This window comes from Sporolactobacillus sp. STSJ-5 (genome assembly GCF_024385605.1).
GTDB lineage: Bacteria > Bacillota > Bacilli > Bacillales > Sporolactobacillaceae > Sporolactobacillus.
Genome location: NZ_JANFOJ010000004.1, coordinates 1 through 57,671 on the forward strand (window position 1 = coordinate 1; position 57,671 = coordinate 57,671).

57 protein-coding genes and 1 riboswitch (1 of these 58 running past the window's edge) are annotated in these 57,671 nt (G+C 40.9%); of the genes, 6 read left to right on the forward strand and 51 right to left on the reverse strand.

The genetic code is table 11. The annotated features are described in order from the left end of the window. Nucleotides 1-72 precede the first annotated feature (72 nt). The 6 genes from NOM01_RS05505 to NOM01_RS05530 all read right to left on the reverse strand — a co-directional run bounded on the left by NOM01_RS05505 (nucleotide 73) and on the right by NOM01_RS05530 (nucleotide 7,874). Nucleotides 73-1,632, reverse strand: coding sequence for a GH25 family lysozyme (locus NOM01_RS05505; protein ID WP_255747096.1), 1,560 nt, complete (start codon nucleotides 1,630-1,632; stop codon nucleotides 73-75). Between the two features lie 390 nt (nucleotides 1,633-2,022). Continuing rightward, complete coding sequence (locus tag NOM01_RS05510; protein WP_255747097.1) at nucleotides 2,023-2,991, reverse strand: NERD domain-containing protein; 969 nt, start codon at nucleotides 2,989-2,991, stop codon at nucleotides 2,023-2,025. A gap of 661 nt (nucleotides 2,992-3,652) precedes the next feature. Continuing rightward, complete coding sequence (gene pgaD, locus NOM01_RS05515) at nucleotides 3,653-4,111, reverse strand: poly-beta-1,6-N-acetyl-D-glucosamine biosynthesis protein PgaD (protein WP_255747098.1); 459 nt, start codon at nucleotides 4,109-4,111, stop codon at nucleotides 3,653-3,655. After that, complete coding sequence (gene pgaC / locus NOM01_RS05520) at nucleotides 4,072-5,316, reverse strand: poly-beta-1,6-N-acetyl-D-glucosamine synthase (RefSeq protein WP_255747099.1); 1,245 nt, start codon at nucleotides 5,314-5,316, stop codon at nucleotides 4,072-4,074. Before pgaC ends, pgaD begins: the two co-directional genes overlap by 40 nt. 280 nt (nucleotides 5,317-5,596) lie before the next feature. Next, nucleotides 5,597-6,577: a C-terminal binding protein gene (locus NOM01_RS05525; protein WP_255747101.1), complete on the reverse strand. Its 981-nt coding sequence runs from the start codon at nucleotides 6,575-6,577 to the stop codon at nucleotides 5,597-5,599. A gap of 4 nt (nucleotides 6,578-6,581) precedes the next feature. Further along, nucleotides 6,582-7,874, reverse strand: coding sequence for an aspartate aminotransferase family protein (locus NOM01_RS05530; protein WP_255747102.1), 1,293 nt, complete (start codon nucleotides 7,872-7,874; stop codon nucleotides 6,582-6,584). Between the two features lie 265 nt (nucleotides 7,875-8,139). Here NOM01_RS05530 and NOM01_RS05535 point away from each other — a divergent pair, with 265 nt between their 5' ends. Next, complete coding sequence (locus NOM01_RS05535; protein ID WP_255747104.1) at nucleotides 8,140-9,246, forward strand: ABC transporter ATP-binding protein; 1,107 nt, start codon at nucleotides 8,140-8,142, stop codon at nucleotides 9,244-9,246. 110 nt (nucleotides 9,247-9,356) lie between these two features. Here the strand turns inward: NOM01_RS05535 and NOM01_RS05540 are convergent, their stop codons facing one another. From NOM01_RS05540 to NOM01_RS05585, 11 genes are all read right to left on the reverse strand, one after another. Continuing rightward, nucleotides 9,357-10,211, reverse strand: coding sequence for a helix-turn-helix domain-containing protein (locus NOM01_RS05540; protein WP_255747106.1), 855 nt, complete (start codon nucleotides 10,209-10,211; stop codon nucleotides 9,357-9,359). A 35-nt stretch (nucleotides 10,212-10,246) separates the two neighbouring features. Continuing rightward, complete coding sequence (locus NOM01_RS05545) at nucleotides 10,247-10,993, reverse strand: alpha/beta hydrolase (RefSeq protein WP_255747108.1); 747 nt, start codon at nucleotides 10,991-10,993, stop codon at nucleotides 10,247-10,249. A gap of 24 nt (nucleotides 10,994-11,017) precedes the next feature. Beyond that, nucleotides 11,018-11,848 carry a carbohydrate ABC transporter permease gene (locus NOM01_RS05550; protein WP_255747109.1) on the reverse strand — a complete coding sequence of 277 codons (831 nt, stop codon included), beginning with the start codon at nucleotides 11,846-11,848 and terminating at the stop codon, nucleotides 11,018-11,020. 13 nt (nucleotides 11,849-11,861) lie between these two features. Then, a complete protein-coding gene (locus NOM01_RS05555) occupies nucleotides 11,862-12,716 on the reverse strand; it encodes a carbohydrate ABC transporter permease (protein ID WP_370645952.1) in 855 nt (284 codons plus the stop codon). A gap of 26 nt (nucleotides 12,717-12,742) precedes the next feature. Then, a complete protein-coding gene (locus tag NOM01_RS05560; RefSeq protein WP_255747399.1) occupies nucleotides 12,743-13,411 on the reverse strand; it encodes an IS3 family transposase in 669 nt (222 codons plus the stop codon). Next, nucleotides 13,369-13,488: an IS3 family transposase gene (locus tag NOM01_RS17200; RefSeq protein ID WP_370645953.1), complete on the reverse strand. Its 120-nt coding sequence runs from the start codon at nucleotides 13,486-13,488 to the stop codon at nucleotides 13,369-13,371. Before NOM01_RS17200 ends, NOM01_RS05560 begins: the two co-directional genes overlap by 43 nt. A 113-nt stretch (nucleotides 13,489-13,601) precedes the next feature. Further along, nucleotides 13,602-14,015 carry a helix-turn-helix domain-containing protein gene (locus tag NOM01_RS05565; RefSeq protein WP_370645955.1) on the reverse strand — a complete coding sequence of 138 codons (414 nt, stop codon included), beginning with the start codon at nucleotides 14,013-14,015 and terminating at the stop codon, nucleotides 13,602-13,604. A 6-nt stretch (nucleotides 14,016-14,021) separates the two neighbouring features. Continuing rightward, nucleotides 14,022-14,150, reverse strand: coding sequence for a hypothetical protein (locus tag NOM01_RS05570; RefSeq protein ID WP_255747111.1), 129 nt, complete (start codon nucleotides 14,148-14,150; stop codon nucleotides 14,022-14,024). 101 nt (nucleotides 14,151-14,251) lie between these two features. After that, a complete protein-coding gene (locus NOM01_RS05575; RefSeq protein WP_255747114.1) occupies nucleotides 14,252-14,755 on the reverse strand; it encodes an ECF transporter S component in 504 nt (167 codons plus the stop codon). Between the two features lie 10 nt (nucleotides 14,756-14,765). Further along, the gene (locus NOM01_RS05580; protein WP_255747117.1) at nucleotides 14,766-15,500 is read right to left on the reverse strand and encodes a DUF4430 domain-containing protein; all 735 of its coding nucleotides are present in this window, start codon (nucleotides 15,498-15,500) and stop codon (nucleotides 14,766-14,768) included. Next, nucleotides 15,487-16,911 carry a prenyltransferase/squalene oxidase repeat-containing protein gene (locus tag NOM01_RS05585; protein ID WP_255747118.1) on the reverse strand — a complete coding sequence of 475 codons (1,425 nt, stop codon included), beginning with the start codon at nucleotides 16,909-16,911 and terminating at the stop codon, nucleotides 15,487-15,489. The genes NOM01_RS05580 and NOM01_RS05585 overlap by 14 nt, the downstream gene beginning before the upstream one ends. Continuing rightward, nucleotides 16,903-17,042, reverse strand: a riboswitch (adenosylcobalamin (AdoCbl) riboswitch). (Overlaps the previous gene by 9 nt.) 378 nt (nucleotides 17,043-17,420) lie before the next feature. Between NOM01_RS05585 and NOM01_RS05590 the strand changes: the two genes are divergently transcribed. Next, a complete protein-coding gene (locus NOM01_RS05590; protein WP_255747119.1) occupies nucleotides 17,421-17,651 on the forward strand; it encodes a hypothetical protein in 231 nt (76 codons plus the stop codon). Nucleotides 17,652-17,921: 270 nt separating this feature from the next. Here the strand turns inward: NOM01_RS05590 and NOM01_RS05595 are convergent, their stop codons facing one another. From NOM01_RS05595 to NOM01_RS05675, 17 genes are all read right to left on the reverse strand, one after another. Then, on the reverse strand, nucleotides 17,922-18,680 hold the full coding sequence (locus NOM01_RS05595; protein WP_255747403.1) for an ABC transporter permease subunit: 759 nt from the start codon (nucleotides 18,678-18,680) through the stop codon (nucleotides 17,922-17,924). A 59-nt stretch (nucleotides 18,681-18,739) separates the two neighbouring features. After that, nucleotides 18,740-19,756 (reverse strand): aliphatic sulfonate ABC transporter substrate-binding protein, encoded by a 1,017-nt coding sequence (locus NOM01_RS05600; RefSeq protein ID WP_255747120.1) that lies wholly within the window; start codon nucleotides 19,754-19,756, stop codon nucleotides 18,740-18,742. Nucleotides 19,757-19,776: 20 nt separating this feature from the next. After that, the gene (locus NOM01_RS05605) at nucleotides 19,777-20,976 is read right to left on the reverse strand and encodes a M24 family metallopeptidase (RefSeq protein WP_255747122.1); all 1,200 of its coding nucleotides are present in this window, start codon (nucleotides 20,974-20,976) and stop codon (nucleotides 19,777-19,779) included. Nucleotides 20,977-21,000: 24 nt separating this feature from the next. After that, complete coding sequence (locus NOM01_RS05610; RefSeq protein WP_255747125.1) at nucleotides 21,001-21,732, reverse strand: ATP-binding cassette domain-containing protein; 732 nt, start codon at nucleotides 21,730-21,732, stop codon at nucleotides 21,001-21,003. Between the two features lie 851 nt (nucleotides 21,733-22,583). Beyond that, nucleotides 22,584-23,687, reverse strand: a complete 1,104-nt coding sequence (gene uxuA, locus NOM01_RS05615) for a mannonate dehydratase (RefSeq protein WP_255747127.1) — start codon at nucleotides 23,685-23,687, stop codon at nucleotides 22,584-22,586. Between the two features lie 38 nt (nucleotides 23,688-23,725). Next, complete coding sequence (locus NOM01_RS05620; protein WP_255747131.1) at nucleotides 23,726-25,042, reverse strand: MFS transporter; 1,317 nt, start codon at nucleotides 25,040-25,042, stop codon at nucleotides 23,726-23,728. 28 nt (nucleotides 25,043-25,070) lie between these two features. Continuing rightward, entirely contained in the window at nucleotides 25,071-26,558 is a 1,488-nt protein-coding gene (locus tag NOM01_RS05625; protein WP_255747134.1) for a UxaA family hydrolase, read from the reverse strand. Between the two features lie 126 nt (nucleotides 26,559-26,684). Next, nucleotides 26,685-27,671, reverse strand: a complete 987-nt coding sequence (locus NOM01_RS05630; protein WP_255747137.1) for a sugar kinase — start codon at nucleotides 27,669-27,671, stop codon at nucleotides 26,685-26,687. 31 nt (nucleotides 27,672-27,702) lie between these two features. After that, nucleotides 27,703-28,707 (reverse strand): sugar kinase, encoded by a 1,005-nt coding sequence (locus NOM01_RS05635; RefSeq protein ID WP_255747139.1) that lies wholly within the window; start codon nucleotides 28,705-28,707, stop codon nucleotides 27,703-27,705. Continuing rightward, complete coding sequence (locus NOM01_RS05640; RefSeq protein ID WP_255747142.1) at nucleotides 28,700-29,353, reverse strand: bifunctional 4-hydroxy-2-oxoglutarate aldolase/2-dehydro-3-deoxy-phosphogluconate aldolase; 654 nt, start codon at nucleotides 29,351-29,353, stop codon at nucleotides 28,700-28,702. The genes NOM01_RS05635 and NOM01_RS05640 overlap by 8 nt, the downstream gene beginning before the upstream one ends. Before the next feature lie 173 nt (nucleotides 29,354-29,526). Further along, a complete protein-coding gene (locus NOM01_RS05645; protein WP_255747144.1) occupies nucleotides 29,527-30,288 on the reverse strand; it encodes an IclR family transcriptional regulator in 762 nt (253 codons plus the stop codon). A gap of 498 nt (nucleotides 30,289-30,786) precedes the next feature. Then, nucleotides 30,787-32,022, reverse strand: coding sequence for an SEC-C metal-binding domain-containing protein (locus NOM01_RS05650; RefSeq protein WP_255747145.1), 1,236 nt, complete (start codon nucleotides 32,020-32,022; stop codon nucleotides 30,787-30,789). A 519-nt stretch (nucleotides 32,023-32,541) separates the two neighbouring features. Continuing rightward, nucleotides 32,542-33,417: a fructokinase ScrK gene (gene scrK / locus NOM01_RS05655; RefSeq protein ID WP_255747146.1), complete on the reverse strand. Its 876-nt coding sequence runs from the start codon at nucleotides 33,415-33,417 to the stop codon at nucleotides 32,542-32,544. An 18-nt stretch (nucleotides 33,418-33,435) separates the two neighbouring features. Beyond that, on the reverse strand, nucleotides 33,436-34,848 hold the full coding sequence (locus NOM01_RS05660) for a glycoside hydrolase family 32 protein (protein WP_255747147.1): 1,413 nt from the start codon (nucleotides 34,846-34,848) through the stop codon (nucleotides 33,436-33,438). A 69-nt stretch (nucleotides 34,849-34,917) separates the two neighbouring features. Next, complete coding sequence (locus NOM01_RS05665; protein ID WP_255747149.1) at nucleotides 34,918-35,937, reverse strand: LacI family DNA-binding transcriptional regulator; 1,020 nt, start codon at nucleotides 35,935-35,937, stop codon at nucleotides 34,918-34,920. Continuing rightward, nucleotides 35,937-37,247 (reverse strand): MFS transporter, encoded by a 1,311-nt coding sequence (locus tag NOM01_RS05670; protein ID WP_370645945.1) that lies wholly within the window; start codon nucleotides 37,245-37,247, stop codon nucleotides 35,937-35,939. The genes NOM01_RS05665 and NOM01_RS05670 overlap by 1 nt, the downstream gene beginning before the upstream one ends. 36 nt (nucleotides 37,248-37,283) lie before the next feature. Next, complete coding sequence (locus tag NOM01_RS05675) at nucleotides 37,284-38,708, reverse strand: GH32 C-terminal domain-containing protein (RefSeq protein ID WP_255747153.1); 1,425 nt, start codon at nucleotides 38,706-38,708, stop codon at nucleotides 37,284-37,286. A 1,071-nt stretch (nucleotides 38,709-39,779) separates the two neighbouring features. On the opposite strand from NOM01_RS05675, the gene NOM01_RS05680 reads away from it, so the two are divergent. Further along, on the forward strand, nucleotides 39,780-40,091 hold the full coding sequence (locus tag NOM01_RS05680) for a hypothetical protein (RefSeq protein ID WP_255747155.1): 312 nt from the start codon (nucleotides 39,780-39,782) through the stop codon (nucleotides 40,089-40,091). Between the two features lie 645 nt (nucleotides 40,092-40,736). Here the strand turns inward: NOM01_RS05680 and NOM01_RS05685 are convergent. The 9 genes from NOM01_RS05685 to NOM01_RS05725 all read right to left on the reverse strand — a co-directional run bounded on the left by NOM01_RS05685 (nucleotide 40,737) and on the right by NOM01_RS05725 (nucleotide 48,012). Continuing rightward, nucleotides 40,737-40,961 (reverse strand): DUF6932 family protein, encoded by a 225-nt coding sequence (locus NOM01_RS05685; RefSeq protein WP_255747157.1) that lies wholly within the window; start codon nucleotides 40,959-40,961, stop codon nucleotides 40,737-40,739. A 246-nt stretch (nucleotides 40,962-41,207) separates the two neighbouring features. Continuing rightward, nucleotides 41,208-42,083, reverse strand: a complete 876-nt coding sequence (locus tag NOM01_RS05690) for an ROK family protein (protein ID WP_255747159.1) — start codon at nucleotides 42,081-42,083, stop codon at nucleotides 41,208-41,210. 175 nt (nucleotides 42,084-42,258) lie between these two features. Beyond that, the gene (locus NOM01_RS05695) at nucleotides 42,259-43,152 is read right to left on the reverse strand and encodes a ketose-bisphosphate aldolase (protein WP_255747161.1); all 894 of its coding nucleotides are present in this window, start codon (nucleotides 43,150-43,152) and stop codon (nucleotides 42,259-42,261) included. 25 nt (nucleotides 43,153-43,177) lie between these two features. After that, on the reverse strand, nucleotides 43,178-44,032 hold the full coding sequence (locus tag NOM01_RS05700; protein ID WP_255747163.1) for a class II fructose-bisphosphate aldolase: 855 nt from the start codon (nucleotides 44,030-44,032) through the stop codon (nucleotides 43,178-43,180). A 21-nt stretch (nucleotides 44,033-44,053) separates the two neighbouring features. Beyond that, nucleotides 44,054-45,160, reverse strand: a complete 1,107-nt coding sequence (locus tag NOM01_RS05705) for a PTS fructose transporter subunit IIC (RefSeq protein WP_255747165.1) — start codon at nucleotides 45,158-45,160, stop codon at nucleotides 44,054-44,056. A 1-nt stretch (nucleotide 45,161) separates the two neighbouring features. Beyond that, the gene (locus NOM01_RS05710) at nucleotides 45,162-45,479 is read right to left on the reverse strand and encodes a PTS fructose transporter subunit IIB (RefSeq protein ID WP_255747167.1); all 318 of its coding nucleotides are present in this window, start codon (nucleotides 45,477-45,479) and stop codon (nucleotides 45,162-45,164) included. Nucleotides 45,480-45,499: 20 nt separating this feature from the next. Next, entirely contained in the window at nucleotides 45,500-45,967 is a 468-nt protein-coding gene (locus tag NOM01_RS05715; protein WP_255747405.1) for a PTS sugar transporter subunit IIA, read from the reverse strand. Nucleotides 45,968-46,043: 76 nt separating this feature from the next. Beyond that, on the reverse strand, nucleotides 46,044-46,487 hold the full coding sequence (locus tag NOM01_RS05720) for a PTS sugar transporter subunit IIA (RefSeq protein WP_255747169.1): 444 nt from the start codon (nucleotides 46,485-46,487) through the stop codon (nucleotides 46,044-46,046). Then, entirely contained in the window at nucleotides 46,477-48,012 is a 1,536-nt protein-coding gene (locus NOM01_RS05725; RefSeq protein WP_255747171.1) for a BglG family transcription antiterminator, read from the reverse strand. The genes NOM01_RS05720 and NOM01_RS05725 overlap by 11 nt, the downstream gene beginning before the upstream one ends. An 874-nt stretch (nucleotides 48,013-48,886) precedes the next feature. Here NOM01_RS05725 and NOM01_RS05730 point away from each other — a divergent pair. From NOM01_RS05730 to NOM01_RS05740, 3 genes are all read left to right on the forward strand, one after another. Further along, nucleotides 48,887-49,600 (forward strand): L,D-transpeptidase family protein, encoded by a 714-nt coding sequence (locus tag NOM01_RS05730; RefSeq protein WP_255747172.1) that lies wholly within the window; start codon nucleotides 48,887-48,889, stop codon nucleotides 49,598-49,600. Nucleotides 49,601-50,467: 867 nt separating this feature from the next. Continuing rightward, entirely contained in the window at nucleotides 50,468-50,779 is a 312-nt protein-coding gene (locus NOM01_RS05735) for a hypothetical protein (RefSeq protein ID WP_255747173.1), read from the forward strand. 456 nt (nucleotides 50,780-51,235) lie between these two features. Beyond that, on the forward strand, nucleotides 51,236-51,826 hold the full coding sequence (locus tag NOM01_RS05740) for a sigma-70 family RNA polymerase sigma factor (protein WP_255747175.1): 591 nt from the start codon (nucleotides 51,236-51,238) through the stop codon (nucleotides 51,824-51,826). 1,257 nt (nucleotides 51,827-53,083) lie between these two features. Here the strand turns inward: NOM01_RS05740 and hxlB are convergent. The 8 genes in view from hxlB to NOM01_RS05780 are tightly spaced (at most 20 nt apart) and all read right to left on the reverse strand, a layout consistent with a single transcriptional unit that may run on beyond the window. Further along, nucleotides 53,084-53,632, reverse strand: coding sequence for a 6-phospho-3-hexuloisomerase (gene hxlB, locus NOM01_RS05745; RefSeq protein WP_255747177.1), 549 nt, complete (start codon nucleotides 53,630-53,632; stop codon nucleotides 53,084-53,086). Between the two features lie 5 nt (nucleotides 53,633-53,637). Next, entirely contained in the window at nucleotides 53,638-54,294 is a 657-nt protein-coding gene (locus NOM01_RS05750) for a ribulose-phosphate 3-epimerase (protein WP_255747178.1), read from the reverse strand. Continuing rightward, a complete protein-coding gene (locus tag NOM01_RS05755; RefSeq protein WP_255747180.1) occupies nucleotides 54,287-54,898 on the reverse strand; it encodes a KpsF/GutQ family sugar-phosphate isomerase in 612 nt (203 codons plus the stop codon). Before NOM01_RS05755 ends, NOM01_RS05750 begins: the two co-directional genes overlap by 8 nt. A 1-nt stretch (nucleotide 54,899) precedes the next feature. After that, nucleotides 54,900-55,418, reverse strand: coding sequence for a YjbQ family protein (locus NOM01_RS05760; RefSeq protein WP_255747182.1), 519 nt, complete (start codon nucleotides 55,416-55,418; stop codon nucleotides 54,900-54,902). A 20-nt stretch (nucleotides 55,419-55,438) separates the two neighbouring features. Next, nucleotides 55,439-55,729, reverse strand: coding sequence for a PTS sugar transporter subunit IIB (locus NOM01_RS05765; RefSeq protein ID WP_255747183.1), 291 nt, complete (start codon nucleotides 55,727-55,729; stop codon nucleotides 55,439-55,441). A gap of 2 nt (nucleotides 55,730-55,731) precedes the next feature. Next, nucleotides 55,732-57,078 carry a PTS galactitol transporter subunit IIC gene (locus tag NOM01_RS05770; protein WP_255747184.1) on the reverse strand — a complete coding sequence of 449 codons (1,347 nt, stop codon included), beginning with the start codon at nucleotides 57,076-57,078 and terminating at the stop codon, nucleotides 55,732-55,734. A gap of 13 nt (nucleotides 57,079-57,091) precedes the next feature. Then, complete coding sequence (locus tag NOM01_RS05775; RefSeq protein ID WP_255747185.1) at nucleotides 57,092-57,547, reverse strand: PTS sugar transporter subunit IIA; 456 nt, start codon at nucleotides 57,545-57,547, stop codon at nucleotides 57,092-57,094. Nucleotides 57,548-57,561: 14 nt separating this feature from the next. Beyond that, nucleotides 57,562-57,671 carry the 3' portion of a BglG family transcription antiterminator gene (locus NOM01_RS05780; RefSeq protein ID WP_255747186.1) on the reverse strand. It continues 1,801 nt past the right edge of the window, so the window shows 110 of its 1,911 coding nt (coding positions 1,802-1,911); its start codon lies beyond the right edge, outside the window; it ends in the stop codon at nucleotides 57,562-57,564.

The window sequence follows — 57,671 nt, forward strand, 5'->3', positions numbered from 1 at the left end:
CAAAAAATCCCCTTTGAATTATAGATATTCATCCATAATTCAGAGAGGATTCAGAGAACTTGTGACTTACAATTACAGTCCATTAATTGTGTAATACCAAATATTCTTGTCTACCGCACCGACAACACCGCTCGATGATCCGCTGCTCGTATACTGCCAGATATCAACATTAAAGTTGGCACCCGGTCCTTGCTGCGTCTCCGTACCACGATAACGTGCGAGCCATACCAAGAATTTCGGCTGCTGAGGCTGCGCAGCGACAACACCTGGTAAATCAATTGCATTATTATAGAACGAGAGGTTTGAATAGATTCCCAGTTGGTTAAATCCGTTCTTTCTCATCTGATCGATAAATGCAAGCACATTGTTCGTCAGCGTCGGTTTGTCAACATTGTTTTTAGTCTCGACATCAATAAAGAGATAATGAATGGAAACGCCTTGCGCATTTGCCGCGTGAATCTGATTTGAGAAAACATTGGCTTCGTTTCTGGAGCCGGCTTCATCAGATCCGCGGAAGAAATGATAGGCATTGACAGTCAATCCTGCATTTTTTGCTCCAACGGCGTTGTTGACAAATGTGCTGTCCGTACCGCCGCCTTCCGATGCCTTTGCAATGATAAAGCTGTTTCCATCTTGTTTAATCGCATTGAAGTCAATATTTCCTTTACCGGCATCATTTTGATAATGTGAAATATCCAGACCAAACTGAGAACCGTTGGTTACCGGCGGGTCAGTCGGCTGGTTGCTCGAAGCTGCGGGCTGTGTAGTAGTCAGGTATTTTCCTTGAACATAGCCGGTAATATTGCCAAATTTAACTTGGGCATATTTATTTCCTTTGCCCGTGACTGTCACACGATTATTGACCATCATGACCAATCGCGTCGTAAACTTAGCACTCGCATTATCACGAATTTTCAACGTGTTTGATGTGACATAAGCATTATACGCTTGGAATGGTTGCGAGTTTAAATGAATGTTTTGCACGTAACCGATCGTGCCGCCAAAATTAACGAGCGCATATTTATTGCCTTTGCCGATAACAGAGAGTTTATCGCCCATCGCCAACGTGCGGCGAATTGAGTAATGAACACTCGCATGGTCACGTACCTTTAATGTGTAGGAAGTCACATACGCATCAATCGGTTGGAATTTGCTCTGATTCAGATGGATGTTCTGAACATAACCGGTTGTGCCGCCGTAGTTGACTAGTGCATACTTCTTACCTTTGCCGATAACCTTAACCTTGTTCGTCATAGCCAAAGTACGCTTGGTCGAAAAATGAACGCTTGCTTTACTGCGCATTTTCAGTGTGTAAGAGGTTACATAAGCACTGTAAGACTTATATTTACTGCGGCTTAAATGCTGCGTTTGAACGTAGCCGGTTGTACTGCCGTACTTAATCCGGGAATATTTCCCTGATCGGCTCGTCACCGTGACTTTATTCCCCATGTTCAATGTGCGTAATGTGCGATAATGAGTACTTGCCTTACTGCGGACTTTCAATGTGTAAGAAGTGACGTAGGAACTGTACGAAGAGCTTGCCTGCGCGGTACCACCTGTAAAGCTTAGTGACAACGCAACCAAAGCCATTGCCAAAAGACCCGAAACCAAATGCCTTGCTTGTAGCTTCACTTTTCACTCTCCCTTTTTGTTGTTAGAACCTCCCATGGCTCAACTCATTGTTACAAAGCTGGAACACTATGTACTCTATAAAAATAGCACTTTTCTAGTAGAGTGTACATAGAGCCAAACACCTAGATGAAAAATTCGACAAAGTTTGCAAGAGAAAGAATTTCCTGTTCAAAGAAAAATGTAGATTGACAGCAACGCCATTGAAAAACGACAATTTTAGAATGATTAATAGTCTCACGGTTTGATACCTGAAAATAGGCTGACTGTTCGGATTCAAAGATTGAGTCAGTGGAAATCTCCTCTCGCTCAATCTTTTTTACTCAATTAAATGAAAAGGTCACGACTATATTCGCAAAGACGTAACTCGTTTATATGGAGACGATACAAAAATCATTTTTCAGTTAGGTAATAAGTTCTATTGCTAGTATTTCCTGTATAATTTGGATGCATCGTTTGGAGTAAATATTTCGATGTTGAGGTGGATTCAAGTTGAAGAAATTGTTTACAATCCTGAGTCGTAATTTTTGGACCCATAAGCAATCGGTAGTCCTGTAGCGCCTGAAAATAAGCTTTCGGTGCTGTTTGTCGACAACTGGGACACTTCCAATTTCGGTGAAGTCGAATCATCGGAATGTAATCACAATGAGGACACCGCACACCCTTGATCAAATCCACGCAACTCACAGTTCCGTCCCTAATAAGATCCAGCGTTTTGGGATGGTGACCCTTTATAAGTTCCTTTGAAACGGATTTGAGCATCTTTGACGAAATAACTCTTGAGTTCAATTGATTATTTATAGCTATCGTTTTTTTCTTCAATTGCGAGCTGCGGATCACTTTTTGATCTTCATGATTTATTGCATTTATAAATCGGATAAACGTGGAGGGACTAGCAAAAACAACGATATCTTCAACCGGCATGCCCGGCAGGTAGCCACAGTGTTCAGCAAGCCAATCCTGCAACTGTTTTTTCAACATTTCCGATTGAACCGTTGGGTCTTGAAATATCTCTCTTTTATTATTGAGCAATCGAGTAAGAATATGGGCTAGAAAATCAAGCGTCAACGTTCCTGCGATATTTTTGACTTCCAGTACTAAAATGAATTTTGCCGTGAGGATTAGATAATCGATTTGAAAATAGTGGACACCATTGAATAAGCGGAGATCGTGAAAAATAAGATATTCTTTATCAGGGAGCGATGCAAGTAAGGGTTCCAGCATTTGTTCACCCCTAAATCCGGTCCAATACTTTTTAAATTGTGATTCAAGATTATGTCTAAGCTGGCTTGGCGGCAGCCTTCGCACGTACGCTTGATACTGCTCAATATAAACTGGGACTTCCACAGTTTTGAGAAACATTCATCGACTTCCTTTCTGATTATGATTCAATAAATAAATTCGACTTATTAATCAAAATCACCTGCATGGAATGAAAAAAGTTTATATTGGATTTTACCAATGTGCAATAATTAGCTAAAGGTTCAATAGGTTAACGAATTTTTTAACAGGTCAGCATGAACTTCAACAGGTTAGCCAAATCTTCAACAGGTCTGCCGGATCTTCAACAGGTTAGCCAAATCTTCAACAGGTCTACCGGATCTTCAACAGGTCTGCCGGATCTTCAACAGGTTAGCCAAATCTTCAACAGGTTAGCCAAATCTTCAACAGGTCTGCCGGATCTTCAACAGGTCAGCATGAACTTCAACAGGTCAGCCAAATCTTCAGCAGGTCTGCCAGATCTTCAACAGGTTAGCCATATCTTCAACAGGTCAGCATGAACTTCAACAGGTCTGCCGGATCTTCAACAGGTTAGCCAAATCTTCAACAGGTCTGCCGGATCTTCAACAGGTTAGCCATATCTTCAACAGGTTAGCCAAATCTTCAACAGATCTGCCGGATCTTCGGTTGTTCACTGTTCACCTGTGCGAGCGAATTTTCCTCTCAGCTCTAAATTTCTTATTTATCTAAAAAAGCGCATATCCACAATTGGACATGCGCTTTTTTATTGATTCCATTTCTGTCATCCCCGTCCCTCATTCAGCGGTCGAATCGGATTGGTGTCAAACCGTACCACTTGAGCACTCTTCAGCCGTTGATAATCTTCTTCAGATATCAAGTCGAGTGCATGTATCTCTTCATCTGTAACCGGAGTCGGGTACGTTCTTCGATTTCGCCAGCCAAAGCGACTTTTATTATAGTCGCGCCAGAAGCACATCAGGAACAGAAAAATGCTCCATACGATTACGGCTGCGTACATAAATAAACGTAGAGAATGGTCACTGATCTGCAGCATGGCCTTGATTTGATCCAAGGTTGTCCATCGTACATGGAGTACCGCACTCGATAACATCAAAAACATCAGCACTCCATATAACCAAAGAACGGTGGTCAATATGAATGTGCCAATAAGCTTCCATACCGCAGATTTGTGTTCAATGATTAAAGAGGCTTGTTTGTACCCCGGTCCGGACTTGCCCATACCGCATACCCTCCTCTCAATCGTGCACGAACAGCCTTTGGAAAGGCAACAATGACAACAAGTGTGCTTAACATCCAATAGAAGATCGGATACCAGCACGCAACGAGAAGATAACGACGCACATCGTCATGCTTTGAATCGATTAGTGTGGCAGTAAGCAGTTGAAGAAAGCTCATCGCCACGAGGACAAATGAAGCGTACGACAGCCAAATCACGTGTTCTTGCCACGATTGCGCTGTAAACTGTTTCCAAATCATCAAGACAAGCCAGGAAAAGGACCAGAAAACACTCGCACATTGCTCCACATAAATCGGCCAGAGCCGCCGCTGCTTCCAGTCCAGAAAAATAGAACCGTGTCTCAGCAGAACCTCTTCTCCACCTTGTGCCCAGCGCAAACGCTGCTTCCAAATTCCACGAATCGTTTCCGGAACAAGCATCCAGCACAGCGCCCTTGGTTCATAGCGAATATCCCAGAAACGACGCTGAAGCTTCCATGAAACAGCGATATCCTCCGTGATCATATCACGATCCCACAGTCCGACATCAACCAGCGCTTTTTTACGAAAAGCAACGACAACACCTGATACAGTCATCACCTTGCCGATCATCCGCTGTGTTCGTTTGATGGAACCAACAATGGAGGCATATTCAACAATCTGCAGCTTGCTGAGCAGAGTGCTCCGATTGCGTACGCGCGGATTGCCGGTTACTGCACCGACACGTTCGCCTTTGTGTAAAAATTGATAGACGAGATAGTAAGCAGCATCCGAGTCCAAAATGGCATCCGCATCAACACAAATGAGGTATTCCGCGTTTGCCGCGTGGCAAGCAAGGTGCAAACTATTAGCCTTGCCGCAGTTTTCCGCACAGTTAATCACACGCAACGCTTTGTATTGGCGTGCCAAATGTTCCAGCACCTCTGCTGTCCCGTCTGTGCTGCCGTCATTTATAGCAATAATTTCTTTTTTTGGATAAGGCATTTCTGACAAATGCCGGATCGTTTCACTAATCGTGGATTTCTCGTTATAACAGGGCACTACGAAACTCACCATTGGCCAATTGATTGATTCAAAATCCACCGATTCATGACGTTCCCGATATAGATAAAATAAAAGCGCTCCTGCCATCCAGAATAAAGACATAATAAATGGATAAAAAAAGACAAATCGAGAGAACATCCCAACGCTAAAATGTATGAATTCCATTTCCATCTCTCGTTTCATAAAAATAGTTCAATGACACATCGAATGTTGACTCTTTACCTTTCGCAAAGCACCATGAGTTTTTGGTTTACATAATAGTATGCTCATCCTCTGATCACCACAGAAACCCGATCACAGCAGCCTTTTGCACTGGAATTTTTCCATAAACTGTCTGTCTTGATCCGTGCATCTATGACAAAAACGGCTAAAGCAATCCATTTACAAAAAAAAGCAGACATCCTTTAAATAGATGACTGTTCTCAACGCATGTGCCAAGCCTTCTTTACATAACATTTAGATTTATTGTATTTGATGGTTTTTGATTTTTGCTTAATCGCTGCACGAGTTGTTCCAAAGTCGTTTTCCGTGCATCATAAAAGGAGTCTTCGGAGATAAATGCGGAATGCGGGGTAATAATCGTATTTTCTAAAGTAAATAAAGGACTGCTTTCCGCCTCTTCATCTTCAATGACATCAACAGCCGCGGCTCTTATTTCACCTTCCGTTAAAGCTTTGGCCAACGCTGCCTCATCAACAACCTTTCCGCGTGCCGTATTAATTAAAAAAGCATCCTTTTTCATCAGCTTCAATTCTCGCAAAGAAATGAGATGTGTGGTCGTGGAAATGAGCGGGCAATGCAGTGACAAGATATCCGACTGCGTGAGTAGTTCTTCAAAGGTATCCGTCTTTTTTGCACCATATTCTTCCAAAAAAGCTTTCGTTTTTGTTGGTGCGTAGACCAGTATCTTAACGTTGAGTGCATGAAGCATGGGCATCATTGCTTTGGGAATGCTTCCGAAAAAATAGAGTCCAACGGTTTTCCCAGTCAATCGATGTGTCTTGTATCCGTATAACGGATCCCACTTCCCGTCGCGCACCGTCCGATCGAGCAGTGTGATTTTCCGGGTCAGGTCAATCATCAAGCCGATCGTATGGAGTGCCACTTCCTCCGAACAGAAACCCGGACAATTCGTCACACAGACTCCATGATTAGTTGCAGCTTCAACATCCACATTATCGACGCCGATCGCTTGAAGTGCTATTATTTTCAAATTCGGCAATTGCTCCATAATTTCCCGGGTAATTTGCTGATATTCGACAACAACTCCATCAACCTCCTTCGCATAATCAACGAAGGATCGAACACTGTCATAATCCTTGATTTCAATTAATTCAAGATTCTCAATGCCCCACGTGTTCAGCAAATCGCGTTCATAATCCAGATTATCATCAATGTTGTAATAAAGGACTTTCCTCTTTGCCATGACCTCAGTCCTTTCTTACTTGATTTTCCATTTGATTTAATACAGAATCAATAATCGCAATCCCTTGATCGATTTCATCGAAGGTCACATTCAACGGTGTGGCAAAGCGCATTCCATTATGGTGAACGCCGCAGGAAAGTGTTAGTAATTTATTTTCCAGACAGCCTGACCTGACTGCTTCCAATAAATCTCCTGCGGGACTGCCATCCGGATGAGAAAATTCAATGGCTAACATCAATCCAAGTCCTCGAACATCGGAAATGCAGCTGTACTTCTTCTGCAGTTCCACTAATTTGCTTTTCAAATACGCGCCGACCTGATTCACATGCTCGAGCAGATGGGATCGCTCGAACTCATCCAATACCGCCAAAGCCGCCGCCGAACAAATCGGATTCCCGCCAAAAGTAGTGCCATGCATTCCCGGATACCATTCTTCCATAATCGTCGGCGTTGAAATCACCGCACTCATCGGCAGCCCGCCGGCAATCGCTTTACCCACCGTCATAATGTCGGGCACCACATCAAAATGACTGCTCGCAAACATTCTCCCCGTCCGTCCGTAACCCGATTGAATCTCATCCATAATCAGCAAAATACCATACTGATCACAGCGCTCACGAATTCCCTGAACAAATGCTTTCGAAGGAACAACATAGCCTCCTTCGCCTTGAACAGGTTCCATAATAATTGCCGCTACCTGATCAGGCGCCACGAGATTTTCAAAAAGTCGATCCAGTTCGTTCAAACAAAACTCTGTTCTCTGCTTCTCATTGAATCCCTTTGGACATAGATCCTTCGAGGGATACACCGTAAAATATACTGAACCAACCAAAGGCTCATAATACTTGCGATAGTTTGCGTTTGAACCCGTCACGGATAACGCCCCGAAGGTCCTTCCGTGAAAAGAGCCTTGAAACGCAATGATCGCCGGTCTTTTTGTATAAACCTTGGCCAGCTTCAGTGCGCCGTCCACTGCCTCCGCTCCTCCATTGGAGAAAAAAGCAGAATTCAGCTCACCCGGAGTCACCCCGGCCAACCGTTTTGCAAGCTCAAGCGTTGTCGGATAATTGACCACATTGAACGACGCCGTAATCAGCTTCTCCGCCTGCGCTTTAATGGCCTCAACAACCTTCGGATGACAATGTCCCAGCGCGTTGACCGCAATACCTTGAACGAAATCCAGATACCGATCACCTTTATTGTCAGTCAAATAGCAGCCCTTACCGCTGATTGCAATCAAGTCCGTTGCCTTCGCAAGTGCCGGACTCAAATAGGGCTGATAATCCTCGAACTTCATGCAAATCCCCCCAAGTGGGACTAAGTAATAGACCCATTGACGACCAATCCCGTTTTATATAGCGTATTTGAGGTTTAGGAGAATATGCTGGGTTTTATAAAAAGCTAATACTTGATTGAATGTAAAAAAAATAAATCCATTTCCAAAATACTAGAAAAGTCATGAAAGCGCACACAAATACAACAATATTATTGGGCACAATCCCATGCCAAAATTAAAACGTTTGCATTATTATTGACTCATAGTAAATAAAGGGGTGACAACAATGGCTGAACTGCAGCTTAAACATATGTACAAAATCTATGAAAATAATGTTGCAGCTGTATCTGATTTTAATCTTGAGATTGCTGATGAGGAATTTATCGTCTTTGTCGGTCCTTCTGGATGCGGAAAATCCACGACCTTACGAATGATTGCTGGACTTGAAGAAATCTCTAAGGGTGAATTGTACATCAACGGGAAAAAGATGAATGATGTTGTACCTAAAGATCGTGACATCGCTATGGTTTTTCAAAATTATGCCCTCTACCCACACATGACCGTATTTGACAATATGGCATTCGGTCTGAAATTGCGCAAAATTCCAAAGTCCGATATAAAAAAGAGCGTTGAACATGCAGCTGAAATTCTAGGAATTAAGGATTATCTGGAAAGAAAACCTAAAGCGCTTTCTGGAGGTCAACGCCAGCGTGTCGCTCTAGGACGAGCCATTGTGCGTAATGCAAGAGTGTTCTTGATGGATGAACCCTTATCAAACCTTGACGCAAAGCTCCGCGTCCAAATGCGTTCGGAGATCAGTAAACTTCATAACGATTTAAAAGCAACAATGATCTATGTGACCCATGATCAGACAGAAGCTATGACAATGGCAACTCGAATTGTCATTATGAAAGATGGGGTTATTCAGCAAGTGGGAAGTCCGAAAGAAGTATATGATCATCCAATTAATCTGTTTGTAGGTGGATTTATCGGATCTCCGCCAATGAACTTCTTTCACGGAAAGTTGGAGGGTACACATTTTGTCGGTGAAGAGATCAATATTGAAATCCCAGAAGGTAAATTAAAGGTTTTGCGTCGACAAGGTTACGCAGATAAACCGGTGATTCTGGGCATTCGTCCTGAAGATATTCATGATGAGCCATTGTTTATTGATGAAAATACTTCTAGTGTGGTTCAAGCTAAAATTATTATTGCCGAATTAACGGGAGCCGAATTCATGCTTCATGCACAAGTAGGCAAACACACCTTTATCGCTCGTGTTGATGCACGGACTGAGTATAGGAATGGAGAAAATGTAACACTGGCTTTAAATACGAATAAAATTCATTTTTTTAATCCGGAAAATGAGCAGTCTTTGACATTCGAAGACTAACGGCGAATAATTAAAAAAAGTGATCTCCGCATATTCAAACTCCCCTTGGACAGTCATGATACAGACTGCAACAAGGGGAGTTGTTTTATAAAAAGAAACTCACAGATCCGTTAGAGCGTGGATAAATACGCCAATGTAAGCCCGTCCATTTCTTTTAAAGATATACCAGTAATTTCGTAAAACTTATCAATATGATACCGAAGTGTATTTCTGTGCATAAACAACTTTTTCGCCGCAATGCTGACATTCCCCTGATTTTCCCATAGCACCCGAATAAGAGACAACCATCTTGCATCTTCTCGGATGATATGCTTTATTTCCATAAGAATGGTGCAATCTTGAACCATGGGTTTTATCAAATCGAAAAATTCAGACTGGACGCTTGTTGCCTTTTTGCTCCTCACCATTTTTCGATCGAAAAGTACGCATTCTTTCTGGTATGCCGGATATAGCATCGGTGATAGAGAATAGCGGAGACCAATGAGAAAACGGCAGTTAGTCGAGAAGTCATTTTCAAGCGTATTCGCAATCGATTCTAACATGTTCCCTGTGATCGTCATGCTTTTCTCAATAATGATACCTCTCATTGAAGAGAGGTAAATAAAGGAAGAATCCGCATCGAAAAAGCTTTCAAACGCTCTGCGCCACTCAAAAATCATTTCATGAGACAATGAATTTGTAAGTTGAAAATGGATGATTCGAATTCTGATTGATCGATCTTCATCTGCTTGTTTCCCATTTATTAACAAATCATACCAAAATTGAGCATCCGGACCAAATGAAGGCGGGTATTCTTGATTCAAAAGCGTCTTGAGCAAATAAATTTCATGATCGGAAAGGTTTCCCGAAGGAATGCCAATATAATAGGGCTCTTCATAGAAGTAAAGCATGTTTAATTCTGCCTTGAAAGGATTCTTGTCAACAACGGATCTAGGATAATTAATTAAGAGTTTTTGCAGATTCAAACGCTCACTTCCCTAGTGCTTCTTTAAACCGCCAATCAACGTTCCATGTTATCCATCCAATCCAGCGCCGTCACAATCTCCTCATCCCAAAGATCCCAGCTGTGACCGCCATCCCGTTCTTTAAACAAATATGGCATGGGCAATTTTTCAATATGTTTTTTAAATGCCAGATTATCTGAATAAAACGGATCTTCCCGTCCACAAATCTGTAAGAAAGATGTATTGTTCATACATGGCTGCCCATGATCCAGAAGATAGTACAAACTATTTGGTGAAGTTTCAAAATCCTGCGGAGATCCAAAAATCAAACCAAATTCTTTCTCACGATCCTTATGTTCTTTTCTGATTCTAGTGATATCAATAGCAGGAGACAGTGCAAACACTTTAGCAAATCTTTGAGGTTCAGATAATCCCCATTTTAAGGCACCATATCCGCCCATTGATAATCCTCCGACAAACGTTCTTTCCCGTTGCAAGTCAAGACCGAAAAGAGATTCTATCGTCTCAGGAAATTCACGCGTCAAAAATGTCCAATAGTTCCCGCCATGCTTCATATCTGTATAGTAACTCCGATGTACATTGGGCATAAATACTGCAAGATTCCGATTCTCAACATAACGAATAATTGATGAACATTGAATCCAAGACTTGTCATTACCATAAAGACCATGTAGCAAAAACAGTACCTTAAAATTTTTTTGGCGTTTTTGAGGTATAATTGCCTGAAAAGTTGTTTGGAACCCCAGAACCTCCGAGTCATAGTCCACAGAAAGAACTGTCATAGTCTCACCTGATTTTCTTTTTGTTTATTTCATTCCAGAAACGTTAAATCCTTGCAAAATATACTTCTGAAGTGCAAGAAAGACAATTACAATTGGAACGACCATAAATGCAGATCCTGCCATTTGCAGCGCATAATTACTTGCATGCTGACCCTTAAGCAGCGCAAGACCAACGGACAGGGTATAATACTTTTGGTCATTTGCAATGATTAATGGCCAAATAAAAGAGTTCCATCCAGCAATAAAGGTTAAAATTCCTTGTACAGCGAGCACTGGTCGAGAAACCGGCAAAATAATCTTCCAGAAGATATAGAATTCGCTGCAGCCATCAAGTCGTGCAGCTTCAATAATCTCATCAGAAATTGTGGACATAAACTGACGAAACAGAAAAATACCGAATGCACCTACCATCCCTGGAAGAGCAATACCTAACAATGTATTAGTCAAATGAGCCATATTCAACATCAAATATACTGGGATCATTGTTACCTGACCTGGAATCATCATAGTCGCCAAAACAAGATAAAACAAACTGTTTTTGCCTTTAAACTTATACTTGGCAAACCCATAGCCTGCCATCGCGTTTAGGAACAAGCCTATAAACGAGAACAAGACAATAATTATAGTATTTTTAAGATAAATAAGGAAATCCATTTGTGTAAACAAATTTATAAAATTATCTAGTGTAAACGACTTAGGCCAGACCGTCGGGGGAATTTGGAGAATTTCCATATCCGTTTTTACAGATGACAGCAACATCCAGATAAACGGCAAAACCATAAAGAACCCGCCTACCGACAAAATAATTAAAACGATCAATTTTGATAGTTTTTTGTGTTGAATGGATTCATTCATTTCTACACCTCCGTTACATCTGATTATCCTGTTGTTTATGCTGTCCGCGGAACTGAATCAGCGTGACAAGAATAATAATGACAAACAATACCATAGAACCAGCAGCCGCATATCCGAATTTGCTAAATTGAAAGCCATTTTGATAAATAAATAGTGCGATCGAATTTGTACTATTCAGTGGGCCACCACTAGTCATGACAAAAGGTTCTTCAAAAAATTGCAGCCAGCCAATCAAGGTCGTCACCGTAACAAAGAAGGTCGCAAACCGTAACATCGGAATCGTTATCTTAATCAGCCTCTGCCAACTATTTGCACCGTCAATCTGAGCTGCTTCATAATATGCTTTTGGAATACCTTGAAGCGCTGCCAGAAAAATCAACATATCGACCCCAATTGCTCGCCACAATGCCAAAATGATTAATGAAATTTTTGCGATAATCGGATCCTGCAACCAAGGAACCGGACCAAGGTGAACGAAATGCAGAATAAAATTCAACAGTCCAAACTGAGGGTTATAAAGATAATTCCAGACAACCGCAACAGCCACAACGTTCGTAATAGAAGGCGCATAAAAGATCAAACGAAACAATCTGAAAACCCAGCTATTACCAAAATTAATCAATAGTGCAATTCCCATTGAACAAGCAATAACAAGTGGTACGCCAATGACTACATAAAAAATACTGTTTCCAATTGATTGCAGGAAAGTTGGATCTTTAAATAGATTCTCATAGTTTTCGATCCCGATGAAATGAATTTTTGACCAATCTGCAAGACCTGTAATGTTAATATCTGTAAAACTAATCATCAAGGAAATGATGATTGGAATTAAAGAAAAAAACAGCAACAAAATTAATGCAGGTGTGATGTGAACCCCAAAAGTTGGACATAGTTTTAAGCTACTTGCTCGGTGTTTGAAATCCGATATTCAATCGGACTTTGACCACCGAGTTTTTCTTTGATCCTAGATTCATTATAGTACTTAATCCACACACGCATGGCAGTTTCTAGCTCTTTGCGTGTCTGATAGTGGTGTGAGGCTACTGTCTCAGCTTTCATGAGGTGGAAGAAGCTCTCCATCTGGGCATTGTCCAAGCAAGTCGCCTTTCGGGACATACTCTGACAAACATGATGCGATTTAAGTTCCTTGCGCCAAAGGCAATTTTGGTACTGAAAGCCCTGATCTGTATGAACGTACGTGCGATAATGATGTTCCGGTAGGCGTTCGAGAGCCTCATGAAGCGGTTTTAACGCAAAGGCTACTGTTGGATGATCACTAATATTAGAAGCTAAAATCTCATCAGAATAAAGATCCATAACGGGTTCGAGATAAAGACGCTCGTTGATTGTTTGATGCCCCCAACGAAATTCGGAAACGTCAGAGACAAGCTTTTGGTAGGGTCGATCCGTCATGAACCGACGGTTCAAATGATTCTTAGCGACTTTGCCAACCGTCCCTTTATAGGAGTTATACTTACGAATCCTTTTGGTATAGACCGTTGACTGAAGTCCTTCCATTCTCATGATGCGCTGGACCTTTTGTGATTCACTTTTAAATGACAGCGTCGTAGAGTCAGGACCACGCGACGATAGCCATAAGCTGGGTGCTTCTGTTTGACCGCTTTAATTTCAGAGATCATAGGGTCATCAGTATCCCTTTGCTGGCGCTGTTTCTGATAGTAATAGTCACTCTTAGGCAACGGCACTACCTGTAGAATATGAGTCAGAGAGTGGTTGCGCCTTAGTTCAGTAACTACTTGCGTTTGTTCCGCTCGCGTTGCTCTCTCTGACGAACTAAGGCATCTAATTTTTTTAAGTATTCATTCTCAATTCGCAGAAGTTCGTTTTCTAATTCAAGATCCTTAATCCGGTTCTGTTCCGGCTGATCAGCCCTATTCAATGTGTCATTCTTTTTGGCTGTACGCTTTATATGCTCATGTTTCCCCATAGGTGGACGACCTCGCTTGGTTTTTAATCCATCCACACCCATTGCTTCAAACCGTCGCTCCCATTGATAGATCGTTGACGGCGAAGACATTTTGAAATGAAGAGCTGTTTGTTCGAGGGATGAATGGTTCTCTTTCATCCACTTTAATACGTTCAGTTTGAAAGTACAGGTATACTCCTGCCAATGATCACGATTTTTTAATCCAGCAAAACCATTGATCTGATATTAATGCACCCAATTCAAAACCGCGTGTTGTCCAGGAATATGATATTTTTGATGAAGTGAGGTGCTTCCTATACCGGCTAAGTACTCACCAATCACATTAATCTTAAATTCATTAGAATATTTGGTCATACAAAAACCCCCTAAAGTTGAATTTTATTCGTCCAACTTCAGGGGGTCAGTTCAGGTGAATGTTTTTTGTTGTGAAAATATCTTGATACATGAATTCATTTCTATAGTTGTAATTTTTTCTTTTCTGCCTCCAGCAGTTTGATTAGAATGGGGGACAAAATAATATAGAATAAAAAATTGCCGACCGCATGATACGAATCAAAAGGCAGGCCCATTATCCAATAGGCAATAAAACTTGGGACACCGGCAACCAGCACATTGAGTGACACAATGAATCCGAATAAGTAGCCGCACCCCGCAGCATAACAAGCCATAACAGGCATAGGAATTTTCGTTCGAAAACGCGATAAAAGTCCTGATAAAATGCCCACTAATCCCCAGGCTAGTACTTGCATCGCTGTAAAAAAGCCAAAGCCTAAAACAAAATCAGATCCAATTGCTGTAAGCAAAGCTACAGTAAATCCAAACCGCGCCCCAAATACCAAACCCGTAATAATAATGATCACGGTGGATGGCTGAACGTTCGGTATTGAGGTCATATAAATTCTCCCGACAATACTTAAAGCTGCTAATAATGAAATCAACGCCATTTTACGTGTGGACATTCATACCGCCTCATTCCTGATAAATCCATGCCAAGGTATCCCCATCCTGAAGTTTAAAGCTTCCTGCGGATACATTCGGTGATTTTCCGTTTACTTTATAAATCCAACCGCTTTGAGCAGATTTATCACCCGCGCTTTGTCCATTGATGCTCTTTATATAAGCAGTCGATCCGGAACCCGAATAATCAAGGTCTATATTTTTGCTGCCTGTCAACATCTGTAACGCGCGAAAAGCAGTCATGCCGTCAGTAAATGCAACAGGACCGGAAATATCCTTATTGTCATATCCTTTTATTTCTACATTGATCAACGCTTGATTGCTGCTGTCTGCAGCGTTTGAAGTACTCGAATGATTTGTATTTGAACCCGATGCTTTCGGATTTGCCTTTTGTTCCGGAGTTGAATTTGTACTGCCTGAGCTTGAACCAGAGTCTGAACTTGAGCTAGAACTCATACTTGTACTAGAACTCGAATCCGAACGAGCAGAGGTATTTAATTTTTCACTTACAGATGAAGAGCCATTATCGCTTTTTTTGTGAACTTTTTGCTTTGGAACTGATGCATGCTTAGCTTTTGATGCTCTTTCGTTTGAATGACTCGACTTAGTGGAAGATTGATCCTGCTTGTCTTCAGAGTTGGGCGTTATATGATAGGTTGTCGTTTGAAATCCATTGGCAATGAATACCGAGCCAAAGACAATAAAGCCAATGGAAATGAACAGCAGCAGAATTTTACTGATTTTCATAACGAGCACCGCCTAACCGATACCGAATGTAAAGACCAATAATGCCCAGCAAAACAAATGCACCGCCTAAATAGAGATGCAGAGGATTAAGCTCAGTTTTCTTAACAGTGGTTACGCGTTTCGGAGACTGTTTACCATCCGATTGCGTCTGATGCTTCGCTTTCGACGTTTGGGCTGATGGTGTCGACTTCGCTTCGGATTTCTTCTTTTCTGATGATGTAGGTTGAACAGTTCCTGTTGTTTTTTTAGTTGAAGGTTCGGCCCCTCTATTCTTACTGTTACGTGCGGACTGGGTCTCATGAACATGGGCAACAGCTGTTTCGACTTTTGGTGACTGTTGAGAAGAAACATTTTCCTGTGGCTGAATTGTTGTATGCCCAGTTTTCTGATTCGCTGTTGTGGTTGAAATATTTTCGGCTGCTGGATTCGCATCATTGGGCTGTTCTGCAGTTGATGAATTGGAATTCGTTGTAATGGCAGACCCTGTCTGGGAATCCGAAGAGCTAAATACATCCTTTGTCCTAAAGTTAAATAGCTGATCTCCATCACTGAAAAGGGAATAGGCGACCAAAGCTTGAATCACCTGTTCATTAGAAAAAGCATCGTCACTCTCGCTGAAGGTAGCCCATTTGTACCCGCCATTGGCTTTATACTGTTCCAGGTTAGTAACAGGATTACGACCCTCTTTATTAAACGCTCCTTCTGTAGGATCAATCCCTAACGAAGAAAGAGCAATGATGACTTGAGCCGCCGAATTGGAATTTGGCGAATAATTGACAAAGCCGCCATCCGCTTGTTCTGAGCGCTCCAAATAATTTATTGCTTTATCAATAACATCCCTTGCCCGATCTTGATCGCGTGACAAGGCAGTCAAAACCATACATGTCGTGTCCACATCAGGATCACCATTAGGATCGCCTGCCCAGCCCCATCCTCCTGAACTTGTTTGACGCTGTGCCAGTTCGTGAATGAATCGATCTGTGGTCCACAGCGCATCACTCGGGATCACATAATCGTCAGAGCTTAGTGCAGTAAGTGCATAGGTGAAATCCATTAATGATTTAATCGAAGTATCAGAATAAATGGCTTTTATAAGATCATGATTCTCGTAGTTTTCAGGATCTTGACCTAATGCCTTAACCACCAAGACCGTTTTGTCGAGATCTGTTCCCGACAATTGTTTTCCATTCACACGCTCCTTAATTGTAGTCAAATACGCTTCGCGTACATTGTCCGTCAATTTACCTGCCTTTGATAGCGCAATAACGTCCCAATCCGAATCAATTCCTGAAGCCTTGATATGATTTGCAAGGCGATCCAAATCATTACTTACGTCCTCTGATGCGAAAGCCTGCATCGGAACGAACAAAAAAGTAATACAAAACAACAAAACTGCTACTTTCAATCGCATCGTTTGTTTCTCCCATCCTCGTGAGTATTCGACTAATTGAAAAGACCTGACTTAGGATTACTCCCTTACAGTGGCGGGACCGCACAGGATTTTCACCTGTTTCCATCCAATTAGTTACAATATGAACAAAATCATTTTACTAAAGCCAACTAATAAATAATAATTGAAATTTTCTAAAAAACAAGTGCACATAATCATTAAATTTTATATGAACGACAGAAAACAATGAACGGCTCCAACTGAATATAGCAACACCTATTTTAAAAATCAAGAAAAGGAAATGTCTTCTTCAGAGTAATCGTTTTAACAAGGACTCACAATCTCACTTCATTTTATTATATCTGCACTCGACAGATCCCTTCTCCAAATTCTAACGAAATGATGCCCCTCTAGATATTAAAAGCAGTCTAATCCATGTATAACAAAGTGTATGTAACTTTTTTGTAATCGTTTTCTGATAGAATTTTCTATAGTGGATTGTTCTTCAAATAATTTAGGAGGATATATTAATGCTTCGAGACATGTACATTGTTCACTATATTGAGCATTATTCTGCATGGTATTTAAGTAAAAAAATGCTCATTAACGCTGAAAAAACAAAATACGATAAAGGCGATATTATTGTGTTTAAGGACAAAAAATACTTGGTGATTGAAGACTATACTTGTTTAAGAGTCGCTGAATTCAGCTGCACGATAAATCCATTAGTCCCCCTAATTAATTTAATTCCTAATGTTTAAAATTTCTCTTGATTGGTAATACTATAGATAGAAACAATCCATTCCCCTTACCCCATGCATTATGGGGCTTTTTTTTTGCAAAAAAACATTATTTGTCAAGTTTATAATCTTCTAAAATCTGAAAGACTCTAAAAAAGGGGCATTTATAAAAGAATAATCACCGCTGTTTCAGAATGACATTTATGAAGCTGGCGCCTATCAAAAAAGCATCTTAGCCAATGCTAAGATGCTTCAGTAATTCCACAACTCAATTTCACTTTCATACCGAAACTATTCCCACTTTAAGAAAAGATGCTCCAAGAGTTTAGCAATTAAATCAGACATTTTTCCTAACAGGGCATAAATGATAATGCTCAATACGATAATGTTCATCTGCATAAAATCGCGAGCATTCATTGCCATATAGCCGATGCCTGAGTTTGTAGCAACTGTTTCGGCAACAATCAGTGTTAACCACATCACACCAAGCGCATAGCGGATACCAACGAATATTGAAGAAAGAGATCCAGGAAGAATAATCTGTGTAAACAACGACCATTTACTCAGTCCATAGACTCTTCCCATTTCAATAAGCTTTGGATCTACTGAACGGATGCCATGTAATGTATTAATGTAGATTGGAAATAATACGCCAAGAGCTACAAGGAATACCTTACCCGTTTCTCCCACACCAAACCACACAATAACGAGCGGAAGGACTGCAAGATGCGGAACATTACGGATCATCTGAATGGATGTATCGGTAAACCAATAAAATCCCTTAAACAGGCCATTTAACAACCCAAATAAAAATCCAATTCCACCGCCAATCAAAAATCCAGCAAATGCTCTGCCCGCACTTATTCCAACATTGCTTTCGAGTTGTCCGTTTTTCATCAGTTCGATGAACGCTTGGACAACATCCATTGGCTTTGGAAATACATTTTCCGGAACAATACCACTTGCAGTTAAGAATTGCCACAACAAGAGAAGTAAAAAAGGAATAATCCATGGAATGATTTTAAATCGGTTAATCATTCGGTGCCGCATCGTCAAGTCAATACCTCTCTCTTATTTTAAAATAAATCTCTCAAGAATTTTTAACTCTATTATTTCTCTGTTTTATAATTCCAATTGTAATTTTTATCCTTGGCATCAATTTTTTTCGGAACAACTTTTAAATTATAGAACGTATCTGCTTGCGTTTGGAACATCGAAAGAAGTTGATCGGTGACTGGCACAATTTTTCTGCTGCCTGCACGTTTTTCTTCCGTAAGCATTATATTATAATCGCTATTGTACGCCTTAGAAAGCAACTTCGCCGATGCTTCCGGATCTTTCTTTGCCCACGCTCCGGCTTTTGCCAATTCATCAAGAATTATTTTTACGACCTCCGGATGACTTTTCACAAGAGTTGGTGTAGCGAAATAATACGGTGCCGTTTGCAGGCTCGCTTCTTTACCGAATACTGAGCCATTATCAGCGATCACTCGCGACTTAACGCTTGCCTGTGCTTGTGCGGTAATTGGATCCCAGATTGCCCAAGCATCAAATTGCTTACCCTTTTTAAAAGCTGCTAATGCTTCGGAAGGCTGGATATAAAGCGGCTTAATATCGCTATATTTCAATCCAACTTGTTTTAGGGCACTTACGAGTAGATATTGTTGTGCAGATCCTTTGGCAACTGCAATCGTTTTCCCCTTTAGATCTGCAACACTCTTAATCGGTGAATCAGCACGTACAAGAATTGCGGAACCATGAACAATCCAGTCTTGTGCAGCAACTTTTACAAATTTCTTGCCTGATGCCTGTGCAAAAATACTTGCGGTCGCGCCGCCGCCGCCGAAATCAACACCATTTGAGACACCTACAGCATTCATCATGTCTGTGGTTGAACTAAACTGATGCCATGATACTGTAATCCCCATTTTTTTAAGCCGCGCATCGAGTTTTCCTTGCTGTTTGACAGTCGTTAACAGCGGAATTCCTTGTTGATAGCCAATAGACAGGTGCGTCAGCTTACCGTTTTTACTTGAAGAAGATTGGCTTTGTGCACCGCAACCCGCAAGTGCAAGAATAGCCGCCATGAATATAGAAATAATAGAAATGAACTTTATTTTTCTCATTGTTTTTCCCCTTTTTTCAATCATATCGGCCAATTTAATGAATCATTAGCCTTCGTGAAACGTTCAATACCTGTTTTCGTTATTAAAAACTCATCCTCAATGTTGTAGCCGCCTTTAGTACTGTAATAAGGTACTTCAAGGCAGAATACCATTCCCTCTTGAAATACAAGTTCTTCTTTAGGTGCAATGAAAGGCGCTTCCTCACTGAATGCACTGACACCAATGGAGTGACCTTGATGGCCCCTAAAATAATTGGGTATGCCTGCTTTTTGGATCGTTCCATTGACTGTATCAAAAAGTTCGGAGAGATGCATGCCGGGTTTAACTGATGATAATCCCTTTGAGAACCCTTCGTATAAAGCATCAAATTTAGATTGTTGTTCTGGAGTTGCATCTCCACCAATAACAAACGTTCTTGCAATGTCAGATTGGTAACCGTAATAATTGACTCCTCCATCGAGACGAACAATATCTCCCTGTTTCAACTGATAGTCTCTTAAAATAAAAGGGGCCGAGTAATTCGGACCAATTGAGGTCACGAGTGTAGTATTAATGGCATGGTTGTCAATTGCATCAATATGTTTCCTATATATTGCATTCATATCAAATTCGTTCATGCCTGGTTTCAGTTCTTGAGCAGTCAATAACGTTGCTTTTTCTGCTAGTTTTGCGGCTTGACGAAGAATCGAGATCTCCCAGTCTGTTTTTAAAACGCGTACCATCAATAGTTCATCTGTAAAATCAATAATCTGATTCGCACCATAGTCCTTATAAAGCTGCTCAGTCAATTTCCATGTCAAGGCAACCGGTTCAACACCAATTCTTGGTGACTGACTGATTTGACTTATCAATTTCTTAACAAGGTCATAGGATTGATTCAAGTTCATTTGCGTTGTTTTCTTATCAGACTTTGCTTCCCCATCATCAATGAAAATCCATGAATCATATTGAATAATATCAATAAGTTTCGGATCACACTGAAGCTCTGCCGTTTGTTTTTCAAAGTTATTAATGATCAACTTAACGTGTCCTTCAGCCGGAACCAATGCATAAGCAACTCCCGGTTGTTTCATCATGGAGAGAAATTTGCTCGCATACCCTGTTGCATAGAAAATACCTTCTTGGCTGGTGAGCAGAAGTGCATCAAGGTTGTTCTTTTGCATGCTTGCCTGCAATTTCTTCTGAAATTCTAGTTGATCGCGTTCTTTTAAAGAAACCATATCTCTTCTCCTTCTGACTTCTTTTTACTTCTCAAGAATCTGACTTAAAACTTCCTCTTCAATTTTTGCAAATTCCGCACTTCCTCGAGTCCTGGGACGCGGCAAATTCACCTTCTTGTCCAACTTCACCGCTCCATCCTCGATTAACACAACTCGATCCGCAAGAAACACTGCCTCGCCAACATCATGAGTCACGAGCACAGCAGTAAATTTTTTCTCTTCCCAAATTTGTGCGATTAAGCGTTGCATTTCAATTCTTGTCAGTGCATCCAGCGCACCTAATGGCTCATCTAACAAAAGCAATCGTGGATCACTTACGAGAGATCGAGCTAGGGCAACGCGCTGCTGCTGACCACCGGACAATAGTTTTGGCCACTCATTCGCCTTATCCAATAGTCCTACGCTTTCTAACGCAGTCTGTGCATGTTGCAACCCAGACTTCTTCATGCCTATGCTTACATTATGTAAAACACGTTTCCAAGGAAGCAAACGCGAATCCTGAAACATAATCCGCACATCAGGAGACAGGCCGGTGAGCGGTGTATGATCATAGTAAATCACACCATCCGTCGGTTGATCCAAGCCTGCAATCTGACGTAATAAAGTACTCTTCCCACACCCGCTCTTTCCGACAATAGCAACAAATTCTCCGGAAGAGATCTCTAAATCAATGTTTTTTAGCACTTCATGTGGGCCGAACTTTTTCTTTACATGCTGCACTTTCAATTTAATACCCTTTGTTTCAGAACGATCCATAGAGTCCTCCCTCATTCAATAAGCAGGAAATGCCAATCGACTTACTTGGTTTTAACGAAATAAAAAAAGGATCAATCAAATAAGAAAAGTAATTTCATTTTAAAATGAGATATCTACTATGTCAAAGAATTGAACTTTCATAATACATACAAAATGAGTCATTCCGGACATTAATCATTTCTCCACTCCTTTGGTTACCTAATTTGCAAAGTGATCTAACCAATTAAAAATGTTTGTGACAGCCATACCCCGGCATTTGTTCAGCTTGTGAAGAAATATGATATTTACAAGCTGCTGAACAGCACCTAGCCAATAGCCTTTAAAACCCTATGCTCAAAAATTAATTGACATTTTTGTCAAAAAAAAACCCAAAAATTAGGTTTGTTAACCAACTTCTTGGGGAGCAGTTCAATCTGCGCTTGTGCGATGCAACTGAATCTTTAATGACTTTCACAGCTTGGCTCAACACATCTGAAGGGTTTTCCAGCTTCCCGTCGTGTAGCTGTTCTCTTTCAGATCTTCACGATTAAATTCAGTAACACTTTTTTAATGGCCTCTTAATGATTCACGTTGCTTTTGATAAAAATATCACATTCTATGGACATCGTCCACGTTATTCTACACCATCTGCACTCGACAAACTGCCTGGGTATCATAATAGAACTTCTTTTTCATCATCAATTTTTTTCTCGACTAGATTTTGAAGTACATAAATAAAAAGACTGTCTCAAAGTTTTTTCAAACTGAGACAGTCTCACTAAATTTGCTAGACTCCATAATTATTATTAAAAATCCTATCTTATCTGTTGCTTCCCCTTGGAACATTAATTCCAAAATGACGATGCAAAAGATTATTGTGCACTGGAATGAACAGCTGAAGGTTTATTAGGTTTATCCGATCCTTTTTCAAGTGCTTCCCATAGGCCGTTTAGATATGTGATGCCAAGAGCACGGTCATATAGGCCATAGCCAGGTCGGCCGGTTTCTCCCCAGATCATTCTTCCGTGATCAGGACGCATATATCCATCAAAGCCCACATCATGGAGAGCTTTCATAATTTCATACATATCAAGTGACCCTTCGGATGACAAATGTGCAGATTCGTGGAAATCACCATCTGTCAGGAACTTAATATTACGAGCATGAACGAATGGAATTTTATCACCAAATTCTCGTATCAAAGCGGGCACATCATTTTTAGGATTTTCGCCAAGACTTCCGGTACAGAATGTGAACCCATTGTATGGACTATCATACATTTTTACGATCCGCAGCATATCCTCACGATTTTTGAAGAGACGTGGCAGCCCGAACAATGGACGCGGCGGATCATCTGGGTGAATGGCCATTTTGATACCCACTTGTTCGCAGACTGGTATAATCGCTTGAAGAAAGTATTCCATGTTGGCAGCCAGCTTTTCTTCATCAACACCTGAGTAATCTTTAAAGAGTTGTTTTACTTGAGCTAAACGCTCCGGCTCCCAACCAGGGAGCACATACCCGTTGGAACTGTCTTCGACTGATTTAATAATATCGGATGGATCTCCTTCAACTTTTTTATGTTCAAAAGCTAAGTCCGTAGAACCATCCGGCAACTCGTAAGCCAAGTCTGTACGTACCCAATCGAAGATCGGCATAAAATTGTAGCAGATAACTTTGATACCGTATTCAGCCAAGTTGCGAATCGTTTGGATATAGTTCTCAATGTATTTATCGCGACTTGGTAAACCGATTTTGATATCATCATGAATGTTGACGCTTTCAATAACTTCAAGTTTCAACCCTGCATCCTCGACCTGCATCTTCAGTGCAGCAATACGTTCCTTTGGCCATACTTCACCAACAGGAATGTCGAACAAAGCTCCGACAATGCCTTTGCATCCAGGAATTTGACGTATTTCAGATAACTTAATTTTGTCATCGTTTGATCCGTACCATCTAAATGTCATTTGCATAAGTTTATCTCTCCTTCAAAAAAATAAAATTTTATGAATTAATATTGAATGTTATTCGTATCCAGCTTCGGTTCAATTTTTATCGCTTCAACTTTGCCAAGCCAGAATAAATAGGTCAGTGCGCCTAAAAGGGTAGCAATACCTGAAACAACAAGTGCTGGTACAAAGGAACCTGTTGCCGTAATGATGAAACCAGTCACGATCGGTCCGATGATTCCACCAAAATTTGATGCACAGTTCTGAACCCCACCCAATGTGGAGGTCATGTTCCGTGGTGCAACATCACCAGGCAAGCACCATAGTGCAGCTGCTGCAAATGCAAGTCCCGCATAGGAAAGAGAGAGCAACGCAATGCATGCAACGATTGATTGTGTGATACCTGCAAAAAGAATGGAAGTTGCCAGCAGCATGCCAATGACCAAGTTGAATTTTCGAGAGAAGGTTAGAGAACACTGTTTTTTAAAGTACAAATAATCAGTCGTCCAGCCACCAAGCATTTCACCGGCAATACCTGCTAATGGTGGAATCATTGCCGTAAACCCCATCGTCATGGCTGCCATGCCGCGTTCCTCGACGAGATATGCAGGAAACCATGTGATGAAGAAGAAGATTGCATAGTTTAGAGTGAAGAAACCAAAACACATTGCCCATACATTTCTGTATTTAAACAATTGATACCACTTCATTGGCTGCTCCTTAGTCAGCCCTTCCTTTTTCTTCTGACCGTCACGAATGTACGACAGTTCTTCTTTATTGATATACTTCTGTTTTTCAGGATCATTGTAATACCATATCCAAGCCATCACCCAGAATAAACCGATTATACCAGAGATAACGAATGAAAATTTCCATCCAAAATTGCTCACAATCCAAACAATCAACGGCATTGCAACTGCGGTTCCAACTTTAGAACCGGTATCATAGAAAGCAGAGATCTTGCCTCTTTCATGATCTGGAAACCATCGCGTTGCAATTCCGCTATTCGAAGGCATTGCTCCTGCTTCACCAACTCCCAGCAGCACGCGAAGTCCGATTAATGAAACCAGACCATGTGCTAAACCAGTTATTGCAGTTGCAATAGACCACCAGGCAACAGCAAGTGACATACTAATCCGATGCCCTACCTTGTCAGCAAGCCACCCAGAAGGTATTTGAAAAATCATATACGACCAGAAAAAGGCAGACATAACAATTCCCATTTCTGCACTGTTGATGTGCAAATCACGCATAATATCTGACGAAGCCGCTGATAAATTAGCACGATCTAGATAATTAATGGTTATAGCGAGCCACATTAAGATACCGATTTTCCATCTGACATTCGTTCTCTTTGGTTGAAGTTCATTTTGGACCATGGATGTAGCACCTCTTTTAGTTAGTTAATCATTCCGTGACACCATTTTTAAATATTGCCAATTCATGAATTTGGTGTTTCTCGTTCTTTGTCAACTTTCCACCTGCAATATCAATGATTTGTTGTATAAAATCACTCAAGACTTCATCGAACGGTCGATCCAACACTTGACCCGCATCAAAGTCAATCCATGATGCTTTCTTTCTATAAAGTGCTGAATTGCTGCTTACTTTTACCGTAGGAATATAGGTTCCGTAAGGTGTTCCGCGTCCGGTTGAAAACAGAACCATATGACAATCTGCCGACGCTAAAGCAGAAGAAGAAACCATATCGTTTCCTGGCGCATTCAGAAGAGAAAGCCCTTTCATTTTAATCTTTTCCCCGTACTTCAAGACATCTACTACAGCAGAGGTTCCTGATTTTTGCGTACAGCCTAGTGATTTGTCTTCCAAAGTTGTGATACCCCCAGCTTTATTCCCTGGGGAAGGGTTTTCATAAATAGGTTGATGATATGCCATAAAATAGTCTTTAAAGTTATTGATTAACTGAACGATTTTGTTAAAAATCCCCTCGTTTTCAGCACGTGCCATAAGCATAGTTTCAGCCCCGAACATTTCAGGTACTTCTGTTAACACGGTGCTCCCACCTTGAGAAATAATAAAATCGGATAATCTTCCCAAAAGCGGATTGCTCGTAATTCCCGAAAATCCATCAGAGCCGCCGCATTTTAATCCGATGTTCAACTCACTGAGTGGCAGATCAATTCGTCTGTCTTGAGATGCAGATTGATTTATTTCTTCAATTAATTGATAACCCTCTTCGACTTCATCATCAGCATTTTGACAACTCATAAACTTAATGCGGTCATGATCATACTCACTTAATATGGCTTTCATATGATCAATCTGATTGTTTTCACAACCAAGTCCTATGATCAGTGCTCCAGCAGCATTCGGATGAACAGCAGCATCTACTAAAATCTGAGATGTGTTTTTTAAATCATCGCCTAACTGGGAACATCCATAAGGGTGTTTGAGAACAATCACGTGTTCAAATGAACCGTTATCCGGATTAGACGCTTTAAATCGTTCAGCTATCAAATCGCCAATCGAGTTAATACAACCAACGGTTGGAATAATAAAAAGATCATTCCGAATTCCCGTTTTTCCATTTTTCCTTTTGTATCCTTTAAATGTACGTGTGTCATGTGGAAAAACAATTGGATGCAATGAAGGTCGGTACACGTAGTCAATTTTTCCGGACAGACTGGTTTGCACATTGTGTGTGTGCACCCAAAAGCCATCATTGATTGGCTTGGTCGCGTGACCGATCGGGAATCCATATTTAATAATCTCTTCACCCAATCCAATTTGCTTAAGAGCGATTTTATGACCCCGCTTAATATTTTCTTTGATAACGGTTTCATTTTTCTCAACGTAAATACTCTCACCAATCTGCAGATCACGTAGAGCGACAGCGACATTATCTAGAGGATTAAGTTGAATAGCATTTTCCATCTGAAAACCTCCTTTCAATTGAAAATAGTTTTGCAAATATAGGTCAGTTTTGTACCTTTAGAAACAGTTTTTAATTATTTCCGCTTACATTCCATTTGTTTTCACGTAGAAAAATGCTGCACATCACTAAATCGAGCGTTGCACACTCTTTTGGCTTAATTTCGTTTCGTTCATAAATGCATCTAGTTTTTCACGCGTCGGTAGTCCATCATTATCACCGAGATGCTGCATCTGAATTGCACCAATGGCATTGCCCCGCAGCAGAGTTTCGTAGTCACTCAACCCTTCAAGCATTGCGGAAACAACACCTGAAACAAAAGCGTCACCCGCACCGACTCGATCAACGATGTTTTTAGTGATAAAGTTGGGTGCAAAGGTCTCTGTATAGGAATGATCAACCCCTATCTTCTTTGTATAAGACCCATCATCGACTAAATTAATGATTACCTGTTTGACACCTTTTTCGAGATAATAGTCTGCCATTTTCTCTTTTTCCGTTTCGCCGGTGAGAATACGTGCTTCCTTCACATTCGGCATCACAACATCACACAAGCAAGCGATTTCATTTGTGCGTTGAATCATTTGTTTCTCTGAATTCCAAATGGTTGGTCGCAGATTGGGATCGAATGTGATCTTAAGCTGTTTGTCACGTGCCCTTCTAATTAATGCAAGGGTCGTCTGGTAGGCCGTTTCGCTCAATCCTGCAAGAATGCCTCCAAGATGCAGGATCTTTGCGCCGGAAAAGTTGATTTTTTCAACACTATCTTTATCAATTCTTGATGATGCACTGCCCTTGCGAAAATAAAATGTCTCAGGCTGCCCATCATCGGACAAACCCTTCAGCATGAAACCGGTCGGCCATTCATTGTTCATCTGCACTGCCGCTGTATCAATCTTTTCTTTCTTAAGATAATCACAAATAAATGTGCCAAAGGGATCGTTTCCGATCTGTGTTAAAAGTGTAACCGTATGCGCTAACCGTGCGACACCAACCGACACATTAACATCCGCACCCGCCGAGTATCTTGTGTAGTGTTGCACCGTATTTAAAGGCCCTTTGTCATCAGCAATGAATAAGACCATTGGTTCTCCTGCTGTGATCAGTTCACCCATCTTCTCACTCCTCCATTAATTAAACACTTGTTCATCTTTTTACTTCTCCTCCAGATGATTCCAACCACTTCTGTACGTCTCTTTCCGAAATAGAAATATGATCTCCGTTAACAGTATGTTTCAGCAGCGTTGTCGCCATAGCAAATTGGAGCATACACTCAGAACTCATATGTTTCAAAATACCGTGCAGGATACCGGCTGCAAAAGCATCTCCGCCACCGATTCGATCAATAATAGGAATAAGCTGATAATTGGGAGATGATACAAAACGTCCCCTATTCCAAAGTATTCCTTGTAACATGTTGTTCGACGTAGACACCACATTTCGATTTGTCGCGTACAAAGCTTTGAGATTAGGAAATTTCTTGCTTATTTCAGAGTAACAAGTTTCCATACGGTCTTGCCTAGCAATCGAAGGATCAATTGAGAAAAAGTTGCGCGCGTCCAGATAATTAGCACAGCAAAAGCTAAGCATTGGCAAAATCGGACAAATTGATTTTCTTGCTTCTTCTAATGTCCACATCGACGAACGAAAGTTAATGTCAAAACTAACTGGAATATCACGATTGTAAGCTTCCTCGATAAGCTGTTGCCCAAAATGATGCCACTGTTCTGATATCGCAAACGTAATTCCTGTAATATGAAACAGGCTCACATCGCGAAATAATTCATCAATGTTCCATTCATGAATATCCATTTCGGCTATTGCAGAACGTTGACGATCATAAATGACTGTAGATGGGCGAAGACTGCTTCCCTTTTCAAGATAGTAAACACCCATTCGGCTGCCACCTTTCAGGACCTGAGAAGTATCAACCAAACTGGTATGCAATGCACGTAGAGCTGCTTCCGCAAGCGCGGTATCCGGCAGCTTACTGGCAAAATGAACGCAATGTCCAAAGTTGGACAGAGTGGAAGCTACATTAGCTTCGGCACCACCATAATTAACATTAAATTTACGACTATTCGTCAACAGATCGCCCATGTCCGTTGAGAAACGAATCATAATCTCACCAAGAGCTAGAATCTTAGACATGCTGCTCACTCAACTGACGATATACATACATGTATTCCTTAGCAAGCTTTGTCACTTTTTCGAAGTCATTGGTTGCGGCCGGTTTCAATAAACTGCCGCCAACACCAATCACACGACAACCAACGCCATACCAATCAGCAAGATTATCTAGGTTCACGCCTCCGGATGGCATGATTTCCAATTGTGGCAACGGTGCTTTGACATCTTTGACAAAAGTCGGACCGACAATATCGCTTGGAAACAGCTTCACGAGATCAGAACCCGCTTTCAATGCTTCTTTCATTTCATTAACGCTCATGCATCCTGGGATATAAGGAATTTGATACAGATTGCATAATGATGCAGTTTCTCGATCAAAGGTTGGTGATACAATGAACCTCGCACCTGCCAAGAATGCATCATGTGCAGTAGGTGCATCGAGAATCGTCCCTGCCCCTACCACAATTTCCGGCTTCTCCTTGTATTTTTCGACCAGACTTTTAATAGCCCGATCCGCCTCTGGAACAGTAAATGTAAGTTCAATAGTTTTCACTCCTCCAGCAATCAGTGCATCTGAAATTTTCACCGCTTTCTCCACTGATTCTGCACGCAAAACTGCAACGATTCCATTTTTCTCTAAAGAAGACAATATTGAAATTCTTTGCATGTGCACACCTCTCAATCTAAGTTTCTTATATATAAACTTAATTTATCATTAATAAACTACACGGTTATTATAGCGCCTGAGTTCTCTGATGTAAACCCTTTCAAAGAAACAAATATAAAAATAAAAAAGCTCTTTCATTAAAAAACAATGAAAGAACTTTCCCCATAAACTGTTTAATGCGTTAACTTCTGTTCTATATTCCGCTTTGCCTGCTGCAGCAAAGTAATAATTTTCTTTTTCTTCTCTTCTGACATCCGGTAAACTGGGGAACTGACACTGATCAGTCCCCGAATGTCCCCCTTTTGTTTTAGGCTTGTCGCAATGCAATAAATATCGTCTTCATTTTCCTGATCATCTATGGCATAGCCGCGCTTTCGTGTTGCACGCAAATCATCAATCAAGATGTTTTTATCACAAATTGTATTCTCTGTTCGCTTTTCCAATCGTATTCCATTCAGATAATTTCTTACCGTTTCCTCTTCCTGTTCAGCCAAATAAGCTTTTCCCATTGCGGAACAATAGAGCTCAACTGAGTGTCCTACCTGAGAACGCAAAATGATCCTGCTTTTTGCATTCAATTTTTTTATATAAATGATTCGCTCCTGATCATAAGCACCTAAATGAATCGTTTCACCGATCTGATTATTCAGTTCAATTAGATCTGATTCGGCAACAGAGATAATACTAAATGATTTTTTCGCTGCTTCACCATAACGAATGAGCGTAATACCTAACGAATATTTCTTCGTTTCCTCATCACGTTTTACAAAACCAATAAGACAAAGTGTATTTAATATTTTCAATACCGTTGACTTGCTCGTTTTTAATGATGTATAGATCGTTTGCAGATTAACTGGCTGATCTACCTGCTCTAAATAATCGAGGATTTGTTTTGCACGAATTAAGACTGTTCCGTATGGTTTAATTTCAGACATATTTTTCCATTAATAAATTATGAATTATATAGTCATAATTTATTAAATCGGGCTCAACTCCCCACCGTGGATAGTAACGGTTTAATTATAGACTAAAAATTTATCTTATCAAAGATTTAGTCATGTAAGTCTCAGCTAACTAACCTTTTCTCCATAATATAATAAAATTTATCATGCGCACGGTATAGTCAAATATGTGCATCACTTTGACTGAATCAAAGCAGAAAATCATCTCAAAGTTACAATATGGCACGAGCTACCTACCACCGATTCTACCTTAATAGCAAGCTTATTATTTTCCAATTAATTTATCTGCGAGTAACAGCCCTCTGATTGAAAAGAGAGAATCACTATGGTCTTGTGAAAATGATCAAAGTGAGTGACTATTGATATAGCTTGTGGACATGGCACAGGAGTCTCGAGATGAAAATAGATTTGATTCGTCAGAACCGTCACAATACTCGGTATCAGCAAGCTATTCATTCATTACCTTATTTTTCATCTTCCGCAGCACTTTTTATATTTCTTGCCGCTGCCGCATGGGCAAGGGTCATTGCGACCGACCTTATGATGGTTTGCCTGATCAGTGTTGACCGATGATTTGGAGCGGAACGGCGCAACGAGTTGATCCGACACGGGTTTCAGGTGCCTCTTTTCTTTCTGAAACAGCTCATGTGGCATGTGCGCTTTTAATCTCCACTGACGAGTATGATTATATACCTCGGTTACTTCGACCAATAACTGCTGTACAAAGTCAAACGAAGGAAACGTCATCTGAGACTGCAGGAATTGAATCACCTTAGACGGATTTTCATCCGTTTGAATGATCGCAATAATCCGCACCGTAAGTTCGTTTATTTTCTTCTCAGACAGCTGATAATAGCTCAATAGGAAATGAATAAAGCGATTCATCTCCGGTGTTTGGTCAACGTAATCTCGATCAGCTGCTTTCATAAGCTGTTTTCTCGTAAACGGATAATCCTCTACATCCGGCCGCATACGATATTCATCAACGATTTTTTCCGCATCGAAAACCCGACTGTCTTGAAAACCATAACCGGAAAGACGTGCTTGTCCGTAGAAATCGCAGGCAAAAACCATCACATTCATAAAATCAGATTGATCAATGTGCTGCCCGGTAAGCATTTCAATCTTATCCACCATACGGCATGCATCCATCACCCCAAAGTAATGCAGCAACCCATGCGCAAGTTGAATCCACTCGGTATTGCGTTGAACAATCTTTTTCAGTTCACCGCCGTCCCTCTGTTCAAAACGATGCATCAGCTCTTCCGGCATAAAGAGAACCTTGTTATCCTCATAAATTCCGGGGAAGAGAATACTATAGTTCATAAACACTTCAATAGTCGAAACCGACAGACCACGGGCAGCAGTCATTCCCGAATGTTTCACAATCGTTTCGATCAGATCATACCTGCGCTGATCCAGAGTAACGATGATGTTCTGAAACGTCAAAGGAATTAAGCGAGCGAGCTCTGAAGCCATTTCCGCTTTCTTAAGCGAACTTATGCCTTTGAACTGATAATTCCTACGTATTTGATCCAGCTCATCCTTTGTCAATCTGTTCAAAGTTGCTTTAAAACCGCACGGAAGCTCAACTATTTTCCAAAACCGCTTCTCTCTCTGATCCCGCAGCTTTTGCTTATGATCCTTTGCCCCTTCCAGGGTATACAGCAATGTTGCTTCCTTTTTCTTTTCCATTGTATGAATCATCGCAATTATCGCCTTTCAAGTGGCAGATGAATATGATCATCTGGCCGATTATTTAAATCCAGTGATCGTCGCTCTCATATCGCTCTGCATGGGGAGAGGGCATTGTACAATCCTCAATAATACCCCACTTCGCAGTTCTCGTTTCCAATGCAACCAACCCAGTTTCAAGGCTTGGCACTACCCTCTTTATGACCAGTGATTATTGCATAACAAACGTATTGATTATGTATATACTTCGATTCATACTTGCCACTTTCCTGCTCCACGCAATTCTATAGGAGGCTACCCTCTGTCATTTCTACAGTAAAAAAGACAGCAAATTGATAGATTTCAACCAAGTTTTACAGGGCCTTAATCTATCAATTCAAGGTGTCTTATTCAATCTTTACGGAACCTAAAAAGCCGAAAAGAATGAATTCGGCTTTTCAGTATATCTTGAAATTAAGTATTTATAACAGGGTTGTCAAAAGGCAGCTTCCAAAAGATATGACTTTATTTGTCTTAATCAACCTAAATTTATTATTTGCTGAGTTCTTTGAATGCCAATGCAAAGTTTCCTAGTGTTGCTGATCCGTTATCTTGGACTCTTGGCATTCTTATATACGTGTTTAGATCTGGAACTTTAATGTAATTGTTGTTAAGTTCAGCAAAGTCGCGTCTGACTTTCTCTAGAAAGGCCTCACTGACTACACCACCGCCAAACACTATGTTGTCAGGTCTGAGAATCATCGTCTGCTGAATAGCGGCTTGAGCGACATAGTACGACATAATATCCCAGACAGGATGATCAATCGGGATATCCTTTCCTTTAATACCCGTTCTAGCTTCAAATGTGGGACCGGATGCTAAGCCTTCGAGACAATCTTTATGAAAGGGACAGATACCTTTAAATTCTAAATCATCAGGATGCCGTTTGACATATACATGCCCCATTTCAGTATGTCCCTGCGATCCCAGTATCGTTCCGTCTATTATGGCGCCACCGCCAATGCCTGTTCCGATTGTTAGATACACTAGAGATTGAATTTTTTCATTAAATAGTTGTGCCATCATGTATTCTCCGTAAGCAGATCCATTAACATCGGTTGTAAAAAATATGGGGATATTTAATTCCTTTTTGATCGGTCCTACAAAATTAGTTTGGCTCCATCCTTTTTTAGGAGTTTCGGTAATGTATCCATATAATTTGTTATTTTTTTGTATTTCGATTGGTCCAAAAGAGGCTATTGATAACGCAGCCAAGTCGTTAAATTTTTTGAAAAAGTTGATCACCTTAGTGAATGTAGTGCTTGGATCTGTCGTAGGGATCGATACTTTTTCAATCACTCGATAGTCTTCATTTCCTACTGCACACACAAACTTAGTTCCGCCTGCTTCAATACTGCCTAATAACATCGCCTTTATCTCCTTTACTCATTTATATATAATCGTTCTGCTCGAGTTATTTCCCAATTTATAGACATTCATATCGCACCAAGTCCTTTGCTGTGCCCTTAAATGAAAGTGAAGATCACTCTCTGAATAAAACCGTTCTGAAAATGTGGCTTCTCCATTATTGATAAAGAGTTCAAATGACGACGTATCAACATATGCCCTAATCGATAATTCTTCTGATTGATCAATAACAGTTTGTCTATCAGCATCAGGACCAGTTCTATGAAGAATTACTTTACGATCTTTAGCATCAAACAGAACAGCGATAATGTCCGATCCATTATCATCTTTCATCTCTAAAGATATACTCGATGCTCGATCCCAATTCATTTTAGCTTCAATTTCCAGTTGATGTTCTTTACTACTAAATGCTATTTCGTTTATGAATTCGCTTTTTGATAAAAGCAGATCAGATCGAAGCGTTTTCAATTCTTCTATCGGGCATGAATACAGTTTATTATTTACCAACTTTAATTCTCTCGGAATGGTCATCGTTCCTGCCCATCCATCAGATTGTTCAGGCATCTTGTTCTCCCACATGTCCATCCACGCGAACATAATACGCCTTCCATCATCTGTTTTCATTGTTTGTGTTGCGTAGAAGTCATGTCCTGAATCTAATTCAATGAAGTTCCCTCTCGTAAAAATACCATTTTGTTCGTCCCCAATCATATATCCAGTTTGGTATACATTTTTAAACATTCCGTTATTAGGAATGATCCCCTGTGGAGATATTAATAGGACACGATGCCCATCTAACTCAAAAAAGTCCGGACATTCCCACATATATCCCTCTGTTTCAGGATGTTTTGATTGGCTAAGCACTCCCTTGTATTCCCATTCAAACAAGTTATCGGATGAATATAATAGTACTCTTCCCAATCCTGATTTATTTTGGCTGCCCAAGACAATGAACCATTTACCATTTTCACACCAAATCTTTGGGTCTCTAAAATCAGCTGCATTATCGGTAGGTGCACTACTTATTATTGGATTATTTTCATATTTTTCAAAATGAATTCCATCGTCACTAAATGCAATATTTTGATTTTGCCAGTATTGTTCCTTATTCGTATTTTTTTTATAGTGATGTCCTGTGTAAATCAAGTATAATTTATCATCTTTCACCAGAGCACTACCGGAAAAACAGCCGTCTTTATCTTCATTATCTCCTGGAGTCAACGCTATTGGACATTCTTCCCAATGAATTAAATCCGTACTTCTAACGTGGCCCCAGTGCATCGGTCCCCATTCAGAACTATAGGGATGATATTGAAAAAAAACGTGATAATAGCCCTTAAAAAAACAAAGTCCATTTGGATCGTTCATCCATCCTGTTGGAGGGATTATATGATAGTTTTGCCTGTATCGATTATTAGTGATCTGATTCATCATTCACAAACTCCTTCCAAACATTTAATACCTTTCCAACTGATGCTGGCCTTGCCTATCATCACATGGTCAGAACTGCAGCCTTTTTATTGAGTCTCTGATCACTGGCGGACATTTAACACGGGTGGTCCCGACTTTTTGTTCATCACTTTTATCGTTACAGATCTTCAGTAATTTTCGAATACCTAGGACTCCAAGATCGTAGTGAGGCAGTCCTACTGTTGTCAATGCGGGATGCAAATGAGCGGAAATAACGCTTTGGTCGTCAAAGCCAACGACAGATATGTCATCAGGAATTGACAGTCCTTTCTGCTTAAGGCCATCGTAAATTCCCATCGCGACACGATCATTATGACAAAATACCGCGGTCGCCCCGCTTTCAACGAGGGATTCTGTAACATTGAATCCCCCCTCCTGATCAGGCTTCGCATACATAATCAACGAGGAATCTCGAGAAATTCCCGCCTCCTCCAGCACCTGTTTGTATCCTTCCAGACGCCCAGTCCGCGCTGGTGAGGGAGAGGTCGTATTCACGAAAGCGATGCGTCGATGACCGGCCTTTACAAGAAGTTCGGTAGCTGTCCGACCACCTTGAACCTCATCAGGGACAATAGCGGGATACAGATCGTGCATATCGAAACAATTGACAAGTACTGCAGGTCTTTCCGACTGCAATTTCAGTGATTCCACCGGACGGTGATACCAAGTCGAGTAAATGATTCCTTGCACCTGCTGCTCAGCCATCATAGTTAGTGCTTTGTTTTCGACTGATTCCTTGCCTCCGGTATCGATAATGAGAAGAAGCTTCCCACTCCGCCAAGCCTCATCCTGTGCCCCTTTAATGATCTGTCCGGCGAAAGGCATGGTAGCAACATCATCTGTAACAAAGCCAATTAGATCGGATGTTCCCTGTACAAGTCCCTTCCCTAAAGCATTGGGTTGATAGCCAAGTGATTCGGCTATTTTTCGAACCCTATTGCGTGTGTTTGCAGGGATTCGATGCTTCTCATTGTCATTGATCGACCATGAAGCCGTTGCAACCGAAACACCAGCTGCCTCAGCAACATCTTGCAGCGTAATTTTTCTCATTACTTTACCCCTTTTATGCTCCATACCGACAGAGCGGCGATAACCGTTATTACGATTGCAACAGGAAATACCGGAATATATGATCCTACAATCGTAACTAGCGTTGATGTGATGACCGCACCGATCGCCTGTCCGGCACAGCTTGCCATATTAAGAAAACCTAGGTCTTTGCCCGCATTCTTCTTATTTGGCAGAACATCGACGTTCAATGCCTGATCTACGGACATATACATACCATAACCAAAACCCGCAATTCCTGCAAAAAGCAGCATACCCATCGTTGTTGGGAAGATCCACGGCATCGCAATACCAATCGCATACAATCCACAAGATAAAATAACGGGAGGCTTACGCTTACCGATTTTGTCCGAAATAGGTCCAGATGTGATCGATGCAATGAACGCTACGACCATAGTGATCAATGACATTATGGAAATGACACTGGCGGCATGTGCCTTGGTCTGCCCGATGTGATCCTGTAGGATATAGAGCTGATAGGAAGCAATCATCTGATAGGCAACGATTAAGCTCGTACGGCAGATAAACGCCTTCCAAAAATCAGGAGCATGCATCGGAGGTGTGAACGCTTTCATAATTACCCGCCAAATAGGCTCTCGCTCCCTGTTAACCTGCTCTGTGTCATTGCGCGGCTCACGTGGGAGAAGGAGAAATGCCAGAATGCCCGCGAATATATACATTGCGCCTGCACTGGCAAATCCGATACCTGTACGAAAGATAAATAATGAACCGAAGAAAGTACCAATTGCCTGACCTACCGTGATTCCTCCGCCATATGCAGCAGACACGATGCCACGATTCCACTCAGGAACACGATCAGAAAGTGTTGCAACAATGGGAGCCGTCATCATATTCTGCCCAATGTTTGCAAAGCAGTATGCCAGTAGAATTCCAATTCCAGTACCCGGAGTTCCGATTAAATAGAAAGAAATTGCTGCAATGACAGCACCTGCCAGATACCATGGTGTTCTTTTGCCAAAACGTGATCTCGTTCTGTCCGACATGGAGCCGACGAAGACGTTAACGAAAAGAGAGAGCATGGCTCCCGCAGCATTAATCGTTCCAAGCAAAGCGTCCGGATTATCAATTCCAATATCTTTCAATCGCTGCGGCATAAGAACGGATGCGATCATATAGAATCCCATGTTTTGTAGAATCGCAAAGACTCCAAATCCCAAAATGAAGCGAGCGGTGCGATCCATCTTTAGATTTTTTAGACTTATCATTTTTTCGCCTGACTTTCTAAATTTATCGTTTTTCCTACGTCTATGGCTTAAAACATTATGAGACAAATACGAAGTTCCATGATCATGACCGCTGGACTTGACTTAGATCTCCCGCTGTTTGACTTCAAGCGAAGATAATTCAATTGCCCCATCGCTAACGAAGTATCCGATTCTTCCTGCTCGTTTATCGTAGATTCTTGTGCTAAGGGCAATCTGACCATCTAGAACAATGACGGCAATTGATTCCTCCGTAATCACTTCCAGTGTGTGGTTACCTGCAGGTAGATCACAAGGGCGCTCCAACTCGACATAGTAGGGAACGTCTCCAGAGATTTGCCACTGCTCTCCTCCTGTCATTTTACGTGGCCACCGATCGAAAACCATTCGCGAGCGATGTGGTTCCAAACGAATGACATAGGAAGAATCGCCATCGTTCGAGGAACGCAGTAGCAGCCCGCATTCGTGAGTTCCCGGTTTTATGTTAATCGTGGCTTTGATATAGGCCTGATCCGGCAATAACTTGTCGGACACTGCACATACATATCCATCAGGAGCATTTAACGACTGCTTATCAATGGCAACCGGAGCAGTCTCAGGAAAGCTCTGTGTCAGTGTCTCAGGAAAGCGAAATGCGAGTGAGCCATCCTCATTTTGCACGGCCTCAAGCGTTGACATGGTTCCTGCCCACTGCCATTCCCCATCGTCATGAGCACCCTTCTTGGTCGCAATCCAACCGGTGAAGAAACGTTTGCCATTGAGGAATGTACTCTTTGCAGCATAGAAAGCGCGTCCATCAATTGTGTCTTTATCCGGAGCGATCCACGGACCGTCAAGAGTCTTGGCCATGCGATATTTGGTTGTGAATGCATCAGTGAATTCGGAATAGATGAAGTACCACCAATCTCCCCAATGGAACACCTCCGGACACTCCATTGCAACGAATCGCTTGGGATCCCAGAATGGTTTCGCTTGCTTCCAGGAATACAGATCGTCGGAAATATATTGTGCGGTAACACCGCGCCGACGTTCAGGACCGCTGTTATTTCGAGCAGCAAAAAGCATTCTCCAAATCCCTTTTTCCTCATCCTTGAATACGAATGGATCACGCCAATCATAGCCTTCGTAATCTTCACTTGGACCGAAAGAAAGCTCATCATGGCGCGTCCATGATTTCATACCGTCATCACTTGTAGCGTGCATGACCAACTGGATGGACCGCCCGGTTTCGTCAGTTGTTTTAGGATTGTTGCCTGTGTAGAACAGATGATGTGTGCCCTGATCGTCAACAAGAACACTGCCCGTATAGCAGTTAAAATCTTTCGCATCTGGACCGCCAGACGGCAATGCAACACCATGCTCCTCAAGATGCACGTAGTCCTTTGTTGTCACTAAAGACCAAGGCATTCCATTTTTCGGTACTTTCCGATCTTCGAATAGAAAATAAAGATATACCTGACCATTCTCCTCGAAGGGAATGACATCTCCAACGAATGCTCCCTCAGGACGGTAAAACACTTTGTTATTCATAAATAATTAACCCCTTTCATTTTCGTTAATCATTGGTGTTTAAGCTGCTTAAACGTTTAAGCATAAGCATCTAACAGCATTATGAAAGCGTTATCTATTTTTGTCAAGAGTTTTTTTGAAAGCCTTTGCATAAATAAAGCTCTCGTTACTAGCAAAAAACGTCGACCGAAACATCCCAAAAGGAACGTAACGAACCGACATTTTGATGGTTCACTAGCTCATGTTGAAGAAAAAATTAGTTACACAAAACGAAATAGAGGGACTCTTACCACCTTGCCCTGTGCAAGAAACAAGTGAATCACTTAATTCAATCCCTATTGATCTATTATCAATTGTCTGATCGAGGCATAAACAAACACCGCAATGATCTTCATCACTAAATTTGTTTAGTTTTTGTCTATTTGTGACAATTAATATATAAACCAAAGATCCATTAAATATCCGAACGATTAATCGGGATATTGCACATCAACTGCATAGACAGGGAGGAAAAAAATCATTGTTAACCAATCTATTGACTGAATCAGAGCAGAAAATCATCTCAAAGTTACAAAGTGAAAACAAACAACTTAACCTCCAGATTCTCGCAATAAAAAATGAACGAAATCGTATACGAGCTCAATATGCGAATGATATGGAAAATTTATGGATCCTACAAGAGCATTTCGACCAAATTAAAAATGGAATCAAACCCTTCCCTAACGATGTCGCAAAATGAACGTATTCGTTGAAAAGAAAATGAACGGATTTCGAGAGGAAAATGTGCCCACTTATGAACGAAATAAGTTATAGACAAACGATGAAAAATTAAATGGGGAACGTCAATTAATGAATGATCTTAAATCAATACACAAATCTCTTATTCTATTTAGGATTCAGCTAATATTCATTAATTTTTCTTATCTTCTCATTATTCAGTATTGCCTCTATTCCATTCTTTCCTGCATAATAAGACTATAGGCTATGAATCTTGCCCAGGGGAAAGTTGGGGACTAGGGACATTGTCTTAGTGCTCGATCAGCGACGTAGTCTGATCGGAGCACGACAAATAAAACTGTTGGAGGCGTACTTATGGACAAAGGCAAGAGAGCTTTTTTGAATGCCGGTATGGAAGCGATTTGTCATTGTGACACGAGCAATACCCACTATCTGTTTGAATTGAAAACCGGAGAACATGTTTATCGTGCACGATCCAACCACCTCTCTATCTATAATGATGACGGTTCATTTGCCACATTAATCGGCATGTTAAATCCTGCCTTTATTCGTACGTACCATGATTACATCAGCAACCATGCAGAGCATGGACGAATTTGGCTCCATCAAGAGTTACAAAACTTTTTGAAGGCGTTCAACAATAAAGACGAAGAATACGGCTTCTAAGCTCAGCTATAGCTGAACAGAAACCATCGTTTAATGGAATCTCCTTTCTTAACGCCGAGACTGCATGCGAACCGGCATGTCGACGAGCGGCGTTCCAATCCAGTCTTGCTTTTCTTTTGATCGAACAATCCAATGCAGTTGCACGATCAAGCGATGTCCTTTTCGTATTTGAATTAACGGTAAACAAATGGGTTCTTGAGAAACTCTGGGTATCCGTTTTAAATGCATTGATTCTAATAAAATCTTGTACTTCTTGAGTGCTCGGATAACCTTATCAAAGCATGTAAAAGAAGAGAGGGCGCTTTTAACCCTCTCTTTCTCGATTAACGAACATGCTTCAGATAAACTAACAACCAGCATTAGTTCTCACTCCATGCCTTCCTAATTCGTGCAATATGTTCATTACGTTCTTCAGGGGACATGTCGTTCATTCATGAAATGTAAATTAAGTCACAATCCATGACTACTTCTTTTATCGTTAACCAAATCATGAGTGATGGATATTCCTCATAATATTATCTAGTCAAAGATCCTGATTCATTTGAAGATGGAGGCAAGTGAGTGAATCGATGCATAGGTTGCTGGAGTCTATGCCCCTACTTCATCACTAATCTCGATTTTGATCGTAGATAACTTGGATTTGTCTTATCCTCTGACAAATGAACTATCAATAAAAATTTCATCAATTCCGACTCGGTGCAATTGATCTACAAGAATAGATAAATTATTGACTAACATGAGCGGTTTCTGTTGATTCCAAGGCTCTCCACCGCCAGGTCCCTGAACCAATAGAGAACTTTTTAGTTGCTCAATTGTCATTAGGTAATCTCCGGGACTAAGAACTCCATTCTCATTGAAAACCAGTGACATAATCTTGCCCTCCGGAGAAAAAAGGTATACTATTTTACAATTTATTCTCACGATGTTCTTAATATAAACGTTAAATTAACTAATAAGTTAATAGAATTTTGTACCATTTGTTTTGTCAATGGATTAACTGTTGCACATTTTTAGTTGCTACTTTTAAGCATCCAAAATCAGCACAATAGAAAAATAGGATGAATGCATAAACCGCCATTCATCCCACTAAATATTAGGCCAATGATTCCGTCTCTATCACAAGGCTTTTATTTTCCCAATCGACTTTTCTGCGAGTAACAATCCTCCGATGATCCCCGCTTGATCATTTAGTCCGACAGGCTGAATATAGGTGTCCAGATCAGGCACAGCAACATAACCCTTGAGCATCTGCTCAAATTGTTCACGAATCAATTGGAAAATCTGCTTTTGTTTCATAATCCCGCCGCCAAGAATAATGCGTTCCGGACGCAAGATCAATGTGTAACTAACCAGCGCTTGAGCGAGATAATAAGCTTCAAGCTCCCATACATTGGGTTGATCAGCAAGTTCAATGCCTTTTTTGCCCCAACGCTTCTCAACTGCCGGTCCGGAGGCCATGCCCTCTAAGCAATCCGTATGAAATGGGCAATTACCCACGAAGGTGTCGCTTGGATGGCGCTTGATTAAGAGATGCCCCATTTCCGGATGACTGTATGCGTTCAGAATATGTCCCTGATTGATAAAACCACCGCCGATGCCGGTGCCAACGGTCAAGTACAGACAACTTTGTGTGCCCTTCGCATTTCCCATGACAGATTCCGCATATCCTGCTGCATTCACATCCGTGGTCCAAGCAATCGGCATGTCATAATGTTTACTTAAGCTGCCAAAAAAGTTAAAGTTTTTCCAAGAAGTCTTTGGCGTCGATGTGATATAACCAAAGGTCTTAGAATCCTCATTAACATCAATGGGACCAAATGAACCAACTCCGATTGCATCAATAGAATACTGATCAAAAAATGAGAAGATGGGTTCCAGCGTTTCTTCAGGCTTCGTCGTCGGTACGGTAATCGAGTCGATTATTTTCATTTGCTCATCACCAACCGCCGCAATGAACTTGGTTCCTCCTGCTTCAATTGATCCGAATAACATGATCCCTACCTCCTTAAGGATTAAATTTTTTCCCCTGCAAAAAAAACTCAGCATAAGACTTCGTCGTCTAAATGTTGAGCCATAATTGGACTATAAAAGACATCTGATATCCGCTTAACCTTTTTCAACTCTATTAAATTAAGCGCTTTCAAAAATGTACTTCTAACTTAAGTTCTTAACTTAACTCGCTTCGCCATGCAGGAACATCTTTATAACAGTCTGCTTTACCAATTGAATTAAATAATTCCATCTTATATTTAACGACTTTCTTGGCTTCGTCAATGCAGTCAGGGTAAACGGCATTCGGATCCCAAAGTTCAGTAGTGGCCAATATTTCCCGGCATTTCTTGAAAAAAGCAAATTTATAATCGGATGAAATGTTAACTTTTTGAATGCCGATCTTGACTGCTTCAGCAATCTCCTCATCCGGGTTTGCAGAGCCACCGTGGAGGACAAGAGGGATATCAACAATTTCCTTAATACTTTTTAAAACATCCATACGCAGTTTCGGCGTCACGCCTTTTGGATAAATTCCATGGCAAGTGCCAATGGCAACAGCTAATGAATCCACACCGGTCTGTTCAACGAATTCCGCCGCATCTTCCGGTTTTGTGTAAATGACCTCAGTCAATCCTCCTTCGATGGTCGTGCCGGTATTACCAATCGTCCCAAGCTCTCCTTCCACGGATACACCAATTTTGTGACTCACATCAACAACTTCTTTGGTTACGCGAATATTTTCTTCAAATGGTAGCAAGGAACCGTCAATCATTACCGAACTGAATCCAGCATGAACCGCGCGCATAACGCTTGCTAAACTGTCACCGTGATCCAAATGTAAGACAAATGGAACCGGGCTATTTTTAATGCGGCTTACAACATAGTTGAAAAAGCTGTCTTTCGTAAACGCTAACTCTGTCGGGTGTACGGCGATAATTGCCGGCGAATTATTTTTTTCTGCTTCTTCAACGACCACTCGCACGAAATTGCTATCCGCCACATTAAATGCCCCTACAGCAAAACGATGTTCCTTGGCTACTTCCAATAATTGTTTCATGTTTATTAACATAATACATACACTTCCTTTGTTTTTTTTAAAGTGATTGACCAGCAGATTGCGAAAGGAGAATATAGTGTTTAACTAATTCCTCGCCTCCTTTAATCGTGTTATGAATCAGGTCAACAAAATTAATTTCCGGATCTTTACTAAGTTGTCTTTTGATACTACTGATCTGAGCCTTCATGAAATCTGAACCAACATTGATTTTGTTGATTCCTAGTTTAATAGATTGTGTAATATTTTCGCTCCCGCACCCAGAGCCACCATGCAGCACAAGCGGCATTTTAGTTGCTTCTTTTATTTGTTCAACAATTTCAAAGTGAAACGTGGGCACGAACCCCCCCGGGTAAATTCCGTGGCTCGATCCATAAGAAACTGCCAAGGCATCAATACCTGTTTTTTTTGCAAAATCAATGGCCAGATCCGGATCCGTATACATCTGATCATTGGTCATATGATTACCGGCAACAGCCCCCATATTACCGAATTCCGCCTCAACACTAGCCCCATACGTTTGCGCAAATTCCACCATATCTCTCGTAATCTGAATATTTTCATCTAGTGGATGTTCAGAAGCATCCATCATCACACTTGAAAAGCCGTCCTGTAAACACCGCTTGACGAACCCAACATCCTTACCATGATCAAGATTAATCGCCACCTCAACACTCGCTTCATGAGCCATTTTGATAATGGGTTGAGTGAGAAACCTACTTCCTAGATGCTGCTGCATATGCTCCTGCAGAAGATCAATGATAATTGGTGCTCTTAACTCCTGCGCCGCATTAATCGCAGCCTGAGCAGTTTCCAGATTAAAACAGTTAATTGCCATAATCGCGTAGTTACCTTGATTCGCCCGATGTAACATACCGTTCATCGAAACGTACATAATCTCATCACCTTGTCTGTTTTATTGAGAAATTTTTATATCTGACAGATCAAATTCCTCTTCAAAATCTTTATCACTTAATTTTTCTTCCTCTTTAGTCGGTTCCTTCTTCCACAGGAACAAGATGATCCCTGTTATTAAAGAACCGATAAGCAGTGCTAAGGTGAAGAGCAATGGATGATTCATTGCCGGAACAATAAACATTCCGCCTGATGGTACCGGGGAAGCGACACCCCACATCATGGATAATCCTCCTCCAATAGCGGCGCCGAATGTACAAGCGGCTACAACGCGGAGCAAATCAACAGCTGCAATCGGAATAACCCCTTCAGTGATCATACAAACACCCATTGGCAAAGCAATCTTGATGTTATCTTCCTCTTCCTTGGTATATTTCTTCTTACGAAAAGCTAAAGATAAAAGCCATGAAATCGTCACACCGAATGGCGGTACCATTGAAGCAAGTATTTTCACTGCTTCGGGTTCTTTTACACCTTGCAACAGAAGTCCGTCGGCAAATAGCGAAGCTACTTTGTTTACTGGGCCGCCGAAGTCAAATGCTGCCATTCCCCCTAATATCGCACCGAAGACGAAACGCATTGATCCTTGCATGCTATTAAGGAAAGAAGTCATTCCCTCCGTTGCCCAAACGATTGGTACACCAATAACGAAGTACATTAACAATCCAATAACAACACTTGAAACAAGCGGAATAATCATCATCGGCATTAAGCCTTCTGCCCATCTAGGAACTTTTAGATGTTTTCTAAGGAACAGAACAAAATATCCGACAATAAAGCCCCCAAGCATGCCTCCTAGAAATCCCGCGCCAATGGAATTGGCAATCAGCCCCATTAGTAGACCCGGTGCGATGCCCGGCCGATCTGCTATTGAATAGGCGATAGCTCCTGCGATCACCGGCGCCAGCAATCCCATGCCCAAAACGCCAAGAGAAAGGAGTGCGGAAGCTACTGAGAATGGTTCTTTATAATTGGTAATTACCGATCCGCCTGCCAAGTTCCCGATCGCAATTAACAACCCTGCAGCAACAACTAGTGGCAGCATATAAGAGATGGCAGTTAATGCATGCTTTTTAAGTTCCATCTTTCTCCAAATCTTTTTCCACATTCTAGACACCCCTTTGCAATTCTGATTCAAGTTTCTTATACAACTGTTTTGGTGCTTTTATGGCTAGATTGGTTGGAATCTCCACCACCTTCTTTCCCTTGAATCTTTCTCTTCCGCTTATCTTGATATCTGCAGCAATAATAACCAGATCAGCCTCCTTAATTTCTTGCACAGTCAGTTCATCTTCAATGCCAATGGTTCCCTGAGTTTCAATACGAACCTGATGCCCTGCCTCTGTTCCTGCTTTGATTAGTTTCTCTTTTGCAATGTACGTATGGGCGATTCCAGATGTACAAGCAGAGATTCCCACTATCTTCATCACAATTTCCTCCCTACTCCTTATTTTTTCGATAACAAATCAATAAGCTCTTGTTTGGTGCGAACAGTTTGAAACTTAGCAATCACGTCATCATCAGCGAGTAAAATGGCGACTCTTTGGAGCAATTTGATGTGCAAAACATTAGAATCTGTATTTTTAACCGCAAACAAAATGATCGTGCTTATTGGCTTCCCATCCAAAGATTCCCATTCAATTGGCTTCTGGGTTCGACCAATGGCAAGAGAAGTCCGGATCACACTTTCTGATTTTCCATGTGGAATGGCCACGCCTTCGCCTAGCCCTGTGATGCCTTCTTTCTCACGATTTAGTACATCCTCCAGAAAATCTTTCTCATCATTAATACAATGATTCAAGTACAACAGGTGAATTAATTGCTCAATGGCTTCAAGCTTTGTCGCAGCTTCCAAATTCAAATCAATTAAATCTTCATTAATTACTTTTTTAATGTCCAGTTCATCTACACTCATTTGCATAGCCCTTTCCTCCTTCAGACTTGTTAAAATGACATAATGGATTCTGTTCTCCACAGGATTATCTATCTTTCTAAATGAACAAGCTTATCATTTCCCTGGTGTCTTTAGCCCTCATCATTTTTTCTAAAGTATTCTCATCAGATAAAACGCTTGCAAATTTTGAAAGAGCAATATTTCGCGCTCTTTGGATGGCATTATCTCGAACTGCGAGCAATACAATCAATTGAACCTGTTCCGTGTCTTTAGATCCCCATGCTATCCCGGCATCTAGTCTTCCAATGGCAACAGAACTCTCAATCACTGCGTCCGAGATACCATGTGGCAGCGCAACACCCTTTCCTATTGTCGTGTCTCCATCCGCCTCCCTTTTAAGAACTTCTTCTGTAAAATCTTGAATACTATATATTTTTCTTTCATGAAACAACATCTCTGACAAAGCTACTATGGACTCTTCTTTATTCGCTGCATGCAAATGAAGCGAAATGAGTTTTTCAGATAAAATTTCATGTGACATTTGCTGATTCCTTAGGACTATTGCTCCCTATCCTTTCATTTGCTTCTTTATAGTAGTCGTTGATAAACTTCTCTATATTATATTTATCCGTATCATTCAAAATCGGGCTCACTAGAAGAGTCGGCTTGTTGGCGTTGTGACGCGTTTTTACTGTAGATATGATTAAAGCAACATCAGCATAATCACTTTCTTTAATCCTGTGCTGTGCGACAATTCTCTTAACGTTGATCTGTGGAAACATTTTTTTGATTTTCTCACTCAGAAGATGTGATGTACCAATGCCGCTAGTACATTCAATCAGAATGGGAATTTCTTTCATGAATTTATCAATCAGGATTTGGAAATACAATGTGATGTAGCCAACTTCTTCATCACTCAGAAAATCAGCATAATTCTCTTTTTCAACAACTTGATAAACACATTGCTTCACTAAATCAAAGGTCCCGCCAAAATTAGTTCTAATAGAATTTAAAATTGGATTAACAATGTTTATTTTGTGATTCAATCGATAGATCATCGAACACAAATGCGATGTTAATTGCTTATAAAGAACATCATCATCTTGAAAAAATAGTCCACTATTTTCAGACACTCTACTTACTAATTTGCTTGATAAGTACATTGCCTGCCTACTCATTGGATCTTGATCCAACAAAGAATCATGATTTAGATTGCACGCCTTGAAAATGTAGTACAGCTCATTAAACTCATCATTGTTTAGTTTAATCTGATAGAATTTTTCAATTTTATTCACTAACTCATAGGTAACGTGAAAAATTGCAGAATCATCTCTGATTTGATGAACGATTGGCTTGTTCGCATTAGGCTTTTGAATATTATTTGTATAGCCTTCAATCACTGAGAGCATGTAACAAAACATGGTTAAATAAGATGGCTGATCCAAGAATGCATTATGTTCTTGCTGAACTTCATGAAGGAAATCCTTAACCTGGAACAATGTTGCATTTTTGACTTTCGTATGTTCAATGAACTCTGGAATATCATATTGATTAAATGGATCGCCATTCTGTTTTAAAAAGCCCTCTATAATAGATGAGCTTAATCGGAGCACATTAAGCTTATTGCCACAAATATGAGTCCCACTATTTTCTTTTAATAATTTAAGGTTGAACGGAACAATGGCCGCTTCAATATGTTTAAAATCATTAATGATCGAACTTTGACTGACGTAATATCTTTCCGATATTTTTTGAATAGATGTTTTGTATGGCGAGATTGCAAGCAAGTAAAGCAACAAATTGAGTCGTCGTTCTTCAGGCATTTGAAAGACCGGAGCACCACTCTCTGTTGTCTGTTTTTTGTTGACCAGCATATATCCTAGATTTTCTTTTTTCTCGATCCTATAATTTTGAGAAGAGGTCTCCGTTATCTGCTTCATATCCCGATAAATGGTTTTAGTTGATACTGCAAATTGACGACTTAGTTCAGCAGCAGTGATATAATCATTAGTTTGCTTTAAAATTTCCAGTATCCTCTTTTGGCGATCGTTCAAAGTATTTGTCATACTCAATTCACACCTCATTTCCTTTCTCTTTATAGTTTCATATTATTAAAATGTAAGCGCATACACAACTACATATATTTTAACAATTTTATGTCCGTATTAGTGTGGTTAGAAGCACGTAGGATACGTATCACTTCCCTCCTTAATAAGGATCAAACCCAGAGCATAGATACAGAACGTCAACAATCCAAGTCAGCTAAAGCATTTTTAATCACAGCCAAAGCACAAACATCAAAATGGCGTACGGATATCTTTCTAATTATGAATCTGATTCCTCTTGCAATGAAATGATGTCGGCAATTAGGAACACCGGCGCAAAAGAATACGGTTATTAAGCGCATTACCTAGGGATAAACTTCACTCATTTTGGAAATTTTGGTTATTGATGTAGCTAAAGAGGATATGTACATAACAATGGAAATGAAAACATTGAAACAGATTACATACCTTAGTCTCTGTGGCGGATTGATTATATTTGTGTTCTTTTCTGCTTGCTTAGTTTCTCTTTGCTGCTCTCGTTCTTTTCGCAGGTTTTATGTCGCGCATGGTCATTGGATTCACACCAAAAACCTGGGGATCCGGAGTCCGAGCCTTCTTCTTCATGTATGTTTCACTTATGATTGTCATTATTTTAGTCTTTCAAGAAATACTTCGTCTCGATAAGAAGCATTTCCCACAACACTCTCTCATCTTCACAGCACCTTTACAGGGCTTACCGTCTTAAATGGATATTTTCTGCATAGATGGGCATCAATCTAATGGTGCTGATTCTTTAATCAAATTTCAATCAAAAATTCAAGGTGAAAGCCCATTAAATCATGTTAAAATAAAACTGTTAATTTAATAGTATTTATTTTGAGAGAAGGCAGCATTAATGAAAAAATGGTACGCACTCTGCTCTGTCCTTTTATTATTTTCTGCACTAAGTTTTTTTACAGTTAAGGTTAACCAAAGCCATATAAAGAGACTTAATGTCGATTATCAAATCAGCGGTAGTACATATGTCAATAAATCCTCCATTTCAAAAACAAAACTGTCCAAACGAACAAAACAAATTCTCGTTGTTGTTGGAAATGGTAGCCATGCAAAGATCCAGTTATGGCAGAAAAAAGGTAAGAAATGGTTGAAAAAAATGGCAACAAACGGACATGTTGGCAAATATGGGATTGGCAAAACACATGAAGGAGCCATGAAGACTCCTTATGGAGCCTATAAATTAACCTTTGCGTTTGGGACGAGTAATCCAGGCACAAAGTTGCCTTTCCGGAACATCACACCAAATTCATGGTGGGTAGAAGACAGCAATGATCCAAACTATAACACATGGCAGGAAGGCGGCTCTTTTAATAAACCAAGCGAGCACCTTATTGATTATCCGGTACAATACAAATATGGAATCGTGATCAACTATAACTCAAAACGAGTCCCATGGAAGGGATCCGGGTTCTTTGTTCATGTCTCAAACGGTGGCTATACCGCAGGATGCGTTTCACTGTCTCGCTCTAAAATGAACTATCTCATGAGAACGATCAAGCCGGGAGCATATATACTGAACATCAACAACGTCAATCAATTGAAACGCTTTTAAAGTGAACGGCTAAATAAAGATTGCTATCTTAAGATAAATTGGTTATGCGCTATTTAACAGCAAACAAACAGCTCAACGATTCGATGAATCCAACTTGATCAAAACGAGAAAAAAATTGACCGGCAGCATGAGAATGCTAACCGATCGATTTTTTTGTTGCTTGTACGAAACGACTATTTGCTTAAACTGGTAGTCGTTTTAATATGAATTATTTTTTCACTGTCTTTGCTAGTATATAACCAACTTTTCCCGAAGCAACGACCTTGTCCCATTTCTTTCCTTTGGTCAGGACTTTTACAGAAGTCTTTTTCTTCAGTGTCTTAACTTTGTGTGACTTAACAGATCCCGGTTTATGGGGCAGTGTTTACAAAAAAGAGAAACTGATTAACAAGCATTATATTTGTACGCCATTAGTTAATAAGATACGCAAGTTTCATCCTCAGCTGCCATTTATCTGTAATCGTCAAAATAACCCACACCTAGTCAAATGGTATGAGCCTTGTTATGATTATTTTAGTAGTGAAAGGCAATTTGCAGAGATCCGATATTTTGCGAACCTAGGAAGAAGTTGACCATGCGCCTCTTCAGTCGGCTTATTTACAACTAAGATCCTTCTAACCAAACCAAAGGCACCTCTCCCATTCCACCATTTTTCTAAGATTTTGTTCACAATTAAATCGTTATTCACTGTATTTTCATATTTTTCTCATATTTAGTGATTGTATCTTGCTAATTTTCCTTCATAATAAGAATATGGATGATGAATCTACTCCGGGGAATTGGGAAATAGTACATCAGCTTTAGTGTTCGATCAGATACACAGTCTGGTGTGAGCATGACAAATCTACTATTATTGGAGGCGTTGTAATGGACAAAGGCAAGAGAACTTTTGTGAATGCGTGCATGGAGGCTATTTGTCAATGTGACACGAGTAACACCCACTATTTGTTTGAATTGAAAACCGGAGAACATGTTTATCGCGCGCAGCCCAGCCACCTTTCTATGTATAATAAGGACGGTTCCCTTGCCCAATTAATCGGCATGTTAAATCCTGCTTTTATTCGTACGTACCATGATTACATCAGCAACCATGCAGAGCATGGACGAATTTGGCTCCACCAAGAATTACAAAACTTTTTGAAGGCATTCAACAATAAAGACGAAGAATACGGCTTCTAAGCTCAGCTCTAGCTGAACAGAAACCATAGTCTAATGAAATCCCCTTTACGCCGAAACCGCATGCGAACCGGCATGTCGACGAACAGCATTCCAATCCAGGCTTGCTTTTCTTTTGGTCGAACAATCCAATACTGATGCAAGAAGGACATCTCCGTGTCAATTCCATTGCACGACTCAGAGATGTCTTTTTCATTTCTGAATCAACGGTTAAGTCTCCTTCTGATTCTGCACTCCCCTATTTCCTTAACAATTCTGATGTAATCTTAAAATCTATTCGTTTATTTACATATTTTTAAATTCTCCCCACCATTTCCGAACCATGCCTCCTATCTATAAAACATAGAGCAAAAATATACCAATATCTGCTTCATCCCCCCGCCACCGCCTCTTTAATCCACGCACCACAACATTCAGCTTCAACCCAAAAACTGAATCCCCGAAAGGAGCCCCACCATTATGCCATTTACCGACTATTTTGCTGCCCCGTTCGAGCCTGAGTGCTATGCCTTCGAGAGACTGATGCAAAAGTATGAACCGAAAATCCGAAAAACCGTCAAACGCTATAACGACATGTACAAGCAGTATTTATGTCCCGCCGATTATGACGATCTGCTGCAAACCGCGCAGTATGCATTCTCAGAAGCCAATGACAAATTCGACATCACAAAAGTTGCGCCGGACAAAAATCCAGAACATGTGTTCATCGCCTTCGCTGCTCGAACGATGGAAGGCCGACTCTCCGACTACCTCCGCAAACACTACAAGAACAAAAGTCGAGAAGTATACGAACGCGACGACTCCGCCTATGACATTCCCGATGAAGCTACCGAGTCACTGAACAGGCAAATGCTGCGCATCCTCCAAGATCACCTTCCCACACTCACCCCGCGCGAGGCCCTCTACATCAAGCTTTCCGTCTTTCATGATTGGAGTACTGAACAAATCGCCGAAGCTGCCCATGTCTCCGAGCACACGGTTCGCTCCTGGAAAAAAAGCTTGCGTAAAAAGTTAGCACCTTTAAAAGATGAATTGAAAAAACGAAAATAAGCAGTTAAAAAATCGATCGGTTCAACAGAAACAATGCTAATCCGGTCGATTTTTTGTTTTCGACTGTACAATGGTGGAACGAATAGGAAAATATATATATAAGATATTTTCTGCGGAGAATTGGAAACGACCATTATGTTGTCTAGATATCTTATAACCCTATACACATCCATATAAATAATCATATAGACTTAGTCTTATCGTATTATTTTGTCGGAATTGTGAACAGATAGGTATTAATTATCTAATTTTTTGAAAATAAATATTCCTATTTATAGAAAAATTTAGTATTATGAAAACAAGGAGGTGAAGCGAAGCGTTAACGCAATAAAGCAAAAAGAAACCCTCAGTGAATCAAAAGGCGCTTGATTCATTAGCACCTCGATAGTCAAAGCAAGTCCGCGTAAGAACCAAGCTAGACCTCGCCTGAATGATCAGTGGATCACAACTGCTGATCCTCCTGCTTCCTCGAAGCGCCAACCGCCTCCTTACTGGACAGGGATACATAGAAGAAGTCCACATCGTTTTATTCATCTAGTCAGTCACACGGCACCTATTACTGTCGCACCTCAACGGATTTGATACCAAATCACCGAATCAACACGTACGCACGTCATGAACGTCTCAAGCGAACATTTCGTTCGACTGATCGATAATATTAGAGCAGCCGTCCTTGTTATGAGACGACTGCTCATTTTTTAGTCCACCCACTTTGCTACCAATCATTCAATACATCATTGTTCCGATCTACTATCAGACTGAACATTGATACAAAACTCTTTTCCACAACTTCCACCTACTCCATGACCAAATAGGAACAGGTCAACCAATGAATGCGTTCCCCAGATGAAATCTTTCGTAACAGCTTTCCTTTGATCATACAATCCCATGTATTCATCGGACATATCCGCGTCAATCAGATTGCGCCATTAACTTCCAGAGTCATTGGTTGACTCGCACGCTAAAGATAATACAATCGGCAATGACCGGACAGATGTTTTTTTCAATCCTCCCCACCATTTCCAAACCATGTTCCCTATCAATGGCTCAATTCTAGATTATCTAATACAGAGCGTATCCAGTCTCCGGCCTTCATCGTGAGATACCACAGCAGCAGAGGGGAAGTAATGTGACTGCCTTAAACAGTGAAGCCGCTTTACTATGGCCTACAACGAAAAATAAAAACGCCACTTAGCAGAATGCTGTGGCGTTAACGATAGTGTCTTCCTATGAAGAAATATTGAAACAAGCAAATTCCTATTCGATATTAGCGTGGTGAGCTTCCATAAAATTTTCGTCTCTACCAAGAGTTTGAGCTAACGACAATACCGCTGTTTCGAGTGTGATAAATGCCGTTTGTTCAAAAAGTGCACCCATTGGTTGTTTTGAGGTACGTTCCTTGGAAAACTTAGTATCCGTTGGGATGAGCACGCTGATGTCTGTTTCCTGAGCAAGTTTCGAGTTCGTATTGGTGGTGACAACAGCTGTTTTCCCTCCAAGTTTGTGGACCCTCCTAAGGTTTTCCAGCAATGCGGAACTATTGCCGGAACCAGATATGATGAGATAGAGATCCCCAGTCTGGATTGGCGGGCAGCTTACTTCACCAATTACATGGGGTTTTAAGCCCAAATGTGACAACCGGTTGGCAAACATCTTTGCTACGAGTCCTGAACGCCCGCGACCGTCAAGAAATATTGCATCTACCTCTTGGATCGCAGAGAGCAGTTTCTGTAGTGCGATAGAATCCACTTGGACATCTGAGATCTCACTCAGAATGAGTTTGAAATTCTGACTTAGATTATTCACGTTTCTCAGGCCCCCAGTAAAGACAAAATGTTTTGTTCTGGGTTTTCGGCTTTGACAATATAACCACCAGAGACATACTCATCAACATGTGCACTAGCTTCTTTAAGTTTCCTCAACGTCTGATCCGTAATGCCACCGTCTATTTCGATTTTGAACTGCAAGTTGTGCTCCTGACGAATGTTATTAAGTTCTTTGACTTTTTCAGCCATCCCCAACAGGAAGTGGGATGCACGGTGACCTGGAGCGGTCGTCATCACCAAGACGCGATCCAAATGCGGAAGAATTGGCACAATACTTGATAGGCCTCTCGCCGGGCTGAGTGCCACACCGGCTTGAACACCAGCCTCATCGAGCTGCTGCGCAATATAGAACAGATCTCCCTGTGCATCTGAGTGTACGGTCACGCTTGACGCGCCGGCTTTAATCACGGTGTCAAGCAGAGCCTCAGGCTGTGTTACCATCAAATGGACATCTAAAAAAAAGTCGGTGTTGGCGTGTAGCCATGAGATCAGACGGTCGTTTAAGCCCATATCCGGCACATAATGACCATCCATCATGTCAATGTGCAATCCGTGAATTTTTGTTTTTTTAAACGAGTCTAGTAGACTCATCATCTTGTCTGGGGTTGCATCAAGGATCGATGGATAGATGGTATTACTCATGTGTTTTTGTCTCCTTTCGAAGTTTCTCACCAACTGCTCCAGAAGGATGATTCAAGAGGAAATCCTTTCGTGAATAGTCCGTGTTTTCCATAACCAAAGACGCCACCACATCAAAGATCGAAATGACTGCTATGGTGCTGACTGTTGCCAGAAGGTTGAACGCATCAAGCTCACGATCGACATGAACTTTTACGACTAGATTCGAGTGCTGTGCAAGAAACGAATCCGGGTTTTCAGTAATAGTCACAATTGAAATCCCTTTAGCCGCGACATTCTCCACAAAAGAGGTTAACTCTTTGGTACTGCCTCCTTTTGAAATAAAGATCATAACGTCATCTTTCTTAATTGCGCCCAAAGCGCCATGAACGGCATCGGATGGATTCATGAAGAAAGCGCTAATTCCAACAACACGTAGTGTGTGAACAGCCTTATTAGCTGCCATTGCCGACGTTCCACAACCAGTTAGAAAAATGTTGCCCTTGGTCTTTTCTATAAGTTCAACCAAAGACTGCAGCGAGTTATGTGAAATAGATTGGCCTAACTTCGCAATCTCTTCGCCTTCCAGTGTGAATAAAGAATTAATTTTTTTATCGTTTTGATCCATATCATTCATCCCCCTGAATCACAACGCTGACGGTGCGATCCCTTTTTCGTGTTTGATCAAAATCCACAAAGAAGATAGATCCGACCGAGCCACTCATGAGCTTGCCGTCCTTAATGCCTAAAGTGACACTGTTACCCAACAAGTCTGCGCGAATGTGTCCGTCAGTATTTAACATGGTCCACTCAACTGCCGGGTAAGCCGGATCATTTTTCTTCATACCATAGGCAATGTGCTTAGGGCCAGGGCTTAAATACGGGTAATTTTCTGTGGTTTGCCGAGGAACGATCTTGTCTAGAACATGGTTAATGTCGACATGAAGATAATCATCCCCATAATAGTTTCTATCATGCATATACTCATCAAAATAGACTGAACAGGTGGTATGAGCGGTTTGCACTAAACAGATTCCATTTTTAATTTTACTTTCGTCAATGGCCTGCACTACTTGTTCCGTGACATTGTGATAAGAAGGACGGTCTGCCACAGTACTAATCACAAAATCTTTAAAATAAGCTGTCAATTCCTGACACATCCTCACTTTTATGCTTCAATTTCTTTTTTGACTGCATTAAAAACTTTACCTGCACCTATGCCAGTCAACAGTGCAACACCATTAATAACCTTGTCTTTGATTTCTTTTGGAACAACTGTGGTGCTAACAACGATGTCATAGTTACCGTTAGAAATGTTAGCTACTTCATCGACAATTGCCGATTGTTTAATCGAGACTTGATTAATCAATCCTTCCTTTTTCAACCAACTTTCTACTTTTGCCCGAACAACTGTTGAAGTCGCATGGCCCGCACCGCACATAATCAACATCTTTTTCATGATTAACCGACCTCTTTTTCTTGAGAATTAAACTTCTTAATGATGTTCACGTAATACAAGAGACCTAACAATATGCCGATGATAACGATAATACCAATGACACTTAAATGCTGACCTGTCCAAACCATCAAAGCATTTGGCCACAAACCAGCCGAAACAAAGGATACGGTACCTTTGCTGCCGATATTGTAATTAGCCAACTGAAATGCCTTTGTAACTGTCGGTGCCAACCAGGTGGATAGATAAAGCATGGGAATCGTGTAAATTGCCCCTCCAATCAAAGAACGGATGATGTTGCCACGGAAAGCGGAAACCATAATGGTGAACACGAAGACGAACAGTGTTAGGTCACCAAAAGGTAACACTTTGTTGCCTGGCAGAATAACAGCCAGGAACAATGCGACCGGGATCATCAACAAACTCGTAGATGTAACTGCCGGATGGCCGACCGTCAAAGCAGCGTCCATCCCAATGTTTACGGTCTTGCCATGCAAGTGCTTTTGGGTGAACTCTTGAGTTGCTTCGGCAATTGGTGTGAGCGCTTCCATAAACATTGAAATCATCTTTGGCAATAGTTTCAATACAGCGGCCATTTCCATCCCCAGACCAGCAGTCTTAGAAACGTCATAGCCAGCAAGGATCCCAATACCAATACCGATAATCAAACCAATGACAAGTGGATCGCCAAACACACCGAAACGCTTCTCGATTTTTTCCGGGCTGGCATCAATTTTGTTGAAGCCAGGGATTCGATCAAATAACCAATTCAGTGGTAAAGCTAAAAGAACTGGTGAAAGCGCCATTAAATGTGTGATTGAAATATCCGGCAGGCCAAAAAACTTGCTGATCATCGGTTGCGTTAAGTCTGCCAATACTAGTTGCATTAAGAATGCAGCGACCATAGCAAGCACACCATATAAATAGTTGTTAGTGACGCCCCACACCATCAACCCAATAAAAGTTGGTTGCCATAGGTTCCAAACGTCAATGTTTAACGTCTTAGTAAGTCCCAGCCAAACCAAAATCAGGTTTATTCCAAAGGCTATTGGGATAATCAAGACACCCATGGTTGATGAAAATGCCAACGGACCTCCGGGACCAGACCCAAGATCAATGATGCTTAAAGACAAAGCGTAACGTGCTACCATGAGCTTAATCGCAGGTCCCAATGAAGTTTGAAGCAGGTTCACTACCATGTTCAATCCGATGAATCCAACCCCAATGATAATACCTGAAAGAAATGCTTTTGATGGTTTTAAACGTACACAAAGCCCCAGGGCAAAAATAATGATCGGAATAAATACGGTTGAACCTAAATTGATAAACCAATGAATCGCATAAGCTATCATTTCTATTGCCTCCCTACTCGATATTGTTTGTTTTCAAGACTTGCTTTACTTCGGCAACATCATCGCTTTGAAGTAATTTAATTAGAACGTTTTCATTTTGAAAAACGGCCATCAGATTGCTTAGGAGCGTCATTTGGTCGTGAGGCTTACTCATTGCAATCATGAATATCAGTGAAACTTCCACTTTTTTGTCCGAATCCGTCATATCTTTAAAGCTAATCGGCTTTTTCAGCGATGCAAAAGCAATTTGTGATTGATTAACATATTTAGAATCAGTGTGTGGAATAGCTACCCCAAGTGCTTTTGTCTGTAATCCCGTAGGGTAAGTTGCTTCACGTTCAAGCACGTGTTTACCGAAGTCACGCTTAACAATGTCCGCTTCTGTTAATCTGATAGCCATACGCGAGATAATATCCGTTGAATCTTCTGCTTCTTGGTGAAATAACATAATATCACGGTCAAAAAACATAACACTCCTCCTCTCTAACTGTTGATCAAGTCCAACAGGTCTTCCGTGTCTTGAAGACTTACAATCATGTGGACTCTTGTCTTGTTTTCAACTAGGCGATATATATCTAACACCAAATCATGGT

Bases quoted from the DNA above. Each gene is read 5' to 3' on its own strand.
- NOM01_RS05610 (WP_255747125.1), bottom strand. From the start codon at position 21,732: ATGGATCGTTCTGAAACAAAGGGTATTAAATTGAAAGTGCAGCATGTA.
- NOM01_RS05525 (WP_255747101.1), bottom strand. From the start codon at position 6,577: ATGGCAAAGAGGAAAGTCCTTTATTACAACATTGATGATAATCTGGAT.
- NOM01_RS05575 (WP_255747114.1), bottom strand. From the start codon at position 14,755: ATGTCCACACGTAAAATGGCGTTGATTTCATTATTAGCAGCTTTAAGT.
- NOM01_RS05680 (WP_255747155.1), top strand. From the start codon at position 39,780: ATGGACAAAGGCAAGAGAGCTTTTTTGAATGCCGGTATGGAAGCGATT.
- NOM01_RS05690 (WP_255747159.1), bottom strand. From the start codon at position 42,083: ATGTTATTCGGATCAATTGAAGCAGGAGGAACCAAGTTCATTGCGGCG.
- NOM01_RS05645 (WP_255747144.1), bottom strand. From the start codon at position 30,288: ATGTCTGAAATTAAACCATACGGAACAGTCTTAATTCGTGCAAAACAA.
- NOM01_RS05665 (WP_255747149.1), bottom strand. From the start codon at position 35,937: ATGAGAAAAATTACGCTGCAAGATGTTGCTGAGGCAGCTGGTGTTTCG.
- NOM01_RS05695 (WP_255747161.1), bottom strand. From the start codon at position 43,152: ATGTTAATAAACATGAAACAATTATTGGAAGTAGCCAAGGAACATCGT.
- NOM01_RS05600 (WP_255747120.1), bottom strand. From the start codon at position 19,756: ATGAGAAAAATAAAGTTCATTTCTATTATTTCTATATTCATGGCGGCT.
- pgaC (WP_255747099.1), bottom strand. From the start codon at position 5,316: ATGGAATTCATACATTTTAGCGTTGGGATGTTCTCTCGATTTGTCTTT.
- NOM01_RS05530 (WP_255747102.1), bottom strand. From the start codon at position 7,874: ATGAAGTTCGAGGATTATCAGCCCTATTTGAGTCCGGCACTTGCGAAG.
- NOM01_RS05660 (WP_255747147.1), bottom strand. From the start codon at position 34,848: ATGAATCAGATCACTAATAATCGATACAGGCAAAACTATCATATAATC.
- NOM01_RS05510 (WP_255747097.1), bottom strand. From the start codon at position 2,991: ATGTTTCTCAAAACTGTGGAAGTCCCAGTTTATATTGAGCAGTATCAA.
- NOM01_RS05675 (WP_255747153.1), bottom strand. From the start codon at position 38,708: ATGAATAACAAAGTGTTTTACCGTCCTGAGGGAGCATTCGTTGGAGAT.
- NOM01_RS05765 (WP_255747183.1), bottom strand. From the start codon at position 55,729: ATGAAAAAGATGTTGATTATGTGCGGTGCGGGCCATGCGACTTCAACA.
- NOM01_RS05625 (WP_255747134.1), bottom strand. From the start codon at position 26,558: ATGGAAAATGCTATTCAACTTAATCCTCTAGATAATGTCGCTGTCGCT.
- NOM01_RS05585 (WP_255747118.1), bottom strand. From the start codon at position 16,911: ATGCGATTGAAAGTAGCAGTTTTGTTGTTTTGTATTACTTTTTTGTTC.
- NOM01_RS05735 (WP_255747173.1), top strand. From the start codon at position 50,468: ATGGACAAAGGCAAGAGAACTTTTGTGAATGCGTGCATGGAGGCTATT.
- NOM01_RS05630 (WP_255747137.1), bottom strand. From the start codon at position 27,671: ATGGGTGAACTGATCACAGCAGGAGAACCAATGGTCTTATTCATTGCT.
- NOM01_RS05740 (WP_255747175.1), top strand. From the start codon at position 51,236: ATGCCATTTACCGACTATTTTGCTGCCCCGTTCGAGCCTGAGTGCTAT.
- NOM01_RS05570 (WP_255747111.1), bottom strand. From the start codon at position 14,150: ATGACCAAATATTCTAATGAATTTAAGATTAATGTGATTGGTGAGTAC.
- NOM01_RS05535 (WP_255747104.1), top strand. From the start codon at position 8,140: ATGGCTGAACTGCAGCTTAAACATATGTACAAAATCTATGAAAATAAT.
- NOM01_RS05550 (WP_255747109.1), bottom strand. From the start codon at position 11,848: ATGAATGAATCCATTCAACACAAAAAACTATCAAAATTGATCGTTTTA.
- NOM01_RS05775 (WP_255747185.1), bottom strand. From the start codon at position 57,547: ATGTTTTTTGACCGTGATATTATGTTATTTCACCAAGAAGCAGAAGAT.
- NOM01_RS05700 (WP_255747163.1), bottom strand. From the start codon at position 44,032: ATGTACGTTTCGATGAACGGTATGTTACATCGGGCGAATCAAGGTAAC.
- NOM01_RS05715 (WP_255747405.1), bottom strand. From the start codon at position 45,967: ATGAGTGTAGATGAACTGGACATTAAAAAAGTAATTAATGAAGATTTA.
- NOM01_RS05580 (WP_255747117.1), bottom strand. From the start codon at position 15,500: ATGAAAATCAGTAAAATTCTGCTGCTGTTCATTTCCATTGGCTTTATT.
- NOM01_RS05545 (WP_255747108.1), bottom strand. From the start codon at position 10,993: ATGACAGTTCTTTCTGTGGACTATGACTCGGAGGTTCTGGGGTTCCAA.
- NOM01_RS05685 (WP_255747157.1), bottom strand. From the start codon at position 40,961: ATGTCACTGGTTTTCAATGAGAATGGAGTTCTTAGTCCCGGAGATTAC.
- NOM01_RS05720 (WP_255747169.1), bottom strand. From the start codon at position 46,487: ATGTCACATGAAATTTTATCTGAAAAACTCATTTCGCTTCATTTGCAT.
- NOM01_RS05710 (WP_255747167.1), bottom strand. From the start codon at position 45,479: ATGAAGATAGTGGGAATCTCTGCTTGTACATCTGGAATCGCCCATACG.
- NOM01_RS05755 (WP_255747180.1), bottom strand. From the start codon at position 54,898: ATGGATCAAAACGATAAAAAAATTAATTCTTTATTCACACTGGAAGGC.
- NOM01_RS05590 (WP_255747119.1), top strand. From the start codon at position 17,421: ATGCTTCGAGACATGTACATTGTTCACTATATTGAGCATTATTCTGCA.
- NOM01_RS05635 (WP_255747139.1), bottom strand. From the start codon at position 28,707: ATGTCTAAGATTCTAGCTCTTGGTGAGATTATGATTCGTTTCTCAACG.
- NOM01_RS05725 (WP_255747171.1), bottom strand. From the start codon at position 48,012: ATGACAAATACTTTGAACGATCGCCAAAAGAGGATACTGGAAATTTTA.
- NOM01_RS05620 (WP_255747131.1), bottom strand. From the start codon at position 25,042: ATGGTCCAAAATGAACTTCAACCAAAGAGAACGAATGTCAGATGGAAA.
- NOM01_RS05650 (WP_255747145.1), bottom strand. From the start codon at position 32,022: ATGATTCATACAATGGAAAAGAAAAAGGAAGCAACATTGCTGTATACC.
- NOM01_RS05640 (WP_255747142.1), bottom strand. From the start codon at position 29,353: ATGCAAAGAATTTCAATATTGTCTTCTTTAGAGAAAAATGGAATCGTT.
- NOM01_RS05705 (WP_255747165.1), bottom strand. From the start codon at position 45,160: ATGTGGAAAAAGATTTGGAGAAAGATGGAACTTAAAAAGCATGCATTA.
- scrK (WP_255747146.1), bottom strand. From the start codon at position 33,417: ATGTTATTAGGCAGTATTGAAGCAGGCGGAACTAAGTTTGTGTGTGCA.
- NOM01_RS05770 (WP_255747184.1), bottom strand. From the start codon at position 57,078: ATGATAGCTTATGCGATTCATTGGTTTATCAATTTAGGTTCAACCGTA.
- NOM01_RS17200 (WP_370645953.1), bottom strand. From the start codon at position 13,488: ATGATCTCTGAAATTAAAGCGGTCAAACAGAAGCACCCAGCTTATGGC.
- uxuA (WP_255747127.1), bottom strand. From the start codon at position 23,687: ATGCAAATGACATTTAGATGGTACGGATCAAACGATGACAAAATTAAG.
- pgaD (WP_255747098.1), bottom strand. From the start codon at position 4,111: ATGGGCAAGTCCGGACCGGGGTACAAACAAGCCTCTTTAATCATTGAA.
- NOM01_RS05730 (WP_255747172.1), top strand. From the start codon at position 48,887: ATGAAAAAATGGTACGCACTCTGCTCTGTCCTTTTATTATTTTCTGCA.
- NOM01_RS05605 (WP_255747122.1), bottom strand. From the start codon at position 20,976: ATGGTTTCTTTAAAAGAACGCGATCAACTAGAATTTCAGAAGAAATTG.
- NOM01_RS05750 (WP_255747178.1), bottom strand. From the start codon at position 54,294: ATGAGTAATACCATCTATCCATCGATCCTTGATGCAACCCCAGACAAG.
- NOM01_RS05595 (WP_255747403.1), bottom strand. From the start codon at position 18,680: ATGCGGCACCGAATGATTAACCGATTTAAAATCATTCCATGGATTATT.